A 55097-nucleotide genomic window follows, 5' to 3' on the forward strand; every position below is an offset into this window, starting at 1 on the left:
TGGGCGCCACCGGGGCGATCCGCACCGCCACCTTGCTGCACGGCCTGAAGCGCACCAAGGGCAAGTACGGCATGGTGACCATGTGCATCGGTACCGGCATGGGGGCCGCGGGGGTGTTCGAGTCTCTTTGATCCTGCCGATTCTGCCTGGTGCTTGTCTCAGGCAGTATCCTCGGCAGGACGGGGCGGCTGTCTTTCCCTCCTCTTCGGCCGCCCCGTTTTTTCGCTACTCCCAGCCCTGGCCATGCGTCCCAAACTGATCGACCGCGTGCCCGCCGCCTGGCGGGCAACGCTTTTGAAGTGGGGGTTCAACCTCTACCCCTCCTACCGCGCCACCGGCGGCCGGGTGGTGCACATCTCCCGCGACCTGGACCGGATCAAGGTGGTGCTGCCCTACTCGTGGAAGACCCGCAATCCCGCCGGCGCCCTGTTCGGCGGCAGCCTGTACGCCTTCACCGACCCCATGTTCGCCATGCTGCTCGCCCTGCAGCTGGGCAACGACGTGATCGTCTGGGACAAGGCCGGCAGCATCCGCTACAAGCGCCCCGGGCGCAGCCACCTGTTCGCCGATTTCCACATCCCCGTCGAGCGGGTCGAGGCGATCCGCCGCGAGGTGCTGGAAAAGGGCGAAAGCACCCCGACGTTCTGCATCGAACTGAAAGACCGCCACGGCGTGGCTCACGTGGAACTGGAAAAGACTGTCTACGTGGCCACCAAGGCGTTCTACAAGAGCAAGCTCGCTGCCCGTGCCCAGGCCGACGGGGACGACCTGTCCCTGCCGCCGCCCGAGGTGCTGGAGCAACTGGACCGGGCCGATGCCGCCCCGCCGCAGCCACCATTACCCCGGGCCCGGCGTCGCGCCGCCTGAGGTTCGTCACCCTTCCGGAGTCGCCATGAGCGTCCACTCCTTGCCCGCCGCCGCCAACGCCCCGGACGATGCCCCCGGCAGGCACGACTTTCCCGCACTGACGGCGGCCCTGGCCGGATTGCGCCGGGGCTTCGCGGCCGACCCGGCCCCCGGGGCCGCCCGCCGCCGCGAGCATCTGGCCGCCCTGGCCGACGCCCTGGGCCGCCACGGCGACGCCCTGGCCGAGGCCATCGACCGGGATTTCGGCGGCCGGTCGGCCCGGGAGACCGAGCTGCTCGAACTCTTCCCCAGCCTGGAAGGCATCGCCTACGCCCGGCGCCACCTGGCGGCCTGGATGCGCCCGCGGCGCCGCCGCGTCGGCATGTGGTTCTGGCCGGCCCGGGCCCAGGTGCGCCACCAGCCCCTGGGGGTGGTGGGAGTCATGGTGCCCTGGAACTACCCCCTGTTCCTCGCCGTCGGCCCTCTGGCCGCGGCCCTGGCGGCGGGCAACCGGGTGCTGATCAAGTGCTCCGAGCACACCCCGGCCTTCGCCGCCTGCTTCGCCGAGCTGATCGCCGCCACCTTCGCGCCGGACCACGTGCGGGTGGTGCGGGAAGGGGAGGGGGACGATCCCCTGGCTTTTGCCCAGGCCTTCGCCCGGCTGCCGTTCGACCACCTGCTGTTCACCGGCTCCACCGCCGTGGGGCGCCGGGTGATGGCGGCGGCCGCCGCCAACCTCACCCCGGTCACCTTGGAACTGGGGGGCAAGTCGCCGGTGCTGATCGCCCCCGGGGCCGACCTGGCCCTGGCCGCCGCCCGTATCGTCTTCGCCAAGCTGGCCAACGCCGGCCAGAGCTGCGTCGCCCCGGACTACGTGCTGCTGCCCCGGGGCCAGGAGGCGGCCTTCATCGCCCACGCCCGGGCGGCGGCGCAACGCCTGTACGGCGACGCCGCCAGCCCGGATTACGCCGCCATCGCCCTGAACGCCCACCGCCGGCGCCTGCACGGCTGGGCCGAGGCGGCGGAAGCCGCCGGGGCGGTGCGCCACCCCCTGTTGCCCGAGGCGCCAGCCGCGGACGGTCGCCTCGCGCCCGCCATCTTCACCGGCGTGCCCGACGAGGCGGCCCTGATGCGGGAAGAGATTTTCGGCCCCTACCTGCCCCTGGTGCCCTACGAACGGCACGAGGATGCCCTGGCCTACATCAACCGCCGCGACCGGCCCCTGGCCCTTTACCTGTTCGACCCGGACCCGCTGCGGGTCCGGGCTACCCTGGATGCCACCGCCTCGGGTGGGGTCGGGGTGAACGACTGCCTGCTCCACGTCGGGGTCCATGACCTGCCCTTCGGCGGCGTCGGCCCCTCCGGCATGGGGCGCTACCACGGCCCCGAAGGCTTCGCCGCCTTCTCCCAGGTGCGCGCCGTGCTGCGCCAGGGGCGCTGGTCCCCGGCCAGCCTGCTCCATCCGCCCTTCGGTGCGGCGGGGGGCGCCTGGCGCGACCGCCTGCAACGCCTGATCCTGCGGCTGATGCTCGGCCGCCCGCCCCGGCCATGAATGCGCCCGCGCCCGAAGCGGCATCCGACCTCGGCCTCGGCCCCGGTCACGCGCCCGCCTCGCCGGGCCGCCGCCGCGCCCTGGCGGCCACCCTGGCCGGCGGGTTGGCCCTGGCCTCGGCCGCCTGGTGGGGGCTGGGTGGCGACGGGTCCCGGCTGGACGATCCGGGCCACGCCTACCATTTCCTCGGCCCCCTCGACCGGGCGGTGCTGGCGGCGTTGGCCGGCGGGCTGCTCGACGGCGTCCAGCCGGCCTTCTCGCCGGCCCACGGGGCGGCCCTGGCCCAGGGCGTGGACATCGCCATCGCCGGCTTGCCGCCGCGCACCCGGGGCGACCTGCGCCGCCTGTTCGACCTGCTCACCACCCGGGGCGGCCGGACGGCCCTGGTCGGGCTGGGCACGCCGGCGGACGGGATCACGCCCTGGCGGGCCCTGACTCCGGAGCAGGCCGCCCGGGCCCTGGCGGCCTGGCGCGATGCCGACCTGGCCCTGCTCAACCGGGCCTACGCCGGCCTCCACGACCTGGTCCTGGGGGTTTGGTACGGTGACCCGGACCACTGGGCCGGCACCGGCTACCCCGGCCCTCCCCAACTGTGAAACGTGAGACGGGCCCCGTGAGCCATCTGCCCGACCCCGTCGGCGACGCGTTCGCCGGCCCCTGGCGCGGGCGCCATCTCGACGGCGCCACCCTGGGCGAAGACCGCACCCTGTCCGCCGACGTGGTCATCGTCGGCAGCGGCGCCGGGGGCGGGGTGTGCGCCGAGATTCTGGCCCAGGCCGGGCTGTCGGTGATCCTGGTGGAAGAGGGGCCCCTGCGCACCTCCCGGGACTTCAACATGCTGGAGCGGGAGGCCTACCCGGCCCTCTATCAGGAGTCCGCCGGGCGCAAGACCGTGGATGAAGGCATCGGCATCCTCCAGGGCCGGGCCGTGGGCGGCTCTACCCTGGTCAACTGGTGTTCCAGCTTCCGTACTCCGGCCGCCACCCTGGCCCATTGGCGCGAGGCGCACGGCCTGGCCGGGTTCACCCCCGAGGCCCTGGCGCCCTGGTTCGCGCGCATGGAGGCGCGGCTGTCGGTGGCCCCCTGGACGGTGCCGCCCAACCGCCACAACGGTCTGCTCGCCGAAGGGGCGGCGCGCCTGGGCCTCGCGCCCAAGGTCATCCCGCGCAACGTCAAGGGTTGCTGGAACCTGGGTTACTGCGGCATGGGCTGCCCGACCAACGCCAAGCAGTCGATGCTGGTCACCACCATCCCGGCGGCCATGGCCGCCGGCGCCACCCTGCTGTCCCGGGTGCGGGCCGAGGCGCTGCTGCACGACGGCAAGCGGGTGCAGGGGGTGCGCGCCCATCCGGTCGATAGCTTCGGCCAGGTGCGCCGCGACGCGGCCCTGACCCTGCGCGCCCGCCACGTGGTGGTGGCCGCCGGCGCCATCGGCAGCCCGGCCCTGCTGCTGCGCTCCCGGGCGCCCGACCCCTATGGCACCTTGGGGGCGCGCACCTTTCTCCACCCGGTGGTGCTGTCGGCGGCCACCTTCGCCGAGGCGGTGGAGCCCTTCGCCGGGGCGCCCCAGTCGGTCTACGTGGACGACTACCTGTGGCCCGCCGACGGCACCCTGGGCTTCAAGCTCGAAGTGCCGCCGGTCCATCCCCTGCTCGCCGCCGTGGTGATGGGCGATTTCGGTGCCCGCCACCGGGACTTCATGGCCGGGCTGGCCCACGGCCACACCATCCTCGCCCTGGTGCGCGACGGCTTTGGGCCGGACAGCCCGGGGGGGCGGGTGGTGCTCGACGGCCACGGCGACCCCCGTCTCGACTACCCCCTCAACGCCGCCTTCTGGCAGACGGCGCGGCGCGCCTGGCAGGCCATGGCTAAAATCCAGTTCGCCGCCGGCGCCCGCAGCGTCATGCCGGTGCACCTGGACGCCCGGCCCATGGCCGATCCGGGCGCGGCGGCGGTCCAGCTGGCGCGGCTGCCGCTCCAGGCCGGCCGGGCCAAGGTGGTCAGCGCCCACGTCATGGGCGGCTGCGCCATGAGCCCGGAACCGCCGGGGGGCGTGGTCCGGCCCGACGGCGGCCACCACCAGCTCGAGGGCCTGACGGTGGCCGACGGCAGCCTGCTGCCCACCTCCCTCGGGGTCAATCCCCAGCTCACCCTCTACGCCCTGGCGGCGCGCATCGCCACCGGGCTGGCGGCGACGTTGGCGCGGGGCTAGCGGGCCCGCCGGGACGCGCCGGCCGGGGCGGGGCGCGGGGGGTCTGGCATAATGGCCGCTGCGGGCGCCCGCCGGCCCCGCTCCTCCTTTTCGGCCCCGCAATGACTGCTTTCCTGTTTGCCCATGTTTGACCTGACGGCCCTTGGTTTTCCCCCGGGCACCGTCCTGAATGTGCGCGACGCCCTGCTGGCGATCGTCGTGCTGCTTGCCGTCTACATCCTGGCGGTGGTGCTGCGCTACCGCCGCCTGCGCCGTCAGGCCGAAGAGGCGCAACCCGACGAGCCCGCCGAGAAGGCGTCCGCCCCCGCCGCCGAGAAGGCGTCCGCCCCCGCCGCCGCGGAGGCTCCGGCGGCGGCCAGCGGCGCCCGGCTCTACGCCGCGGTACAGGACACCGCCCAGGCCCCGGCTTCCGCCGCGCCCCGGGAACATGCGCTGCGCCAGGAACCGGCCGTGGCGCCGGCCCCGTTGGCGCCGCCCCTGCCGGTGAACCTGGCCGCCGAGGTGGCTGACACGCCGGTGGTCCAGGCCATCGAGCGCGACCTGACCATGCTGCGCCAGGAAATCCAGCACCTCCAGGGCGAGCTGGAGCGGGTCCAGGGCGAGATGCGCGACCGTTTCACCCAGCTCCAGGCCACCCAGCACATGTCGCCCCTCTACAGCGACGCCATGCAGATGGCCGCCGCCGGCCATGACGCCCAGACCATCGCCGACCGCTGCAACATCGCTCGGGCCGAGGCAGACCTGGTGGTGGCCCTGGTGCGCAACCAGGGTGGCGGCTGAGGCGCCGGGGCGTCCGGTCACTGATGCACTGACGCCTTGCACCGTTCCAATTCCGTAGCCTGACAATTTCACCATTCCACTTCCGGCAAGAAAGCGACGCGATGGCCGAACCCCCCGTCAAGAAGCGCCCCAGCCCGAAACCCGCCGCCAAGAAGGCTCCCGCTCCGGAGTCCGCGCCCCAGGACCAGCTCAAGCGCACCCTGGTCAAGCGCATGTCCCTGGCGGCGGTGCTGATCGCCGTCCTGCTCGGCGCCCTGGTCCTGTTCGACCGCCTGTCCACCACCGTCGAGGTGGAAGCGCCACCGGCGCCCCGGCCGGCGGCGCCGCCGCCGCGCACCGAGGTGACCCAGCCGGTGACCCCGGTGGAAGAGGCCAAGCCCGAAGAGGGCAAGGCGGCCAAGGGCGAAACGCCGGCCGCGCCGGAGGCCACTGTGGCCGCCCCGGCGCCTCCCGAGCCGCCCCGGGTCGCTGCCCAGCCCGCCGCGCCGGCCACGCCTACCTCTGCCGGCCGCAGTGCGGCGCCCGCCTCCCGCGCGGCGCCGGCTGCCGCCGCAGTGACACCGGCCCCGGCCCCGCGCCAGCCCCGGGTGGTGGAAGAGGGCAGCGCCGCGCCCCAATCCCCAGTCCAGCAAGCCCAGCCCCGGGCCGAGCGTTCCGCTGCGGCCGCCGCGCTGCCTGCCCCGGCCCCGGTCCTCTCCACCCCGCCCCGGGCGCCGGTCCGGCTCTTCTCCGGCTACGCCGTGCAGGCCGGGTTGTTCGCCGACGTGCAGCGGGCCGAGGAGCTCCACGCCAAGCTCCAGCTCCACGGCATTCCCTCCCACCTGGAAACCCGGGTGGTGGTGGGGCCGTTCAAGACCAAGGCCGAGGCCGCCGCAGCCCGGGCCAAACTCAAGTCTTTGGGCATGGACGGAGTGTTGCTGCCGCCGGCCAAGCACTGAATCTGGCGGGCCCGCCTGGGGCCCGCGTCACGGGGCGCTACTGTCGTGCGATTGCGCGGCGACTGGCGCCCCGCTTCTTTTCCGGCCGACGAAATCCGGGGATGTGCCCGTGGCGCCGCTTGGGCGCCATGAGCTGCTACGCCTGGGGCTCGGCGTTCAGGCGCCGTTTGCCGTCGTTTGCACGCGTATCGCGGCACATCCAGAGATGGCGGCATTCGGGCTTCTGGGCCGGTGGAGCGGCGGACGGGCGGGGCCGGATCGGCTGTGTTCGGCATCCCATCTCGTCCCGCCGGTCATGGGGTGATACATGAGAGAAATTAATGTATCCGGGCGGTCGTTAAATGAAGGTCCGCGCCAGTCGTTGAGCTTGGCGGAGTGGCGTTCTTGAAACATGAAGAAAAGTAATATGTCGAGCCTTGGGGGGGCCCGGGGCCTGTCTCTCCCCTCGTTTCTCGGCTCGTTCCTTCCCCGCCCGGTTGCCGCCGGATTCCTCTTGCCGCAATAAGCCGGGCGCTCGCTTGCAGTGAGGCGCGGCGATGGCGCCATCGCCCTTGGTGCCCGGCTCCGCACACGGGCCAGGCGCAGACGGTATGGGCTAGGTCGGCCCTTGCTTGATCCCTTTCGGAGCGCTTACGGCCGGTCTTCGTCGCTGGCCGGCGGGGTGCCGGCGCCGTCCGCCGGTTTCGTTTCGCCCCGGGCCTTTTCGATGCGCCGGGCGAACACCGTCATCTCCTTGGCTGCCTGGATGTCGCCCTTGGCCGTGGCGGCGGCGATGCCCTGACGCCAGGCGTCCAGGGCACCGTCGTCGTCGCCGCTGCCGGCCAGGGCGTGGCCCAGGCCTTTCCAGGCGGCGGAATAGTGGGGGTCACGCTCCAGGGCCTGGCGGTAGTAGGGCACGGCCCGGAGCGGGTCGCCGGCCTTGCGCCATTCGGTGGCCAGGGAGAAGCGCAGCAGCGCGCCGTCCCGGGGGCCGCCGAGCAGTTTTTCCAGGGTGGCGATGATGGGGGATGTCATGGTCGTTCTCCAGGGGGATCGGGCGGGGGCGCCGCCCGGATGCGGTTTTTCCGGCAGCGTTCGATTTGCTGCGAATAGCGCTTTCTTTCAATGTTTTAGCCGCTTTTTGGCGGTTTTTGCACAGATCAAATTTCCTTGGGGAGGGCGGGCCTAGAGTTCGCCCTGCGACAAATCGCCGCGCCCTGGGCGTCGGCGAGTTTAGCGGCACACAACGGGGAATGCGCCCCAGGGAGATCACAATGAACAAGCACGACACGCAACAGGTGGAAAATCGCGACGGGGCCGATCAGGGGCGCCGCCGCTTCCTCAACACCGCCGCCCTGACCGGCCTGGCCGGCGCGGGCCTGGCCACCGGCCTGGCGGCCTGTAAGGACGACAAGCCCGCCGCGGCCGGCGCCGCCGCACCCGCCGCGGCCAGCCACGCCGAGGGCGGGATGAAGATTCACATGGCCCCGGGTGAGCTGGATACCTACTACGGCCTGTGGTCCGGCGGCCACTCCGGCGAGATGCGCGTCCTCGGCCTGCCTTCCGGCCGGGAGATCAAGCGCATTCCCGTGTTCAACATGGACTGCATGAGCGGCTGGGGCATCACCAACGAGTCGAAGAAGATCATGGGCACCAAGCCCGACGGCTCGCTCAAGTACCACATCGGCGATACCCACCACGTTCATGCCTCGTACACCGACGGCACCTACGACGGCAAGTACGCCTGGGTGAACGACAAGATCAACAGCCGCCTGGCCCGTATCCGCCTCGACACCTTCGAGTGCGACAAGATCACCGACATCCCGAACATCCAGGGCTTCCACGGCATCTTCCCGGACCGCTGCGACCCGGTGGACGAGAAGATCAACCACACCACCCGCGTCTTCTGCGGCAGCGAGTTCCACCTGCCCCAGCCCAACGACGGCCGGGACATGGACGATCCGAAGAAGTACGGCACCCTGTTCACCTGCGTCGATGCCGAGACCATGGACGTGCGCTGGCAGGTGAAGATCGACGGCAACTGCGACCTGGTGGCCACCTCCTACGACGGCAAGCTGACCGCCACCAACCAGTACAACACCGAGGGCGGCGCCAAGTACGAGGACATGATGTCCGCCGAGCGCGACGCCTGCGTGTTCTTCAACGTGGCCCGCATCGAGCAGGCGATCAAGGACGGCAAGTTCAAGACCATCGGCGATTCCAAGGTCCCCGTGGTGGACGGCACCAAGGCCGCCAACACCGATCCGAAGACCGCCCTGACCTGCTACGTGCCGGTGCCGAAGAACCCCCACGGTGTGAACGCCAGCCCGGACGGCAAGTACTTCATCTGCTCCGGCAAGCTGTCTCCCACCGCCACGATCATCGAGATCGCCCTGGTGCACAAGTACTTCGCCGGCGAGCTGAAGGAGCCCCGTGACGCCGTGGTCGGCGAGCCGGAACTGGGCCTTGGCCCCCTGCACACCGCCTTCGACGGCCGCGGCAACGCCTTCACCACCCTGTTCCTCGACAGCCAGATGGTGAAGTGGAACGTGGAAGCGGCGATCAAGGCCTTCAAGGACAAGAACGTCAAGTACGTCATCGACCGCCTCGACGTCCAGTACCAGCCGGGCCACACCAACGCGTCCATGAGCGAGACCAAGGAAGCCGACGGCCAGTTCCTCGGCGTGGGCTGCAAGTTCTCCAAGGACCGCTTCCTGCCGGTGGGCCCGCTGCACCCCGAGAACGAACAGCTGATCGACATCCGCGGCGAGAAGATGGTGCTGCTGGCCGACCACCCGGTCTACCCCGAGCCCCACGACTTCATCATCGTCAAGCGCGACAAGATCAAGACCCGTCAGGTGGGCACCCTGGACGACTTCCCGCTCGCCACCAAGGACCCGAAGGATTCCCGGATCGAGCGCAACGGCAACAAGGTCACCGTGCACCTGGTGTCCCAGGCGCCGGCCTTCTCGATGCGCGAGTTCAAGCTCAAGAAGGGCGACGAGGTCACCATCATCCTCACCAACCTGGACAAGGTGGAAGACCTGACCCACGGCTTCGCCATTCCCAAGTACGACGTGAACTTCATCGTCAACCCGCAGGAAACCAAGTCGGTGACCTTCAAGGCCGACAAGCCGGGCGTCTTCTGGTGCTACTGCACCCACTTCTGCCACGCCCTGCACCTTGAGATGCGTTCGCGCATGATCGTGGAGAAGTAAGGCCACGTTGCTTCACCCGCATGGAGAGTTGGGGAGACGCTTGCGTCTCCCTTTTTTTCCTTGCGGCGCAGTTCGTGACGATGGAATGTGGCGTGTGTTTTTTGCTCTTGATTTGCGTTAAGGGCAGATGGGGCGCCGTAAATCACCATTTGCTGAAGTAACGCTCAGGGAGTCGTAAATGATGTTCGCCCGCCTTTGCCGGCGTTTTCAACGGTCCATCGCCGGCGGCCTGCTCGGCATGGTCATGGCCGGCGCGCTGGTGCTCCTGTCGGAGCCGGTCCGCGCCGATTCCTACGAGGCGGCCCTGCCGCCGGAGCTGCACAGTTCGCCGCGCATGTGCGACTACGTGGCCTGCACCGAGGTGCTGCCCGGCGCCGACAGCTTCTCCGAGCGGCGCGGCCAGCCGCCCTTCGTCGAGGGCTACAAGACCGAGGGCGGACAGAAGACCCTGGTGGGCTACGTCATGTTGTCCACCGACATCGTGGACATCCCCGCCTACTCGGGCAAGCCGGTGGTCACCCTGATCGGCATGGACGCCACCGGCCACTTCGTCGGGGTGAAGATTCTCAAGCACTCCGAGCCGATCCTGCTGCTCGGTATCCCCGAGTCGGCCCTGATCAAGTTTAACCAGCAATACCTGGGCAAGTTCGTCGGCGACCAGATCGAGATCGGCAAGGCCCGCCCCGAAGAGAACATCATCGGCCTGGACGCCATCACCGGCGCCACGGTCACCGTGATCGCCCAGAACCAGGTGATGATGGTGTCCGGCGGCGAGGTGGCCAAGCAGGTCGGCATCCTCAAGCCCCAGGTGCGCCCGCCCGCCACCTTCATCGACACTGGCGAGACCCTCACCTGGGACCAGCTGGTGGCCGAGGGCAGCGTCGCCCGGCTCACCGTCAAGCCCCAGGACGTGGGCCTGGTGAGCACCGGCCAACCCTACGTGGACCTGTGGTTCGGCCTGCTCAACGTGCCCACCGTGGGCCGCAGCATCCTCGGCAAGGACGGCTACGAGCGCCTGATGGCCGGGTTGCACCCGGGCGAGCAGGCCCTGTTCGTCGTCAAGACCGACGGCATCGAGTCGTTCAAGGGCTCCGGCTTCGTCCGCGGCGGCCTGTACGACCGGGTCCAGGTGCGCCAGGAGCGGGACACCTACACCTTCCGCGACCTGGACTACCTCAACCTCTACGGGGTCCTGGCCGCCGGAGCGCCGGCCTACACCGAGTCGGCCATCTTCATCGTGCGCGGCAAGACCTTCTCCGCCGCCTACCCCTGGCAGTTCGTCTTCCTCGCCAACAAGCTCGACAAGACCACCGGCGCCAAGACCTTCGCCAACTTCGACCGGGAAGTGTGGCTGCCCGCCCGCTACCTGGAAGGCGGCCGTCCGGCCTACAAGCGTCCCGACGCCCCCTGGCTGAAGATGTGGAAGGACCGGGCCGTGGAGATCGCCGCCTTCGTCGTCCTGCTCGTCGCCGTGGCGGTGGTCTACTCTCGCCGCGACGCCCTGGTGCGCCGCGCCGACCGCAAGAACAAGTGGCCGGTGAACGCCTTCAAGTACACCGGCTGGGTGGTGTCCATCGGCTTCGTCGGCTTCCACGCCATGGCCCAGCCGTCCATCACCCAGGTGCTCACCTGGTTCCATTCCCTGCTGTTCCAGTGGAAGTGGGAGCTTTTCCTCTCCGACCCCTTCATCTTCATCTTCTGGATCTTCATCATCGTCACCGTCTTCCTCTGGGGACGGGGCCTGTTCTGCGGCTGGCTGTGCCCCTTCGGCTCCCTGTCCGAGCTGCTCTACAAGGTGGGCGAGCGCATCGGCCTGAAGCGCTTCCAGGGCAAACTGCCCAAGCCGTTGCACGACAAGCTGAAGTGGGTGAAGTACGGGGTCTTCCTCGGCCTCCTGGCGGTGTCGTTCTTCTCCATGCCCCTGGCCGAGAAGCTGGCCGAGGTGGAGCCGTTCAAGACCACCTTCCTGGTTGGCCTGTTCAACCGTTCCTGGCCCTACACCCTGTTCGCCGCCGGCCTGCTCGGCCTGTCGATCTTCATCGAGCGGCCCTTCTGCAAGTACCTGTGCCCCCTGGGCGCCTCCCTGGCCATGCCCACCACCTTCCGCTGGTTCGGCCTGAAGCGGAAGCAGGAGTGCACCAGCTGCAACGCCTGCGCCCACGGCTGCGGTTCCCAGGCCATCGACGCCGACGGCCGCATCGACCAGCGCGAATGCCTGCTCTGCCTCGACTGCATGGTCCTCTATCACGACGACCACGCTTGCCCGCCCCTGGTCCAGGAGCGCAAACGCCGCACCAAGGCCGGCCAGCCCCTGACCCCGATCGGCCAGGACGGCTATTTCATCCCCATCATCCCGGTGCCTGCCGGCGCCGCAGCGAAGGAGACGACCCATGGTTGATCCGGCCATGCTCACCGAACCCGTCGAGCCGGCCTACGCCGCCGGCGCTACCACCCGGCGCCTGGCCGCCGAGGCCTGGGACCACCTGTGGCCGTGGAGCCGGGCCGGCTTCTCGCGGCAGAAGCTGGTGCAGGCCGTGGGCCTGGCCCTGGCGGTGGCGGTGACCACCGTCTGGGTGCTGGCCGGCATGGGCGAGATGGGCGCCGGCGCCCTGATCGGCTGGTGGGTCGGCTGGAGCGCCTGCGAGGTGCTGGTGCGCCTGTCGGCCAAGCCCTACGTCAAGGAAGGCCCCTGGTGGGGCCGGCGCTACCGGGCGGCCAGCGTGATGGACATGCTCTGCTACGTGGCCTTCAAGAACCTGCTGGTGGGCGCCCTGCTGTTCCTCACCCTGAAGGCCCTCGGCCGGGTGGTGGTGTGACCGTCGATTCGTTCAGGCGGCCCGGGCAAACCCCCCGCCAGTATTGGTTCTTCGGGCGGTGCCTGTGGATCGCCGCGTCCCTGCTCGTTCTCCGGGCGGGGGGGCTGGAGGCGGCCGAGGCGCGCGCGACTTGGCACGTTATGCCCGGCCAGTCGATCCAGGCCGCCATCGACCGGGCGGCCCCCGGCGACACCGTGACGGTGGCCCGGGGCCGCTACCGGGAAAACCTGCGCATCGCCAAGCCCCTCACCCTGCGCGGCGAGCAAGCCGGGCAAAAGCCCACGGTGGACGGCGGCCTCAAGGGCGACACCATCCGCGTGGCCGCCACCGACGTGACCATCGCCGACCTCAACGTGGTGGCCTCCGGCGAGGACCTGGGCGAGCAGAACGCCGGCATCTACATCCAGCCCGGCGCCCACCGCGCCACGATTCGCGGCTGCACCCTGGCCGACACCCTGTTCGGCCTGTGGATCGAGGGCGTCGAGGACGTGGCGGTCGAGGGCAACGTCATCACCGGCAAGCGCGACCTGGGCTCGGCCCAGCGGGGCAACGGCATCCAGCTGTACAACACCGAGCGCGCCCGGGTCGAGAACAACCGCATCAGCTTCGTGCGCGACGCCCTCTACGTGGACGTGTCGCACCACGCCCTGTTCCGCGGCAATCGGCTGCACCACAGCCGCTACGGCACCCACTACATGAACTCCTACCACAACGTCTGGGAGGACAACGAGGTGTACCGCAACCGGGGGGGCCTGGCGCTGATGGAAGTGCGCGACCAGGTGGTGCGCAACAACCGGGTGTGGGGCAATACCGACCACGGCATCATGCTGCGCACCATCCAGGACGCGGTGGTGGAAAACAACGTGGTGGCCGGCAATTCCCGGGGCTTCTTCATCTACGATGCCGAATACAACACCCTGCGCGGCAACCGGGTCATCGACAACGACGTGGGCGTGCACCTGTGGGCCGGCTCCACCCGCAACACGGTGGAGAACAACGACTTCATCGCCAACCGGGAGCAGGTCAAGTACGTCGGCGCCCGGGACGAGGTGTGGGGCGGCAAGGGCGACGGCAAGGGTATCAGGGGCCACGGTAACTACTGGAGCAACTACGTGGGCTGGGACCGGGACGGCGACGGCATCGGCGACGTCGGCTACGAGGCCAACGACCTGGTGGATCGCCTCTCCTGGCGCCACCCCATGGTCAAGCTGCTCATGGCCAGCCCGGCCATCCAGACCCTACGCCTGATCGCCCAGCAATTCCCCTTGCTGCGCGCCCCCAGCGTGGTGGACCGCTACCCGGCGATGCGCCCGGCGGACCCCCACTGGAACAACTGGTTGAATACCCATGAACGCTGATACTTCCCTCTCCCTGGCCGCCCTGTCGGGTGGAGCCGGCGCCGCCGCATCCCCGCCCATCGCGCCTCCGATCATTCTCGCCGGGGTGGAAAAGCGCTTCGGCCCCACCGGGCAGATCCGTGCCGTGGACGGCGTTCACCTGGAGGTGCCGGCCGGCGCCCTGTTTGGCCTGATCGGCCACAACGGCGCGGGCAAGAGCACCCTGTTCAAGATGATGCTCGGCCTCGTCACCCCCAGCGCCGGCAGCATCACCGTGCTCGGCCGGCCGGTGAACGGCCCGGACTTCCGCCAGGTGCGCCGCTCCATCGGCTATCTGCCGGAGAACGTGGTGCTCTACGACAACCTCACCGGTCTGGAAACCCTGCGCTTCTTCGCCGACCTGAAGGGCGTCACCCACGCCGGCTGCCCGGCAGCCCTGGAACGGGTCGGCCTGGCCCACGCCGCGGGGCGGCGGGTGCGCGAATACTCGAAGGGCATGCGCCAGCGCCTCGGTTTTGCCCAGGCCCTGCTCGGCGACCCGCGCCTGCTGTTCCTCGACGAGCCCACCACCGGCCTCGATCCGGAAGCCATCCGCGACTTCTACCGCATCGTCGCCGAGCTGCGCGGCGACGGGGTGACCGTGGTGCTCACCTCCCACATCCTGGCCGAGATCCAGGAACGGGTGGACTGCCTGGCCATTCTCGAATCGGGCCGCATCAAGGCCCAGGGCACGGTGCAGCAACTGCGTGACGGCCTCGACCTGCCGGTGACCCTGGCGCTTAGGCTGGCCGAGGGCCACGGGCCCTTGCTGCGCGCCGTGCTGGCCGGCCTGCCGGTGACCCTGCCCGAAGATGACGGCACGGGTGGCGGAGTGTTGTCCCTGGCCTGCCCCCGGGACGCCAAGCTGGCGGTGGTGGCGGCCCTGATGGGGCTGGGCGACCGCCTTCTCGATCTCCAGGTGCAGGAACCCTCCCTGGAAGACGTCTTTTTCGGAACCCGGGGATAAGCCATGGCCATGCTCGATCTGCACCCCATCGCCGTCATCGCCGGCAAGGAATTCTGGGACCGCATCCGCAACCGCTGGGTGCTGGCGGTGGCCCTGGTGTTCACCGTTTTCGCCCTGTCGATCGCCTACTTCGGCACCGCCCAGCAGGGCAGCGTCGGCTTCCGCTCCATCGACCTGACCATCGCCTCCCTGGTCAGCCTGGTCATCTACCTGATCCCCCTGATCGCCCTGATGCTCGGCTTCGACGCCATCGTCGGCGAGAAGGAGCGGGGCTCCCTGGACCTGCTGCTGACCCTGCCGGTAACCCGGGTCGAGGTCATCCTCGGCAAGTACCTGGGCCTGGCCGGGGCGCTCACCTTCTCGTCGGTGGCCGGCTTCGGCCTGGTGGGGCTGATCCTCTCGCCCCAGCTCAACGTCGCGGCCCTCATCCACTACGCCGGCTTCATGGGCAGCGCCATCCTGCTCGGCATGGCCTTTCTCTCCCTGGCGGTGATGGTCTCGGTGCTGGCCTTGGACCGCACCCGGGCCTCGGGCCTGGCCATCGCCCTGTGGTTCTTCTTCGTCCTCATCTTCGATCTGCTCATCCTGGGCATCCTGGTGGTGAGCGGCGGCCAGTTCGGCGGCGACGCCTTCCCCTACCTGCTGCTGCTCAACCCGGCCGACGTGTTCCGGGTGCTCAACGTCTTTTCCCTCGACGAAGTGCGCACCCTGTACGGGCTGGCCACCGTCTTTCCCCCCGCCCTGTCCCATCCCGCCCTGCTCTGCGCGGTGATGGCCGCCTGGATCGCCGCGCCCCTGGGCGTGGCCATGTGGAGATTCAAGCCGTGATTCCCTTCGTTTCCATTGCCCGCCCGGCCCTCGGCGCCGGGCCCCTGGCCGGCCTGGCCGCCGCCGCCCTGGTGGCGCTGCTGGCCGGCTGCGGCCAAAGCGCATCCGGGCCGAGCGTTCCGGTGGAACTGTCCCGGGACACCTCCTGCGCCCTGGACGGCATGCTGCTCGCCGACTTCCCCGGCCCCAAGGCCCAGATCCACTACGCCGGCGCCGACAAGCCGGACTTCTTCTGCGACACGGTGGAGATGTTCTCCCTCTACCTCAAGCCGGAACAGCAGAAGCGGGTGCGCGCCCTCTACGTCCAGGACATGGCCCAGACCGACTGGGACGCGCCGCAAGGCCACTGGATCGACGCCAAGGCCGCCTTCTACGTCAAGGACAGCAAGAAGCGCGGCTCCATGGGCGCCACCCTGGCCTCCTTCGCCCAGGAGGCCGACGCCCAGGCCTTCGCCGCCAAGAACGGCGGCACCGTGCTGCGCTTCGACCAGGTGACGCCGGAAATGGTGGTCCTGGACGGCGGCGCCCTCCACGACAAGCGCATGTGATCGGCGCCACCACCGCACGCAAAGGACACACCACGATGCACGTCTTCTACGAAGGTCTCGCCCCCGACGAAGCCCTGGCCCTGGAACAGTTGGCCAAGCTCCTCTACGAACTGCGCGAGAACCGCCAGCAACTGCTGGCCGCTCACGGCGCCGCCGACGAAGCCGCCCTGCTGGCGACGATCCAGGCCGGCGGCGTGGCCGAGCACCCGGGCTACGAAAGCTACCTGTCGGCCCTGACCCTGGCCGCCACCCAGGAGGCGGTGCGCGCCGACCTGAAAGCCCGCACCCTGGCCCTCAACGGAGCCCCCCTGGCGGCGGACGAGATGCTGGGCAGCGACGCCCCGGCGGCGGTGTGGCTGCTGGAAGTGGCCGAGCCCCTGGAAGAGCGCTGCGGCGAATGCCTGGAGCAGCCGGTGGCGGTGAAGCAGGACGCCCTGGTGATCCACATCGAGGGCGGGGTGCGCCTGGAAGCCCGCTGGGCCGGCCCGGACGCCTATGCCTACCGCTGGACCTGGGGCGACGCCGAGCTGTGCCTGGACACGGCCCCTCGGCCGGCGGACCCGGCCCTGGGCGCGGCCAAGGCCCACCTGCACCGGCCCGACGGCAGCGTCGGCCCGGCACCGGTCACCGTGCCCGGCGAGCCGTCCCTGGACAACCTGGAAGCCCTGGTGCGGGCCTTGGCCGACGATCCCCTGCTGGGCGGCGGCCTCGCCTGAACATCCCATGGCCAGCGCCCCCGTCACTCCGCCGCCGCCGCTGGAAACCACACCGGCTGGCGCCCGCGCCGCCCGGCGCGGCTGGTGGCTGATCCCCCTGCGTACCCTGGGGTTGGCGCTGGTGGTGGGCTTTCTCGCCGGAGGCTTGGCGAAGATGGCGCCGCACTGGCTCGACCCGTTGCAGCAGCGCCCCTTCCCGCCCCACGTGGTGACCGCCGACGACCGTTGCCCGGTATGCGGCATGTACCCGGCGCGCTTCGCCAAGTGGCGCGCCCAGGCGGTGTTCCACGACCAGGGCTACGCCGCCTTCGATTCGGCCGCCAGCCTGTTCCGCTACCTGGGGCGGATCGAGCGCTACACCCCCGCCCGGCGTCGGGAGGATGTGGCCGACCTGTACCTGACCGACTACGACAGCGGCGCCTGGCTGCCCGGCGAGACGGCCCTGGTGGTGCTCGGCTCCAGCCTGGCCGGCCCCATGGGGGACCCGGGGCTGCCGGCCTTCGCCAGCCAGGAGGCGGCGGAGCGCTTCGCCGCCGCCCGGGGCGGGCAGGTGCTGCCCTTTTCCCAGGTGCTGGCGGCGCCGGAATTGCAGGGGCGTATCACCGCCGGGCGTTGAGATTCAGCGGAACCCCGCGGTGCCCGCAATGGGCGCTGGGGGTGCTGAGGCGCGCGGTGCGCACCCCCCTGGCGGCGGTGCCTGGCGCCGGGTTCAGCGCGAGCAGATGACCCGCCGGTTGCCCCGCCCCGCCTGGGTTTCGGTGAGCTGGCCGGTGCTCTTCACCCGGCCGCTGGTCCGGTCGAAGATGGCGTAGAAGCGGGCCGCCTCGTCGTAGTCGTCGCAGAAGCGCCATTCCCATACTTCTTCGTTGCGCCGGTCATAGAAGGTCACCTCCCGGGGCGGTCCCAGGGTGCGGCGCACCGTCTCCCGGTCGTCGTCCACCTTCACCCGGGCGAAACCCTTCGGTTCCAGCACGTTTTCGATGCCCACCAGCCGGCCGCTGCCGTCCAGGGTGACGCGGAAGGTGTGGAAGCCCTCGGGCCCCCGGGGATAGAGCAGCACCCGGCCGCCGGCGTCGTCGAAGGCCAGGGCCGGTTCGCCCATGGCCGCGCGCACGTCGGCCTCCCGGGCCTGGCCCGGCGCCAGGCCGTGGCCGCTGTAGTGGGCGGCAGTGGCGCAGCCGGCCAGCAGGACGGCGAGTAGCAGGGAGCGGAGGAGGGCGGGGCGGCGCGGCCGGGCGTTCATGGGAACGGGAGGGGCGACGTGGGCGGGGGCGGCAGGGAGGGGGCGGGACATGGTGCGGCAATCAAGCATCAAGGGGGGGAGGTATGAGTGCGTCGGGCACGCCCAGTTCCCGGGCGGCGGCGGTGATCTGGGCCCAGACCTTGTCGCCGTAGTCGATGCCCTGTTCCAGCTGTTCGGCGCACCGGGCGGCCTCCAGCTCGCCGGGCAGCACCACCGGGCGGCCGGGGTCCAGGGGGCGGGAATCGACGATCCAGGCGCAGGCGTTGCGTACGTGCTCCTCGAAGGCGTCGCCCCCCAGCTTGTGGGGGTCCACCAGGATCATCAGGGTGTTGTTGGTGATGACCCGGGGCGCGTCCGGCGGCAGGCCCCGTTCGATGCCGCCGCCGGCCAGCAGTTCGATCATCACCGCCAGGGCGTAGCCCTTGTGGCCGCTCTGGCTGCCGCCGAAGGGCAGGATGGCGCCCGGCGGCGTGGTGAACAGGGCGCCCGGGTCCAGGGTCGGATTGCCGGCGGCGTCCACCAGGACGCCCGGGGGCAGCTGTTCGCCCCGGGCGTGGGCCACCCGGATCTTGTTCAGGGCCATGGCCGAGGTGGCGAAGTCGAGCACCACCGGCGGCTGGCCGTCGGGGCGCGGCACGCCCATGGCGATGGGGTTGGTGGTGAGGCGTGGGTCCCGGCCGCCGTAGGGCACCACGTTGGGGTCGATGTCCACCACGTTGGTCATGACGATGGCGGCCAGCCCGGCCTGGGCCGCCAGCTCCACGTAGTAGCCGACCCGGGCGCAGTGGTAGCTGCGGCGCACCGCCACGGCGGCGACGCCGAACTGTCGGGCGATCTCGATGCCGGCCTCGGCGGCGCGCTTGACGGCCACGTGGCCGAAGGCCATCTGGCCGTCCCACACCGACAGGGCGCCGACGCGGGACAGCTCGATCCCTTCAGCCTGCACGTCCACGCCGCCTTCCCGGGCGGTCTTGGCGTAGGTGGGCAGCATGGAGAAACCGTGGCTGAAGTAGCCCACCAGGTCGGCGGCGATCATGTGCTCGGCGACGGTGGCCGCGACGCCGGGGGCGCAGCCCAGGGCGGCGAGGCTTTCCCGGGCGAGGGCCTGGGCGGCGGCAGCAGCGATCCGCATGGGAATTCCTTGGCGAGTGGTCGACAAGGACGATGGTAGGCCGGTCGGGCACCGCCGGGCAATGCGCGGGGGCAAAAACGACAGGAGCGCCCGGTGGGCGCTCCTGAGGCGTTGCGTTGCGGCTGGGATGCGAAGGGGATCAGCCCTGGGCGTTGCCGCCCAGCAGTTGCTGCAGTTCGCCGTTCTGGTACATCTCCCGGGCGATGTCGCAGCCGCCGACGAACTCGCCGTTCACGTACAGCTGGGGCAGGGTCGGCCAGTTGGCGTAGACCTTGACGCCTTCGCGGATGGCCGGGTGCTCCAGCACGTTGACGCTGAAGATGTCCTTCACGCCGCAGGCCTTCAGGATTTGCACCACGGTGCCGGAAAAGCCGCACATGGGGAACTGGGGGGTGCCCTTCATGTAGAGCACCACGGGGTGGCCGGTGACCTGTTCGCGGATGAGGTCCTGGATGGCGGGACTGGTGGGGTCCACGTGGGCGCCGGTATCGACGGTCATGCTGGTTTCTCCTAGGGGGTGAGGCTAAAGCTGTTGTTGGACGGAAAGGGAACCGCCAGGGTTCCGTCCCGGGCGGCAAATTCTAGCCGAGGGCGGCGGTGGCCGGCGTAACGCCGATCAAATCCGGGGCCGCATCAGGCCGCTGCGCTTCTGGTGCCGCCGGCCCAGATGCCGCCGCTGACCCGGTCCAGGCCGGCCAGGTCGGTCCAGGTGGCGACCTGGGCGAAGCCGGCGGCGCCGAGCAGGTCGCGGCACAGGGGGCCCTGGTCGTAGCCGTGCTCCAGCAGCAGCCAGCCGCCGGGATGCAGGTGGGCCAGGGCGGCAGCCACGATGGCGCGCAGGCAGGCCCCGCCGTCGCCGCCGGCCACGCCATCGGTGAGCGCACCGCGCGGTTCGAAGGGCAGGCCGTCGCCTTCCAGGTGCGGGTCCCCCTCGGCCACGTAGGGCGGGTTGCCGGCGATGAGGTGGAAGCGTTCGCCGGCCAGGGCGGAAAACCAGTCGGAGAGGACGAAGCGCACCGCCAGACCGAGACGCCGGGCGTTGCCCTCGGCCACCGCCAGGGCGGCGGGGGAACGGTCCACGGCGGTGACCGCCACGGCGGGGCCGGCCTCGTGGGCCAGGGCCAGGGCGATGGCGCCGCTGCCGGTGCCCAGGTCGAGCACCTGGAGGGGCTGGTCGGAGGGCGGTGACGGTGGGGCTGCCTGGAGATCAAGGACTGGCGCGGGGTTTGCCGCTGCCTGCCCGGAGAGCCGCGCCCCGCCTTGCTGCCAGGCGGCGATGGCCTGGAGCGCCCGATCCACCAGCACTTCCGTGTCGTCCCGGGGAATCAGCACGTCCGGGGTGACCGTCAGGTCCAGGCCACGGAAGGGGGCGTGGCCGGTCAGGTAGGCCAGGGGCTCGCCCGCGGCGCGGCGCGCCACCAGGGCGGCGTAGGCGGCGGCTTCCTCGGGTGTGAGCGGCGTGTCGGGCCGGGTGAGCAGTTCGGCGTGGCTGATGGCGCAGACGTGCTCCAGCAGCAGCCGCGCCTCCAGCCGGGGGATGCGGGCGCTGGCGTCGCGCCAGGCCTGGGCCCGGGCGAGGGGCGGGGTGCCGGCCCCGTCGCTCATTCCTGCTCGGCCAGGCTGGCCAGCAGTTCGGCCTGGTGCTCGTTGGCCAGGGCGCCGACCATTTCGTCCAGATCGCCGTCCATGATCGCGGCGATCTTGTACAGGGTCAGGTTGATGCGGTGGTCGGTGATGCGCCCTTGCGGGAAGTTGTAGGTGCGGATGCGCTCGGAGCGGTCGCCGGAACCGATCAGGCTCTTGCGCGTGGCCGCCTCCTTGGCCTGGGCGGCGCGGATCTGGGCGTCCTTGATGCGCGCCACCAGCACGCGCATCGCCGATTCCCGGTTCTGGTGCTGGGAGCGGCCGTCCTGGCACTCGGCCACGGTGCCGGTGGGCAGGTGGGTGATGCGCACCGCCGATTCGGTCTTGTTCACGTGCTGGCCGCCGGCGCCGGAGGCCCGGTAGGTGTCGATCTTGAGGTCGGCCGGGTTCATGTCCACGTCGGACACGTCGTCGGCCTCGGGCATCACCGCCACGGTGCAGGCCGAGGTGTGGATGCGCCCCTGGGTCTCGGTCTCGGGCACGCGCTGGACGCGGTGGCCGCCGGATTCGAACTTGAGCCGGGAATAGGCGCCGTTGCCGATGATGCGGCAGATCACTTCCTTGTAGCCGCCCAGGTCCGACTCGGAGGCGGACAGCACCTCCAGCTGCCAGCGGTTGCGCTCGGCGTAGCGGGAGTACATGCGGAACAGGTCGCCGGCGAACAGGGCCGACTCGTCGCCGCCGGTGCCGGCGCGGATTTCCAGCACGATGTTGCGGTCGTCGTTGGGGTCCCGGGGCAGCAGCAGCTTTTGCAGGTCCAGCTCGATCCCGGGCAGCTTTTCCTTGGCGGCGGCCAGTTCCTCCTGGGCCAGGGCCTTCATGTCCGGGTCGGCGAGCATGGCCTCGGCGTCGGCCATGTCGGCCTCGGCCTGGCGGTAGGCCTGGTAGCGGGTCACCACCGGCTCCAGCTCGGCCCGCTCCCGGGAGAGCTTGCGGAACTGGTCCAGGTCGGCGGCGGCGTTTTCCGAGGAGAGCAGGGCGTCCACCTCGGCCAGGCGCCGGGCGAGGGTGTCGAGTTTTTCGCGGATGCTGGATTTCATGGGGGCGGAGTTTACTTGCTCCGGTCCGTTCCTCCCACCCTGGGGTAGGATGCCGGCCGGAATCCATGAGGCGACATGACAGGGGGAAGCGATGCCGCAGGGAACGATCGTGCGCTGGGTCGAGGCCCGGGGCTTCGGTTTCATCGCCCCGGACGGGGGCGGCGACGACGTGTTCGTCCATGCCCGGGCCTTTGCCGGCCGGGACGCGCAGCCGGTGCCGGGAACCAAGGTGTCCTACCGGCTGGCGCGGGATGGCGCCGGGCGCTACCGGGCCGAGGACGTGGCCCTGGCCGGGGCCTCGCCACGCTCCAGCGCTGCACGCCGTGGCCCGCGAGATGGACGGGACAGCCGCGCGGCCGACGAGCCCGGCCAGGGGGCTTTGTGGGGGCGGGCGATCCTGGGCGTGGCCGCGCTGTCGGCCGGGGTCTGGCTGGTGCGCAGCGGCCAATTGAGCGCTGCGGCAGGCCTGATCCTGGCCGGCCTCAGCGGGGTGACCTTCATCGCCTACGGCGCGGACAAGCTGGCGGCGGTGCAGCGGGAATGGCGCTGGTCGGAAAACAGCCTGCACCTGCTGGCCCTGCTCGGCGGCTGGCCGGGGGCGCTGCTGGGCCAGGCCCTGTTCCGCCACAAGCATCGCAAGGCGGCGTTCCTCGCCCAGTTCTGGGTCACCGTGGTGCTCAACGTCTCAGCCCTGGGCTTCGCCATCGTCCAAGGGCCCCGGCTTTTGCCCGGCTGGGCGGGGTAGATTAGGCTTTTGCACGGGCGGACCGGTTTGCCCGTACCGCTGCGTTTTCACCGTTTGTCCAGAAAAGGAGCCGGGCCATGATCTACAAGGGAAGCTGCCACTGTGGCCGCACTGCCTTCGAGGTGGAGGGCGAGCTGGCCCAGGTGGCCGATTGCAACTGTTCGATCTGCTCGCGCAAGGGCGCCCTGCTCTGGTTTGTATCGCGGGACCAGTTGCGCCTGCTGACGCCGGACGAGAACCTGGCGACCTACACCTTCGGCAAGGAGCGCATCCGCCACCGCTTTTGCCCGGTGTGCGGCATCCACCCCTTCGGCGAGGGCACCGACCCGGGCGGCCGGGCCGTGGCGGCGATCAACGTGCGCTGCCTGGAGGACGTGGACATTGCTGCCCTGCCCGTCACCCACTTCGACGGGCGCGCCCTCTGATTTTGCCGGGGGCCGCCGCGGGGCGGCGGGCCTTTACGCAGGGCCGGGCGCAGCGGTGCGACGTCGGCCGTGTTTGCCCGGCGTTGCCCGCCCGCAGCGCAGGCCGGCGGCAATGGCGCCGCGGCACCAGCGCCACAGGGCCGTATCGTCGTCGGCCGCCTCGTCGGGCAGGGGATAGTAGGGCAGCACCTGGATGCGGCCGGACGGCGCCTGAAAGGTCAGGGGCGTGAGGCCGAGCCGGGTGAAGTCGTCCCGGTTGACGTCGTCGGCCTTGAGGTAGAACTGGCCGTCGGCGTAGATGGCGAAGAACACCCCGTCGCAGTACAGCCCGCGGCTACCGAACATGCGCCGGGCGGTGATGTGCCCCAGGGGCCCGAGGCGGTCGAGCAGCCAGGTCAGGTCGTCGTTGGTCATGGCATCCCCGGTCGTGGGTGGGAATCCTTTTTGCTATGGCAGGGTAACGGGACCGCCGGGTCCCTGAAACGCGCGGGGCGCGTCGGATTGCCGACACAGGGCGGGGTCGCCTGATCGGAAATGTCTGGCCTGCGACACTCTGCGCTCGCACATTGCGACATTGCCCTTTGCCGAGGCTGCCATCATGCCCCTCCACGATTTCCGCTGCCAGGACTGCGCCGCCGCCTTCGAGGCCCTGGTGCGCGCTGGCCGGGCCCCTGTCTGTCCGCTCTGTGGCAGCGGGCGCCTGGAAAAATGCGTGTCGCTCCCCGCTGCACCGGGCAAGAGCGCCACCCTGATTCGGGAAGGCCGCGCCCGGGCGGCGCGGGCAGGGCATTTCAGCCATTACGGCTTGGCAGAGCGGGTGCGGCTGAAGAAGAACGGATGAGCGGGGCGCGGCGGCGCCCGCCGGGGAAGGGCCGTCAGTCGCCCTGGTGCAGATGGAACAGGCGCTGCACGGCGGCGTGCAGGTTCACGTCCTGCTCGGGCTGGGCGGCGGCCTGGTTGAGCGCCTGGGTCGGGGCGTGGAGGAACTTGTTGGTGAGGCGCTGGGAGAGGGCTTCCAGGACCTTTTCCGGGGCTTCGCCCTTGGCCAGCAGCTTCATGGCGTGCTCGACCTCATGGCGGCGCATGCGCTCGGCGGAGTCGCGCAGGGCGCGGATGGTGGGTACCGAGTGGCGCTGCTCGATCCAGTGCAGGAAGTGCTCGACCCGGGCGTCGATGATTGCCTCGGCTTCCACCACGGCGGCCTGGCGGGCCTCCATGCCGGACGCCACCACCTGGGAGAGGTCGTCCACGGTGTACAGGAAGACGTCGTCGAGTTCGCCGACCTCGGGTTCGATGTCCCGGGGTACCGCCAGGTCCACCATGAACATGGGCTTGTGGCGGCGTGCCTTGATCGCCCGCTCGGCCAGGCCCAGCCCGATGATCGGCAGGGGCGCGGCGGTGCACGAGACGACGATGTCGTGCTGGGGCAGGGCCTCGGCCAAATCTTCGAGGCGGATCGCTCGGCCGTCGAAGCGGGCGGCCAGGGCCTGGCCCCGCTCCACGGTGCGGTTGGTGATGGTGATGGCCTTGGGGGCCTGGGCGGCGAAGTGGGTGGCGGTTAGCTCGATCATCTCGCCGGCGCCGATGAACAGGATGCGCTGGTTGGAGATGGAATCGAAGATGCGTCCGGCCAGGTGCACCGCGGCGGCGGCCATGGAGACGATGTTGGCGCCGATGGCGGTGGTGGTGCGCACTTCCTTGGCCACCGCGAAGGAACGCTGGAACAGCTTGTTGAGCAGGGTTCCCAGGGTGCCGGCCTCTTCGGCGGCGCGCACCGCATCCTTCATCTGGCCGAGGATCTGGGGCTCGCCGATGACCATGGAGTCGAGGCCGGAGGCGACGCGGAAGGCGTGGCGCACCGCTTCCCGCTCGGGCAGGGTGTACAGGTAGGGGGTGATGCGGTCGATCGGCAGGCGGTGGAAGTCGGCCAGCCAGCGGGCGGCGTCCTCCGGGGTTTCCGCCGCGCAATACACCTCGGTGCGGTTGCAGGTCGACAGGATCGCCGCCTCCCGGGCCGGGCCGCCCGCCAGGCTGGCCAGGGCCTGGGGCAGCTTGTCGGCGCCGAACGCCACCTGTTCGCGCACCGAGACGGGGGCGGTGTGGTGGTTGATGCCGAGGGTGTAAAGCCGCATGGGGAAAAATCGGGGCGGGAAGCCGGGAGAAGTGCGAGGAATGCAGGGAAAGCGGCGCCGATTATAGCACCGGGGTTTTGGCCCCCCGGCTGCCGGCGGGAGACGCCCTTGATTTACCGCAAGTCGTTCCGCCGCGCCGGCACAACGCCGACGCCGGACGCAAGGCCGGGGCGGAACGGCCCGCTATTGGCGCCCGCCTCACCAGCCCCGGGCACCCCAGATCATGCGCCGGGCGACGAAGTGGCGGGCCGGCGGCACCAGGTCCAGGGCGAGCAGGCCCAGGCCCCGGGCGATGCGCAGCGGGGCGGCGTCGTTGGAGAAGAGGCGCACGATGCCGTCGGTGAACACGGCGCTGCCGCGCCGGTCGATCTGGCGGGCGGCGGCGTAGGCCGCCAGCGTCCGGGCTTCCCCCGGGTCCCGGACGGCCAGGCCGTGGGGCGTCAGGGCCTCGGCCAGTTCCCAGGCGTCGCGCAGGCCCAGGTTGAAGCCCTGGCCGGACACCGGGTGCAGGGTCTGGGCGGTATTGCCGATCCACACTTCCCGCTCCCCCGCCAGGGCACCGCGCAGGCGCAGGGCCAGGGGAAAGCTGGCCCGGGGGCCGGCGGCGGTGAAGGCGAGGCGGCGGCCAAACTGGGCCTGCAACGCCGCGACGAAGGCCGCGTCGTCCAGGGCGAGCAGGCGCTCGGCCTTGTCCGGCGGCACGGTGAACACCACCGCCAGTTTGTCTTCCAGGGGCAGCAGGGCCAGGGGGCCGTCCGGGGTGAAGCGTTCCCAGGCCCGGTTGCCGTGGGGCTGGGCGGTGCTCACCTCGGCGAGCACCGCGTGCTGGCCGTAGTCCTTCACCGATACCGCCGGGTCGTCGTAGGGCGTGCCCTCGGCGTGCACCAGCAGGCGGGTGGTGCAGGGCAGGGGCAGCTGGCCGTCGCGGTGCAGGGCGAGGCGGCGCTGGCCGTCGGCCACGCTGCCGTGGTCGGCGACCCGGGTGGTGTCGCGCCAGGCCAGGCCTTCCTGTTCGGCCCGGGCGGCCAGGGCCGTCCACAGGTCGCCGTAGCGCACCACGTAGCCGAGGGCGGGAACCCCTTCCTCGGCGGCGGTCATCTCGGTGCGGCCGAAGCCGCCGCGCTGGGAGACGTGGATGGTGGTGATCGGCGTGGCGGCCCGTGCCGGCCAGGCGCCGAGCTGTTCGAGCAGCTGGCGGGTGCCGTGGGACAGGGCCAGGGCCCGGGGATCGGCCCGGGAGGCGTCCCGGGGGCGGGCGTCCACCAGCAGGCTGGGCTGGCCGCGGCGGGCCAGGGCCAGCGCCAGGGTCAGGCCCACCGGGCCGGCGCCGGAAATCAGGATGTCGGCGTGCAGTGCGTCGCTCGCAGCGGCGGTGGCGGCAGGGGTGAGGCGGGTGTCAGCCATGGGCCATCACCTCCTCGATCTCGGCCACGGTCTTGGGCGGGCTGGTGAGCACGTGGCAGCCGGCGGCGGTGACGGCCACGTCGTCCTCGATGCGGATGCCGATGTTCCACAGGGCCTCGGGCACCTTGTCCGCCGGGCGGATGTACAGGCCCGGCTCCACGGTCAGCACCATGCCCGGTTCCAAGGGCATCCAGTCGCTGCCGCCGCCTTCCACCGGGCGCTTGTAGTCGCCGGCGTCGTGCACGTCCAGGCCCAGCCAGTGGCCGGTGCGGTGCATGTACCAGGGCTTGTAGGCCTCGCTCTCGATCAGGCCGTCGATGTCGCCGGACAGCAGCTTGAGATCCACCAACCCCTGGGTGAGCACCCGCAGGGCGGCGGCGTGGGGGTCCTGGAAGGTGGCGCCGGGCTTGATGGTGTCGATGGCGGCCAGCTGGGAGGCGAGCACGATTTCGTAGACGTCCTTCTGGGCTGGGGAGAAGCGGCCGTTCACCGGGTAGGTGCGGGTGATGTCCGAAGCGTAGCCGGCCACTTCGCAGCCGGCGTCGATCAGCAGCAGATCGCCGTCCTTGAGGATGGCGTTGTTCTCGACGTAGTGCAGCACACAGGCGTTCTTGCCTCCGGCGACGATGGGCGGGTAGGAGTGGCCGTCGGCCCCGCGCAGGCGGAAGTCGTGGAACAGCTCGGCCTCGATCTGGAATTCCGCGAGGCCCGGCCGGGTGCGCGCCATGGCGCGGCGGTGGGCCAGACTGGCGATGTCGGCGGCGCGCTGCATCAGGGCCAGTTCGCTGGCGTCCTTGACCAGGCGCAGGGCGTCGAGCACCTGGCGCAGGTCGCGGATCTCGCCCGGAGCGCGGGTGCCGGCCCGGCTGCGGGTGCGCACGGTGTTGATGGCAGCGGCCAGGCGCTCGTCCCAGTAACTGTCCACGCCGAGGGTGTGCCACAGGGCCGGCTGGTCGCCGAGCAGGTCGGGCAGTTGGGCGTCCAGTTCGCCGATGGGGTGGGCCTCGTCCACAGCGAAGGCGCCCTGGGCGGCGGCCGGGCCGTGGCGATAGCCGTCCCAGATTTCCCGTTCCTCATTCTTCTCGCGGCAGAACAGCAGGCTGCGCCCGCCCTCCGGGTGGGCCGGATCGGCCACCAGCACCAGCACCGCCTCGGGTTCGCCGAAGCCGGTCAGGTACCAGAAGTAGCTGTCGGCCCGGTAGGGGTAGTGGGTGTCCCGGTTGCGCAGCTTTTCCGGCGCGGTGGGCACCACCGCCACGCCGCCGCCGGTTGCGGCCATGCGTTCGAGCAGGCGGCGGCGCCGGGCGACGAAGGGGGCTGGGTCGAAGGGCGTGGCCAGGGGGGCGGGATCGAGGGGGGGCAGGGCGGCGTGGAGAGGAGCGTTCATGGCGCGATTATCGTCCCCTGCGGCGGGCGCGGGGAAGGCGGAAGTGGATTGGGGCCGGGGGCTCGGCATCGCCTGAGGGCCGCAAGTCGGCCGTGGGGGCGGTTCTGGATGAATGCGTGGGGCCAGTGCTGCCGTTCAGGCGGAGCGACCCGCACGGAGTTCGGCATCCAGGGCGGCCAGACGTTCCGGGGTGCCCACGTCTTCCCAGCGGCCGGCGTGCTGCTCGCCGCTGATGCGCCCCTCGGCCATGGCGGCGCGCAGCAGGGGGGCGAGCTTGGCCGGGGTCTGGCCGTCCAGCCCGGCGAACAGGGCCGGATGATAGAGGCCGATGCCGGCATAGGTGAGCGCCTGCTCTCCTGGAACCCTAGGACTGGCGCGGACCTTTTGCGAGGCGGTATCGAGGACGAAATCGCCCTCCGGGTGGTGGGGGGGGTTGGGTACCAGCACCAGGTGGGCCAGTTCGCCCAGGGCGCCGGAGCGATCCCGGGGCGCGGGGGCGTGTTCGCCCGCAAGCGTGGTACCGGTGCTGCTTGCCGCCGCCAGCCGGGCGGCCAGGGCCGGGGTGCGGGCCAGGTCCCAGTCGCAATAGACGTCGCCGTTCACCACCAGGAACGGGGCATCCCCCAGCAGCGGCAGCGCCCGGGCGATGCCGCCGGCAGTTTCCAGGGCGCCGGGTGGTTCGGCGGAGTAGGCCAGGGTGAGTCCCCACTCACGCCCGTTGCCCAGCCGCTGCTCGATCAGCCGGCCCAGGTGGGCATGGTTGATGACCACCTCGCGGATGCCGGCAGCGGCCAGCCGTTCCAGGTGCCAGACGATCAGGGGCTTGCCGCCGGCCTCCAGCAGGGGTTTGGGGCAGGTGTCGGTGAGAGGGCGCATGCGCTCGCCGCGGCCGGCGGCGAGGATCATGGCCTTGAGCGCGGGAGCGGACATGGGGCGGCGTTAGAAGGTGTAGCCGACCTTGTCCTGGTGGTTCTCCAGGGTGTCGAGCAGGCGCAGGAAGGGTTTCAGGGCGATGTAGCGCTCGGCGACGCGGCGGGCGTAGCCGAGGAAGCGGGGCAGGTCGGTGAGGTACTTCTCCTTGCCGTCCCGGTAGTTGAGGCGGCAGAAGATGCCCAGCACCTTGAGGTGGCGTTGCAGGCCCATCCACTCGAAGGCTCGGTAGAACTCGCCGAAGTCGTGGTTGAAGGCCTCGCTCACCGGCAGGCCGGCGCGGCGGGCTTCGTCCCAGTAGCGCACGGTCCAGTCGATGACCTGCTCTTCTTCCCAGGACAGGAAGGCGTCGCGGAACAGGGAGGCCACGTCGTAGGTGATCGGGCCGTAGACCGCATCCTGGAAGTCCAGAATGCCGGGGCCGTTGCCGCCCAGGGGGGCCACCATCAGGTTGCGCGGCATGTAGTCGCGGTGCACATACACCTTGGGCTGGGCCAGGGCGGACGCCACCAGCAGATCGCAGGTCTTGGCCAGCACGGCCTGCTCGGCATCGCTCAGGGTGTGGCCCAGGTGGCGGGCGACGAACCATTCGGGAAAGAGGCCCAGTTCGCGGCGCAGCAGTGCCTCGTCGTAGGCGGGCAGCACGCCCTCCCGGGAAGCCCCCTGCCAGCGCACCAGGGCGGTGATGGCCTCGCGCATGTACGGATCGGCCTGGGCCGGGGCGAAATCGAAGGTGGCGAAGTGCTCCAGGTAGGTGGCGCCGCCCAGGTCGGTGAGCAGCAGGAAGCCCCGCTCCAGGTCCTGGGCGAGCACTTCGGGGGCGGTCAGGCCGGCGTCCCGGATCAGCCCGGCGACGTGCACGAAGGGGCGGCAATCCTCCTGGGGCGGCGGCGCGTCCATGACGATGCGGGTGGCGCCGTCGGGCAGGGCGATGCGGAAGTAGCGGCGGAAGCTGGCGTCGGCGGAGGCCGGCACCAGGGTCGGGGCGGGCTGGCCGAGGACGTGGGTCAGCCAGGTGGAGAGGTCGTCGAGGCGGGACATGGGCGATGGTCGGCGGAGAAGAGCGGGCGGGGATGGTCGGGCAAGGGGCCGGGCGGTGCGCAGGGCGCCGGCGCAGTGCTGGCGTTTCCAGGCGGCGCGGGCGTCGGGGCAGCGCCGGTATGGTGCTAGAATGCGACGATTTTACCATCCGGGCTGACCACGGCCGACCCGATGCGCCCAACCACTTTCCCTTTCCGCCTGACCCCGCTTGCCCTCTGCCTGTGCGCCGGAGTGGCGGGGCTCGCCCATGGGGCGCCCCTGGCGCCCTTCGCCGTCGATCCGAGCCTCCTCGGCCTGACGCCGCCCTCCAATCCGTCCGGTGCGCCGGCGGCCTCTTCCCCGTCTTCCGCCGCCGAGGTGCGCCCGGTAACGACGCCAGAGGTGACGCCGCTGCCCGCGGCCAGTGCGCCGGCGCCCGCTGCCGCGCCTGCCACGCGTCCGGCCCCGGCGCCGGCGCCGCGCTCCGGTGCCGGCAGCGGAGCGGCCACCGACAACGCCGCTCCCGCCCCCGCTCCGACGGACACCATGCCCGGCCTGCGCCTGGCGCCGACGCCCCGGCTGGGCGCCATGCCGGAGCCCAAGGGGCCGCTGCCCACCTTCCTGCTGGCCGACCGCCTGTCCGGCCAGACCGACGTGGTGACCGTGGCCGAGGGCAACGCGGAACTGCGCCGCTACAACAAGACCGTCACCGCCGACCGGATGACCTACCAGCATGTGGCCGACGAGGTGGATGCCGAGGGCAACGTGGTCCTGGCCGGCCCCACCGGCACGGTGAGCGGTCCGCTGATGCACTTGCAGGTCGATTCCCAGGTGGGCTTCTTTACCACGCCCGACTATGTCTTCCGCCAGCAGCGGGTGATCAAGGACAACAACCCCTACGCCATTCCCATTCCGGGCGTGCCGCGCAACGGTGAGATCCGTCGCAACACGGTGATGCAGGGCTCGGCCGAGCGCATCCTGTTCGAGGGCGAGGACCAGTACCGGCTGGAGAACGCCACCTTCTCCACTTGCCAGGGCCCCAATCCGGACTGGTACGGCCGCATCGGCGACCTGGGCCTGGACTACGAGCGGGAGGAAGGGGAAGGGCGTAACGCCGTGCTGTACTTCAAGGACGTGCCCTTCCTGTACGCGCCCCTGATGTCCTTCGGCCTCAACAATCAGCGCAAGTCGGGCTTCCTGGCGCCTACCTTTGGCGCCACCTCGAACAGCGGCTTCGACTTCGCCCAGCCCTACTACATCAACCTGGCGCCGAACTACGATGCCATGATCACCCCGCGCCTAGTGTCCAAGCGCGGCATGATGGTCAATGGCGATTTCCGCTACCTGACGCCGAGCTATAGCGGCGAACTGCAGGCGGAGTACATGCCCGACGACAGCCTCAAAGGCACCAGCCGGCATTCCTACAACCTGATGCACTTCCAGAATTTTGGCAACGGCCTGACCGGCCGGCTGGATTTGCAGGGGGCTTCCGACGATACCTACTTCACGGATCTGGCCAGCCGTTTCGCCATTACCTCCCAGACCCAGCTGCTGCGCCGCGGCCTGCTGACCTATTCGGGCGGGTGGTGGGCGGCGACTGCCGCGGTGCAGAGCTACCAGACCCTGCAGCCTGACCCCACGGCGCCGGTGGCCAAGCCTTACTCCCTGGAGCCCCAGATCACCCTGACGGCGCGGCGCCCGGATTTCTATTCCACCGACTTCGCCTTCACTGGCTCCTATTCAGATTTCCGCCATCCGACCCTGGACGAGGGCAAGCGCTTCTATGCCTACCCGACCCTGGCCCTGCCGTTGCAGACCAGCGGCCTGTTCCTCACCCCCAAGGTGGGCCTGAACATGGCCTCCTACAGCCTCAACCGGCAGCAGACCACGGGCGACTCCTCCGTATCCCGGGCGATCCCGGTGTTCAGCCTGGACGGCGGGGCAGTGTTCGAGCGGGACACGTCCTTCCGCGGCACCGGCTTCACCCAGACCCTGGAGCCCCGGCTGTTCTACGTGCGCATCCCCTACAAGGACCAGAGCAATACCCCCTTGTTCGATACCTCGGCGCCGGACATCAACTTTGCCCAGATCTTCACCGAGAACCGCTTTACCGGCGGCGATCGGGTCGGGGACGCCAACCAGCTCACCGCCGCCGTCTCCTCCCGCCTGATCCGTCCCGACAGCGGGGCCGAGGTGATCAAGGCCATGGTGGGGCAGCGCTTCTACTTCAGCGACCAGAAGGTCACCCTCAATCCGGGGGACTCCCCGTCCACCGCCCGGCGCGCCGACTGGCTGTTCGCCGTCAACGGCCAGGTGGCGCCCAACACCACCGCGGACCTGGGCTGGCAGTACAACCCCCGGGATTCCCGTACCGAGCGCTTCTCCACCCAGCTGCGCTACCGGCCGGAAAGCGGCAAGCTGTTGCAGGTCGCCTACCGGATCAGCCGGGACACGGTGGCTCCCTTCGACACCTCGATCCGCCAGGTTGACGTGGCCGGCCAGTGGCCCCTGGGCGGGCGCTGGTACGGGGTGGGGCGCTACAACTACTCGACCCTGGACAAGCGCCTGCTTGAAGGTGTCGGCGGCGTGGAGTACAACGGCGGCTGCTGGGTCGCCCGGGGCGTGGTGCAGCAACTGGCGGTGACGTCTGCCACCCCGGTGCGCGCGTTCTTCTTCCAGCTCGAGCTGTCCGACTTCGCTAGCATCGGTTCCAACCCCCTCACCATCCTGCGGCGCAACGTTCCCGGCTATTCGCGCGTGCTGCCGTCCGATGGTTCCGTTCCCGTTCCTGCCTCTCAAGACGCCCTATGATTTCCCTGCTGTCCGCCCCTTTCCGTATCCGTCAGGCCGGCCGGCTGGCCGTGTTGGCGCTGCTGGCCTGCGCCCCCCTGCTGTCGTCCGGCGCCTCGGCCGCGCCCCGCAACGAGCCCAAGGAAGCCGACCGCATCGTGGCCGTGGTCAACGACGAGGTGATCACCGCCAGCGACCTGCGCCAGCGCCTTGACCTCGCCCTGGCCCAGTTGAAGAGCCGCGGCACCACCTTGCCGCCGCGGGAAGAGCTGGAGCGGCAGATGCTCGAACGGCTGGTGATGGACCGGGTGCAGCTGCAACTGGCCAAGGATTCCGGGGTGCGGGTCTCCGACGCCGACCTGGACCAGGCCATCGGCCGCATCGCCGCCAACAACAAGGTGTCGGTGCAGGACTTCCGCGCCATGCTGGAAAAGGACGGGGTGCCCTATCCCCGCTTCCGCGAGGAAATTCGCAGCGAGATCACCATCTCCCGGCTGCGCGAGCGGGAGGTGGACAACCGCATCACCATTTCCGACGGCGAGGTGGACAACTTCCTGGCCGGCGAGCAGCAAGGCGGCCCCGCCAGCGGCGAGGAATGGCAGATCGCCCACATCCTGGTCCGCTCCCCCGAGGGTGCCAGCCCGGAAGCCCTGCAAAAGCTCCAGGCCAAGGCCGCCCAGGCCGCCGAGCGCGCTGCCAAGGGCGATGACTTCGCCCAGCTGGCGGCCTCCTACTCCGACGCGCCGGATGCCCTCACCGGCGGCGACCTGGGTTTCCGTACCCCGGACCGCCTGCCCGCCATCTTTGCCCAGGCCGCCGCCCAGCTCAGCCCGGGCCAGGCCAGCGGCGTGCTGCGCAGCCCGGCGGGCTTCCACGTGATCAAGCTGATCGCCAAGAAGGGCGGCGGCGTCCAGCTGCCACCGGTGGAGCAGACCCGGGTGCGCCACATCCTGATCCGGGTGAACGAAGTGGTTTCCGAAGACGAAGCCCGGCGCAAGCTGGCGGCGGTCAAGGAGCGCCTGGAGAAGGGCGGCGCCACCTTCGCCGAGATGGCCCGCCTCTACTCCCAGGACGGTTCCGCCGCCAAGGGCGGCGATCTGGGCTGGATCTACCCGGGCGACACGGTGCCCGAGTTCGAGAAGGCCATGAACGAGCTGCCCCCCGGCAAGATCAGCGACCCGGTGCGCAGCCCCTTCGGCTGGCACCTGATCCAGGTCCAGGAACGCCGCGTCCAGGACGTGTCCGATGAGCGCCGCCGCGCCATCGCCCGCCAGACCCTGCGCGAGCGCCGTGTGGACGACGCCTACCAGGACTGGCTGCGCCAGATCCGCGACCGCGCCTACGTCGAGATCCGCCTGGGGAGCGGCGACTGATGTCTTCCGGCGCCGCGGCCTCCGCCCCCCTGATCGCCGTCACCAGCGGCGAGCCGGCCGGCATCGGCCCCGAGCTGTGCGCCCGGCTCGCCCAGGAGCGCTTTCCAGCCCGGCTGGTGGTGCTCGGCGACCGGGACCTGATCGCCGCCCGGGCCCGGGCCACCGGCCAGGTGGTGGCGATCCGCGACTACGACCCAGCCCAGCCGGCCGGCCGGGCGCCCTTCCCGGGCAGCCTGGAAGTGTTGCACGTGCCCCTGGCCGCTCCGTCGGAAGCAGGCACCCTCGATGCGCGCAACGGCGCCTACGTGCTGGCCCTGCTCGACCGGGCGCTGGCCGGCTGCGTCTCCGGCGAGTTCGCCGCCATGGTCACCGCCCCGGTGCACAAGGGCGTGATCAACGATGCCGGCGTGCCGTTCACCGGCCACACCGAATACCTGGCCGAGCACACCGCCACCCCCCGGGTGGTGATGATGCTCGCCGGCGACGTGGGCGAGGGCGAGGCCCGTCGTCCCCTGCGCGTCGCCCTGGCCACCACCCACCTGCCGCTCAAGGACGTGCCGGGCGCCATCACTCCGGCCCTGCTGCGCGAGGTCGTCACCATTCTCGACGCCGACCTCAAGCGCAAGTACGGCCTGGCCCGGCCGCGCATCCTGGTCACCGGCCTCAATCCCCACGCCGGGGAGGACGGCCATCTGGGGCGGGAGGAGATCGAAGTGATCGCCCCGACCCTGGACGCGCTGCGCGGCGAGGGCATCGAGCTGATCGGCCCCCTGCCCGCCGATACCCTGTTCACCCCCCCGGTGCTGGCGAAGGGAGACGCAGTGCTGGCCATGTACCACGACCAGGGCCTAGCCGTGCTCAAGTACGCCACCTTTGGCCAGGGTATCAACGTCACCCTGGGGCTGCCGGTGATCCGCACCTCGGTGGACCACGGCACTGCCCTGTCCCTGGCCGGTACCGGCCAGGCCGATCCGGGCAGCCTGTTCACCGCCGTCGACGAAGCCTGCCGCATGGCCGCCCTCTCCCGGGCCGGCTGACTCCTCAATCCCGATTTCCGGCGGCGCCGTCCAGGCGCCGTCTTCGCCCATGAAACACATCCCGCGCAAGCGCTTCGGCCAGAACTTCCTGGTGGACCTGCAACTCATCGAGGACATCGTCGGCGCCATCGGCCCGGCCAAGGGCGATACGGTGGTGGAGATCGGCCCCGGCCTGGGGGCCATCACCGAGCCCCTGCTGAAGCGCCTCGACCACCTGCACGTGGTCGAGATCGACCGGGATCTGATCGCCCGGCTCAAGCGCAAGCATGCGCCGGAGCGGGTCACCATCCACGAGGGCGACGCCCTGGCCTTCGATTTCACCAGCCTGGCCCCGGCCCCCGGCTCCCTGCGCATCGTCGGCAACCTGCCCTACAACATCTCGACGCCGCTGCTCTTCCACCTGGCCGAGGCCGCCGAGTCCGTGCGCGACATGCACTTCATGCTGCAAAAGGAAGTGGTCGAGCGCATGGTGGCCGGCCCGGGCGACAGCGACCGGGGCCGCCTTTCGGTGATGCTCCAGTACCGCTTCGACCTGGAGTGGCTGATCGACGTGCCGCCGGAATCCTTCGATCCGCCGCCCAAGGTGGATTCGGCGGTGGTGCGGCTCACCCCCAAGCCCCTGGCGGCGCTGCTGCCCCTGGCCGACTGGGCGGTGTTCGACCGGGTGGTGACCGCCGCCTTTTCCCAGCGGCGCAAGATGGTGCGCAACACCCTCAAGCCGGTGTGCGGCCCCGCCGACCTGGACGCCGTGGGCATCGACCCCCAGGCCCGGGCCGAGGACCTGACCCTGGAAGCTTTCGTCGCCCTGGCCAACCGTGTGGCGGCGCCGGGACGCGAGCCGGCCGGCGCGTAAGGTGGAAAGTTAATCCGTCTGATGGCTCTCGATGATGAGCCGGACGATGAGGTCGCAGGACAGGCCCGTGCGCGCGGCGAATTCGTCGAGCTTGTCGCAGACCGCGGGGTCGATCAGGAACGAGGTCTGCTTGATGTCCTCGTCGATGGCATGACCCGCCTCGAAGCGGGCTTTCAGGGCTCCAATGATGGTCTCGATCGTCGCCTCGGCGATGTAGGTTTCCAGCGCCTTGGCCATGAGCCCGCTTTTCTTGAGCTCATTTTTGTTTTCTTCGGTTATGCGAGCCGTCAGGAATTTGGGGTGCATGGCCGTACTCACTCTTTTTCGTGGCTGGTTGCAATATAAGAGCGCCGATCTGCCAAAAAATTGCCTCGGATCGCCGAAGTCGGCTGGGGCGGAGTTTTCCGGCACTGAAACCCGGTACGAGTTGCCCCATGCAATCAGCTTAGTGGCCGCCGCAAGCCTTTAGTTGCCAGAAGAAAGGCCATGGTTGGGGCATTGCAGCAGCATCGACGGCCGTTCTGCGGCTTTTTTCACGTTCCGGCCCAGGCGGGGCCGGCAGGCGCCTCACCCTGGATTTATGGCCGTTCGGGGTGAAAACACCGGAGTGCGCCGGAGCGGACGAAAAAAAGCGCGGTGCTGACTTTTCAGTCAAACCGCGCCAAGGGTGGAATCCTAGGGCTGGATCGTCGTTCCAGCGCCTTTTATTTGGTCGAGCAGGTCTTGATGCCGAACAGGGAGTAGGCCGGGCACCAGCCCATCAGGCCAGTGGCCAGGGGCACCACGCCGATGTAACCCCAGGGGCCGATCATGCCGGCCAGGGACAGGCCGATCAGCACCACGCCGGCGCCGATACGCGCCACTTTGTCGATACCGCCAACGTTCGCTTTCATGGTTGCCTCCTTTGGTTCATAACCATTTCATGATAGACCCGGCCGAGCGAAAGCGTCTGTGACCCAAGTTACATAAAGCGAAATTTTGCGGTAAACGGCTTGGAATGGCGCCAATGGCAAGGCACCGGGTACGCGATTTTGCGTAATCCAGGGATATGGCGGGGGCTGCCGCCCGACGGGGCAAGCTGGATCAGGCGGGGGCGGCGAAACGGCTCAGGATGTCCCGGTCGAGCAGGTCGATGCCGCCCCGGGAGAGGCGCACCGCCCCGGCGTCGGCAAGCTGCTTGAGCAGGCGCGAGACGATCTCGCGCACGCTGCCCAGTTCTTCGGCCAGTTGCTGGTGGGTGGCGGCGATCCGCCCGTCGGCGGTCAATCCGCCCCGGGCCAGCAGCAGGCGGGCCAGGCGCTGGTCGAGGCGCTGGAAGGCCACTTCCTCCACCAGGGTCATCAGGTCGGCCAGCCGGTCGGCGAAGAGGTGGAAGACGAATTCCCGGAACGGGGCATGCTCTGCCAGCAGCCGGTCGAACAGGGGGCGGGGCAGCAGGGTCAGGGTGACCGGGGTGAGGGTTTCCCCCCGGGCCGGGTAGGGGCTGCGGCCGAGCAGGCAGCTGCTGGTGATCAGGCAACTGGCGCCGGGCACCACCTGGTAGAGCATCAGCTCCCGCCCCGAGGCGGCGGAACGGACCACCTTCACCGTGCCGTCGAGCACCAGGGGAAAGCCCTGGCAGGGTTGGCATTCGGAAAACAGCACCGTGCCCGCCGGCACCGTCATGGGCGGCGGCAGTTCCGCCAGGGCTGCGGAGGGCAGGCCCGCCAGACAGGGGTAGAGGGCGGTGAGCCGGGAATCGGTGGCGGCGGACATGGCGGCTGGGGCGGCTGGAATGGGCAGAAGGGCGGAGAAAGGCAGGGAAAGGATCAGGAAAGGGTGGCGATCACCGGCGCGTGATCCGAGGGGCGCTCTTTCTTGCGCAGGTGGCGCTCGATGCGTGCCGCGGTGCAGCGCTCAGCCAGGGGGGCGGACAGCAACACGTGGTCGATGCGCAGCCCCAGGTTTTTCTGGAAGCCCAGGTTGCGGTAGTCCCACCAGGAGAAGCTGCGCTCGGCCTGGGGGAACAGTCGGTAGGCGTCCACCAGCCCCAGGCCGACCAGGTCGCGGAACGCCTGGCGCTCGGGTTCGGAACAGAGAATCTGGCCGGCCCAGGCCGCCGGGTCGTGCACGTCCTCGTCTGCCGGGGCGATGTTGTAGTCGCCGCACAGGGCCAGGCGCGGGTGGGCGGCCAGTTCGCCGGCCAGCCAGTCGTGCAGGGCGGCAAGCCATTGCAGCTTGTAGGCGTACTTGTCCGAGCCCACTTCCTGGCCGTTGGGGAAATAGGCCCCCACCACCCGGACGTCGCCGTCGGGGCCGGCCACGGTGGCCGAGATCAGGCGCTTCTGCGGATCGTCGAAGCGCGGGTTGCCCATCACCACGTCGGTCAGGGGCAGGCGCGAGACGATGGCCACGCCGTTGTAGGTCTTCTGCCCGGAGAAGGCCACCTGGTAGCCGGCGGCCTTGATCTCGGCGGTGGGGAAGGCGTGGTCCTCCAGCTTGGTCTCTTGCAGGCAGACCAAGGTGGGGCTGGCCTCGGCCAGCCATTCGAGCAGGTGGGGCAGGCGCACCTTGAGGGAATTGACGTTCCAGGTGGCGATGGAAAAAGGTGTAGCAGTGGCGGCGGTGGCGGGAGTATCGGACAAGGGGCTTCTCGTCGGTGGGGCGGCCCGGCGGGGCCGGCGGAAATTAGGGCGGAGAAAGGGAGAGAGACGGGGAAAGGGCGGCTGGGCGCTCAGGGCGCGGACCGGGGATAGCCGGCCAGGTCGAGCAGGTTGTTCCAGTCCGGCGGGGCCAGGCCCTTGAGCACTTCCTTGCCCACGGTCAGGGTGGGCACGAAGCTGTCGCCGGTGGCGGCCTTCAGGGCACGGAAATCCTCGTCGCTGCGCACCGCCTTCTCGCTGAAGGGCACGCGCCGGCCGGCGAGCAGGGCTCGGGCGTCGTCGCAGGGCTGGCCGCAGTCGGCGGCGGTGTACAGCACCACCGGGAAGTTGCGGCTGGCCAGTTGCACGTCCAGAGGTAGCGGCGCGCTGCCGGTGGCAGCGGCCCGGGATTCCACGCTGCGGGCGTTGGCCGGCGGCGGCGTGTCGGACACCACCACCCGGCCGTCCCGGTCGATCCAGCGGTAGGTGGTCTGGGCCTGGGCCGGAATCCAGGCCAGGCAGAGCAAGGCTGCCACGGCCGCGGCCCGGCGGCGTGGCCGGGCTGCGGAGCGGAGCGCTAAGGGGGCTGGAAGGTCTAGCGGCACGGGGCGGCGGTCCTAGGCGGCAACCATTCCATTATGCCGCAGGAGTGCATCCACCGAAGGCTCCCGGCCGCGGAAGGCCTTGAACGACTCGATGGCCGGGCGGGAGCCGCCCACGGACAGGATCTCGCGCAGGAAGCGCTCGCCGGTGGCGGCGTCGAGCGGGTTGCCGGCCTCCTCGAAGGCGGCGTAGGCGTCCGCCGACAGCACCTCGGCCCACTTGTAGCTGTAGTAGCCGGCGGCGTAGCCGCCGCCGAAGATGTGGGAGAAGCTGTTGGGGAAGCGGTGCCAGGGCGGCGGCACCAGCACCGCCACCTCCTGGCGCACTTGGTTGAGCAGGTCGAGCACGCCCTGCTGGCCCTTCGGGTCGAAGTCGGCGTGGAGCAGCATGTCGAACAGGCTGAATTCGAGCTGGCGCACCATGCCCATGCCGGCGAGGAAGTTCTTGGCCGCCAGCATCTTGTCGAACAGGGCGCGGGGCAGGGGAGCGCCCGTGTCCACGTGGGCGGTCATGTGGGCGAGCACGTCCCACTCCCAGCAGAAGTTCTCCATGAACTGGGAGGGCAGTTCCACCGCGTCCCATTCCACGCCGTGGATACCGGACACCGGCAGCTCTTCCACCTGGGAAAGCAGGTGGTGCAGGCCGTGGCCGGTTTCGTGGAACAGGGTGATCACGTCGTCGTGGCTGAAGGTGGCCGGTTTGTTGCCGACGGGGGCCGGGAAGTTGCAGTTGAGGTAGGCCACCGGGGTCTGGATGGCACCGTTCTTGAGGCGGCGGGTCACCGCCTCGTCCATCCAGGCGCCGCCGCGCTTGGTCTCCCGGGCGTACAGGTCCAGGTAGAACTGGCCCACCAGGGCGCCGTTGCGTTCGATGCGGAAGAAGCGCACGTCCGGATGCCAGGCGGGGGCCGCGTCGGGCTTCACCTGCACCGAGAACAGGGATTCGATCACCCGGAACAGGCCAGCCAGCACCTGGGGCTCGGGGAAGTATTCCTTCACCTCCTGCTCGGAGAAGCTGTAGCGGGCCTGCTTGAGCTTTTCGGCGGCGTAGGACACGTCCCAGGGTTGCAGGTCGGCCAGGTTCAGTTCCTTGGCGGCGAAGTCGCGCAGCTCGGCCACGTCCTGCTCGGCGAAGGGCTTGGCCTTGGCCGCCAGCTCGCGCAGGAAGGCCAGCACCTGGGCCGGGGATTCGGCCATCTTGGGCACCAGGGAAATCTCGGCGAAATTGGCGTAGCCGAGCAACTGGGCCTCCTCGCGCTTCAGTTCGAGCAGGCGGGCGATCAACGGGGCGTTGTCCCACTCCGGCTTGCTGCCGTGCTCGGGGAACTCGGCGGCCCGGGTGGCGTAGGCCCGGTACATCAGCTCGCGCAGGGGGCGGTGTTCGGCGTATTGCAGCACCGGCAGGTAGGAGGGGGCGTGCAGGGTGAATTTCCAACCCTTCTCCCCGGCCTTCTCGGCGGCGGCCTGGGCGGCTTCCTGCACGTCTTCCGGCAGGCCGGCCAGCTGGGCGGCATCGGTGACGACGTGGGCGAAGGCGTTGGTGGCGTCGAGCAGGTTTTCCGAGAACTTGGCGGACAGGCCGGCCAGCTCTTCCTGAATGGCCTGGAAGCGGGGCTTCACCGCTTCCGGCAGTTCGGCGCCGGACAGGCGGAAGTCGCGCACCTCGTTATCGACGATCTTCTGCTGGGTCGGCGTCAGAGTGGCGTATTCGGCGCTGTTGCGCAGGGCCTTGTACTTCTCGAACAGGGCCAGGTTCTGGCCCAGCTCGGTGTAGAAGCGGGTCACTTCCGGCAGCAGGTCGTTGTAGGTCTCGCGCCATTCCGGCACGTCGTTCACCGAGTGCAGGTGGCCGACGATGCCCCAGGCCCGGGACAGGGGCTCCAGGCCGTCGGTCAGGGGCGCGGCGAAGCCGGCCCAGGTGGCCGGGCTGCCGGCGGCGGTGAGGGTCTTCACCAGGGCGCGGCCGTCGGCGAGCAACTGCTCGACGGCGGGGCGGACGTGGGCCGGGGCGATGGCGTCGAAGCGGGGCAGGCCGGAGAAATCGAGCAGAGGATTGGTGGTGGTCATGGCGGGAATGAAGCGCTAGGGCAATAGGGCGAAAGGAGTCGGGTTGGGCGCAGGGCGGAAAACGCATCCGCCGCCAGGGGCGGCGGGATGAAGATGGCGGCGGCGGATAGGCTGCCTCGGGTAACTGATCTGGGCCGCGCTGTCATGCCCCTGGCGGACCATCTGGGCAAACCCCGCGCCAGTCGTGGCTTTCCAGAGGGTGTGCCTGGAGAGCTAAGCGGGGCGCGGAGTTTGACGGGGGCGTCGCGCAGGCCGAGGATTGGCGCGGTCTCGGGCCTATTCTACAAGCTCCCGGTAGGCGTGCCATGTGGCATGGCCGAGCAGGGGGACGATCACCACCAGGCCCACCATGAAGGTGGCGAAGCCGACCAGCACCAGGGCGACGATCAGGCCGGACCAGAGCAGCATCGGCACGACGTTTTCAGACACGGCGACGATGCTCGCCTCCACCGCGTCGGACAGGCGCCCGCCCCGGTCCACCAGCACCGGGGCGGTGACCACCGAAACCAGGAAGCACAGGGCGGCGATCACCCCGCCGGAGAAGATCCAGGCCATGGCCAGGATTGGATGGCGGGGCGAGAGGAACACTTCCCGCAGCAGCCCGGCGAAGTCCCACAGGTCGGCGCTGCCGAGCAGAAAGGCGAGGATGGCCACGGTGAGCCGTTCCCAGCAGAAATAGAACAGGGCGAGAAGCGCCCCGTAGGCGGCCAGGGGGCGCCAGCGGCGGCGCAAGCCGGCCAGGGCGAGCAGGGCGTCCACTGGCTCGTCGGCGGCGATGCGCCGGGACAATTCGTAGAAGCCCACGGCGAGCAGCGGGCCCACCAGCAGGAAGCCGGACAGGGCGGCCATGGCCGATCTCGGGTGTTGGTCGCCCACCAGCAACGCGGCGAAGCCGATGGCGGCGAACAGGGCGCCGAAGGCCAGGCTGGCGGCCGGGGTGCGGCGCAGGTCGGCCAGGCCCAGGCCCAGCCAGGCGAATGGCCGGAGCGGCGCCACGCGGCGGATGCGCAGCTGGGCCGAGGTGAGGTGGGGGGATGAAGCGGAAGGGGCCGGAGTAAGGTCCGGCGGAGAACCGGTGAGCATCGCCGCCTCCAGGGGTCAGGGGTACGGATATGACCCCGGGAGCGGCGATGTGGTTCGCCTGGCCGTCGTGCCGCAGCGCAGCGCGTCGTGGTGCGCTGCGGCAAAGCGCCGCCGGCGGGGCGATGCGCGGAGGCTCAGTCGGCCAGGGGATGGCCGGCCAGGCGCTCGAAGGCTTCCCGGTACTTGGCGGCGGTGACGGCGATCACCTCGTCGGGCAGCTGCGGGCCCGGCGCCTTCTTGCCCCAGTCCTTGAGGGTTTCCAGGTAGTCGCGCACGAACTGCTTGTCGAAGGACGGCGGGTTGCGGCCTTCGGCCCACTCGTCCCGGGGCCAGAAGCGGGAAGAATCCGGGGTCAGGGCTTCGTCGATCAGGTGCAGGGTGCCCTTGTCGTCGATGCCGAACTCGAACTTGGTGTCGGCGATCAGGATGCCTCGGGTGGCGGCGTACTCGGAGGCCTCGGTGTACAGGCGGATGGCCACGTCGCGGGCCTCGGTGGCCAGTTGGGCGCCGGTCTTGCCTGTGCCGTAGAGGGCGTCGGCGAGCACCGCGGCGCAGTGGGTCTGGGCCTGCTCGAAGGAGATGTTCTCGTCGTGGTCGCCCACCTCGGCCTTGGTGGCCGGGGTGAAGATCGGCTCGGGCAGCTTGGCGGCCATCTTCAGGCCGGCGGGCAGCTTGATGCCGCAGACGGTGCCGGTTTCCTGGTAGTCCTTCCAGCCGGAGCCGATCAGGTAGCCGCGCACCACCGCCTCGATGGGCAGGGGCTTCAAGCGCTTGACCACCAGGGAGCGGCCGCGCACCTGCTCGCGCTCGTTCTCGGCCACCACGGTTTCCGGGTCGATGCCGGTGAGCTGGTTGGGAACGATGTGGGCGAGCCGGTCGAACCAGAAGTTGGCGGCCTGAGTGAGCACCTTGCCCTTGCCCGGGATCGGGTTGGGCAGGATCACGTCGAAGGCCGACAGGCGGTCGGAGGTGACGATGAGGAGCTTGTCGTCGCCCACGGCGTAGATGTCCCGGACCTTGCCCCGGGCGATCAGGGGCAGGCTGGCGATGGTGGATTCGAACAGGGCAGCGGTCACGGTAGGTTTCCTGAAAGTGACGGAATGAAAAGGGGAAAGGGCTAAAGGCAGGGGCTGGAAGCGGTACGGCTCAGTGCAGGCCTTCTTCCTCGGCGGCCAGGGCTTTGCGCATGCGGCGGATGCTGACCGCCACCAGGGCGCCGATGACCGGCACGGCGATGGCGGTGATGGCCTCGTAGGAGGGGCCGCCGGTCACGGGCTTGAGCCCCTTGTAGACGTAGGTCACCAGTTGGGAAGCGTAGTAGGTGATGGCCACCACCGACAGGCCTTCCACGGTTTCCTGGAGGCGCAGTTGCAGCTTGGCGCGCCGGTTCATCTGGGTCAGCAGTTCCTGGTTCTGGCGCTCCAGTTCGATGTCCACCCGGGTACGCAAGAGGGCGCTCTTGCGCGCGATGCGGGTGGACAGCTCGGTCTGGCGCCGCGCCACCGACAGGCAGGTGCTGATGGCCGGGGCCAGGCGGCGCTCCATGAATTCCTGGATCGGCGGAAAGCCGGGGACGCGCTGTTCGCGCAGGTCGCGGATGCGTTGCTGCACCAGGGTGTAATACGCCTCGGCGGCGCCGAAGCGGAAGGCGGTGCGGGTCACCGAGCGCTCCACCTCCGCCGCCAGACGGGTCAGGCGGGTGAGCAGGCCGCGCTCGTCCTCGGTGCTGCGCGCCTCGCCCATGCGGTCCATCAGGTCGGCCAGTTCGCCCTCGGCCCGGGCCAGGAAGCGGCCCACCTCCTTGGCCACCGGAAAGGCCAGCAGGGCCATCATCCGGTAGGTCTCGATCTCCAGCAGGCGCTGCACGGTGCGCCCGGCCTGGCGGTGGGTCAGGTGGTCGTCGAGGACCAGGAAGCGGGAATAGCCGTCGTGCAACTGAAAGTCGGAATACACCCAGGCAGCGTTGTCGGCCACCTGGGTCGCCACCACCGCGTCGCCGCGCTGGGCCAGGTCGGCCAGCACCGCTTCCGGCGCCATGTCGGCGGCGGGGCGCAGCTCGATGTGGGTGGCCACCATCACCGTGCCGGGGATGCCCGCCAGCCAGTCCCCGGGCAGGGCCGATAGGGCCGAGGTGTACAGGGGATCGCCGGGCTGGCGGCGGCGGAAGAAGGTGTAGCTGGAAAACTCGTTGTGCCGCTCCCACTTCAGGCGCAGGTCGCCGGCTTCCATCATCCAGTGGTCGCCCTGGATCACCGGGCACAGCTGGGTGCCCAGGGCGCCGCACAGCTGGTGCAGGTGGGCTTCCTCGGTGGCGGCGTCGCCGCCGTCGTGGAGCACCGCCAGGTAGCTGATCCATTCCGCCCCGGACAGCGCCATGGGCGGCCGGGAATGGACCTCGTCGTTGAGGCGCTGGCGCAGCGGGTGTTCGCGGAAGGCGGGCATAGGGATGGGCTAAAGGGTGGGGGCGCGGGTGGGGTCGAGAGTGGCGGTCGACTTTGCCAGCCGGGGCGGCGGCTGACAAGAATGCCGGTTCAGGCGGTTTTGCTCCGGGCGCAACCCGTGCGGCAGGGGGGCTTGCAAGCAAGACGGCATCGCCGTGGCGATGCCGTCCTGGTGCGGAGCAGGCGCGAGCCTGGTGAACGCTTAACGGACGATCTGGTTCAGTTCGCCCTTCTTGTAGCGCTCGGCCATCTTGTCCAGGGACACGGGCACGATCTTGCTCGCCTGGCCCTCACAGCCGAAAGCCTGGTAGCGGGCCACGCAGATCTTCTTGGCCGCTTCCCGGGCGGGCTTGAGGAAGTCGCGGGGGTCGAACTTGGCGGGATTTTCCACCAGGTAGCGGCGCACCGCGCCGGTCATGGCCAGGCGGATGTCGGTGTCGATGTTCACCTTGCGTACGCCGTGCTTGATGCCCTTGACGATCTCTTCCACGGGCACGCCGTAGGTTTCCTTCATGTCGCCGCCGAACTGGCGGATTTCTTCCAGCAGCTCCTGGGGGACGGAGGAGGAGCCGTGCATCACCAGGTGGGTGTTGGGGATGCGGGCGTGGATCTCGGCGATGCGGTCGATGGCCAGGATGTCGCCGGTGGGCTTCTTGGTGAACTTGTAGGCGCCGTGGCTGGTGCCGATGGCGATGGCCAGGGCGTCGCAGTTGGTCTGCTTGACGAAGTCGGCGGCCTGGTCCGGGTCGGTCAGCAGCTGGTCGCGGGTCATGGTGCCCTCGGCGCCGTGGCCGTCTTCCTTGTCGCCCTTCATGGTTTCCAGGGAGCCGAGCACGCCCAGTTCGCCTTCCACCGACACGCCGATGGCGTGGGCCAGTTCAGTGACCTTCTTGGTCACGGCCACGTTGTATTCGAAGGAGGCGACGGACTTGCCGTCCTCTTCCAGGGAGCCGTCCATCATCACCGAGGAGAAGCCGGAGCGGATGGCGGCCATGCACACGGCGGGGGACTGGCCGTGGTCCTGGTGCATCACCACGGGAATGTGGGGATAGGCTTCCAGGGCGGCGAGGATCTGGTGGCGCAGGAACGGCTCGCCGGCGTACTTCCGGGCGCCGGCGGAAGCCTGCATGATCACCGGGGCGTTCACCTCGTTGGCGGCTTCCATGATGGCCCAGACCTGCTCCATGTTGTTCACGTTGAACGCGGGCAGGCCATAGCCATTCTCGGCAGCGTGGTCGAGGAGTTGGCGCATCGAAACGAGAGGCATGGTGGTCTTCCTAAATAGCAAAAGGCCCCGGGGGCGAAGGCGGGCATTTTACCCCGTTTCCTTGCGCTCCCGGAGCCCGGCCTACGGGCCGCGATGGCGGGGGGTCAGAGCTTGCGTTCCCGGGCCGCCCGGGCCTGGTCGGCTTGCAGGTGGGGCACCAGGGCCTCGGGCACCGGGGCGCCGAAGCGTTCGGCGTGGACCAGGGTTTCCAGGGGCAGGCGGGAGCGCCAGCCGGCGGATTCCAGTTCCGGCTTGGCGTAGAAGTGGCTGACCCGGCCGATGCACAGGTAGGCGATGGGAATCACCCGCTCGGGAATATCCAGGATTTCCTTGAGCCGCGCCTGGTGGAAGATCGACACCCAGCCGACCCCGAGGCCCTCGGCCCGGGCCGCCAGCCACAGGTTCTGCACGGCGCAGACGGCGCTGTAGATGTCCATCACCTTGAGGTGGGTGCGGCCGATCACCACCGGGCCGGCCCGGTCCCGGTCGCAGGTGATGCACAGGTTGATCGGCGCCTCCTGGATACCTTCGAGCTTGAGCGAGCGGTAGAGGCCCTGGCGGTGCTGCTCGAACATTTCCGCCGCCTCCCGGTTGGCCTCGTCGAAGGCGCTGTGGACCGCCGCCTTGGTGGCCGGGTCCTTGACCACGATGAAGCTCCAGGGCTGCATGAAGCCAACCGAGGGGGCGAAGTGGGCGGCGGTGAGCAGGCGCGACAGCACCTCGTCCGGCACCGGGTCGGGGAGGAACTGGCCGCGCACGTCGCGGCGCGAAAAGATGGTGTGGTATAGGGCTTCCCGGGCTTCGGCGGTGAAGTCCGGGTCCGGCTGGTGGCCGGGGGCGGCCGGGGCGGGAGTGGCAGGCGCGGCGAAAGGATGGCCGGCGGTCGTGCCGATGGGTTCGATCTTCATGGAGTCCCCTTGTGAAGAACGGTGGCGGGCCCGCCTGGCCGTGCGGTCCGTCGAATCCTTCCTGGCCGGTCTTCTGACTCGGGATCGTCCCGCCGGCGCGCCTTCCCGGCCCGGATCGCTGAAGGGTGCGATCCCGGTGGCCAGTGGCGTGTGCGTCGGCAGTCCCCCTCACAGCGTTGGGCACGTCGCGGAATAGCCCCGCCGGCAGGGCGGGGAGCACCGCGTTCCCGATTCTCCCTTGCGGGCACCAGGAAGGCGTGGTGGTCGCCCGGCGAACCGGGCGGTGGCGATTCTAGCAAAGCCGGCAAGGCTGGGGGTGGGGCCGGGGCCGTCAGTCCGGTGGCGGAAACGTTCCGCCGTCGCCGCACTCCAACGGCTGTGAATGACAACGTGCAGAGGAGAGCGCCATGGGCTGGATCGTCACGCTGCTGGTGGGCGGCCTGATCGGCTGGGTCGCCAGCCGCGTCATGAATACCGATGCCCAGCAGGGCATCATCGCCAACGTCCTGGTGGGGGTGGTCGGCTCGGCCCTGGGGCGCTGGCTGTTCGGCGACGTGATCGGCATCGGCGCCGCCGAGACGGCCGGGGCCTTCTCCCTGGCCGGCCTGGCCTTCGGCGTGCTGGGGGCGGTGGTGCTGGTGGCCCTGCTCAAGGTGCTGGGCGTGTTCCGCTGAACCCGGGGGCGGGCGGCTGCATTCCGCACCCCATTGATGAAACCCCGCGCCCCTGGCCGATCTTCACGAGGCATGCCTCAAGATCGGCCAGGGGCGCGGGGTTTGGTGGAGGCATCGCGGAGATGCCCGTCCTGCTTGGGGTTTGGCGGCGTGGGTCAGCCGGTTTGCAGCTGGTGGTCGCCGACCCGCACGATCTTCATGGTGTTGGTGCCGCCCGGGGTGCCGATCGGTTCGCCGATGGTGAGCACGATCAGGTCGCCCTTTTCCACCACGCCCTTGGCCAGCAGCAGCTGCTCGGCGTCGGCCAGCAGCAGTTCCCGGTCGGTGTGCTGCTCGCCCATGAGCAGGGGACAGACTTCCCGGTAGAGGGTCATGCGCCCCACGGCAGAGGCTTCGGGGGTGAGGGCATAGACCGGCACGCCGCAGTTGAGCCGGCTCATCCACAGGGCGGTGGAGCCAGACTGGGACAGGGCGGCGATGGCCTTCACCTTGAGGTGGTGGGCGGTCCAGATGGCGGCCATGGCCACCGACTGGTCGATGCGGGTGAATATCCGGTCGAGGAATTCCCGGTCCAGGGTGACCTCGGCCGAGCGCTCGGCCTCGACGCACACCCGCACCATGGCCTCCACCGTTTCCACCGGGTAATGGCCCGAGGCGGTCTCGGCCGACAGCATCACCGCGTCGGTGCCGTCGAGCACGGCGTTGGCCACGTCGGACACTTCGGCCCGGGTCGGCACCGGCGAGTGGATCATGGATTCCATCATCTGGGTGGCGGTGATCGCCACCTTGTTCTTCTCCCGGGCCATGCGGATCATCTTCTTCTGCAAGGCTGGCACGGCGGCGTCGCCCACTTCCACCGCCAGGTCGCCCCGGGCCACCATCACCCCGTCGGAGGCATCGAGCACCTCGGCCAGGTTCTCCACCGCCTCGGTGCGCTCGATCTTGGCGATCAGCAGGGCCCGGCCGCCGGCGGCGCGCATCAGCTGGCGGGCCATGTACATGTCGGCGGCGCTTTTGGGGAAGGACACGGCAAGGAAATCGACGCCCAGCTGGGCGGCGATCTTCAAATCTTCCATGTCCTTGGCGGTTAGGGCCGGCGCGGACAGGCCGCCGCCCTGGCGGTTGATGCCCTTGTTGTTGGACAGCTCGCCGCCGTGGCGCACCGTACAGTGGATTTCCGGCCCGGCCACCCGCACCACGTCAAGGACGATGCGGCCGTCGTCGAGCAGCAGCACCGAGCCGGCGGACACGTCCTTGGGCAGGTCCTTGTAATCGAGGCCGACACGCTCGTCATTGCCCAGGTTGCAGGCCGCGTCGAGGATGAAGGCCTGGCCCTTGGCCAGGGTCACCTTGCCCTCGGCGAACTTGCCGACGCGAATCTTCGGCCCTTGCAGGTCGGCCAGGATGCCCACCGGGCGGCCCACCTGCTCGGCGGCGGTGCGCACGGCCTTGACCCGGGCGACGTGGTCCTCGGCCTTGCCGTGGGAAAAATTGAGCCGCACCACGTCCACCCCGGCGGCGATCATGCGGGTCAGGGTGTCGGCATCGCTGGAGGCGGGGCCGAGGGTGGCGACGATCTTGGTATGGCGGGGCATGGACGGTCCTCCGTTCTGTGGTTATGGTGAGGATTCTAGCGCGCCGGCGACGGCGTCTCCCGCGAACCCTGCCACGTCCGCTCCGCCGGGCACCCTACGCACCGCCATGCTCATCAACTGTGCCGCCTACCAAGAAGGCAAAAAACTCGCCGACATCACCATCGCCGAAATCAGCGATTACCTGGCCATCCCCGGCTGTTTCGTCTGGGTCGCCCTGCGTGACGCCACCCGGGACGAGCTGGAGGAAATGCGCCAGGAGTTCCACCTCCACGAACTGGCCGTGGAAGACGCCCTGCACGGCCACCAGCGGCCCAAGGTGGAGGAATACGGCGATTCCCTGTTCGCCGTCATGCAGTTGGTCGAGATGCAGGACGGGGAACTGAACTGCGGCGAGGTGGACGTCTTCGTCGGCCACAACTACGTGCTCTCGGTGCGCAACCGCAGCAGCCACGACTTCCTCGGCGTGCGCGGCCGCTGCGAGCGGGAGCCGCAGCGCCTCAAGGACGGCTCGGGTTTCGTCTTCTACGCCCTGATGGACGCAGTGGTCGATCGCTACTTCCCGGTGTTGAGCGAATTGGAGGCGGAGCTGGAAATCGTCGAGGAGCACATCTTCGCCAAGGGCGCCGCCCGTTCCAACATCGAGCGGCTGTACGAACTGAAGCGCAAGGTCACCGAGCTGCGCCACGCCGTGACGCCCCTGCTGGAAGCCGCCGGCAAGCTCACCGGCGGCCGGGTGCCCGAGGTATGCGCCCGCAGCCAGCACTACTTCCGCGACGTGATCGACCACCTGGCGCGCATCAACGCCTCCCTAGACGCCTGCCGGGACACCATCGGCACCGCCATGCAGGTCAACCTGTCCATGGTCGCCATCGAAGAAAACGAGGTGAACAAGAAGCTCGCCGCCTGGGCCGGTATCTTCGCCGTGGCCACCGCCTTCGCCGGCATCTGGGGCATGAACTTCAAGGCCATGCCCGAACTGGACTGGGAATTCGGCTACCCCATGGCCCTGGGCCTGATCGCGGCCACCTGCGGCTACCTGTACTACCGCTTCAAGCGGGCGAAGTGGCTGTGAGGGCGGTGCCGCCCAGATTTTGCCCGGGTGGCGGAATATCGCGCCCATAGCGGCAATGCCGTGGTGCCGGGTTTGGCTATAGTGAATGTTCACCAACCCTCAACGGAGGCGGGAACATGAACAGGATCAGCGCCGCGCTTGCGGCTGTGGTGATCGGGGTCGGCGGCCTGGGCGGTTGCGCCGACATGAGCGAAACCCAGCGCACCACCGGGACCGGGGCGGCCATCGGGGCCCTGGCCGGGGCGGTGGTGGGCGGCGCGACCCACGGCGGGCGCGGCGCGGCCACTGGGGCGGTGATCGGCGGCGCCCTGGGGGCGGGGGGCGGCTACCTGTGGTCGCGGCACATGCAGGAGCAGAAGGCGGCCATGGAGCAGGCCACCCAGGGCACCGGGGTGAAGGTCAGCCAGACCGCCGATAACCAGTTGAAGCTCGATATTCCCAGCGACATTTCCTTCGACACCGGCAGCTACGTGGTCAAGCCGAACATGCGGCCGATCCTGGATCGCTTCGCCACCACTCTGAACCAGAACCCGGTGACCACGGTGCGCATCGTCGGCCATACCGACAACACCGGGTCGGACGCGATCAACCAGCCCCTGTCGGTGAACCGGGCCAGCGCCACCCGGGACTACCTGGTGGAGCGGGGCGTGGCGATGAACCGCATCAGCATCGACGGCCGGGGCGCCCGGGAGCCGGTAGCCGACAACGGCACCGCCGCCGGCCGGGCGAAGAACCGCCGGGTGGAGATTTTCGTTGCCGAGGCGGCGCAGGGGTAGGCGCGGTTCGCAGCACTGAGCGCAACCGGCAAGACAAACGACAGGGCGGCTCGTGGGCCACCCTGGACTACTGGCCAGGCCTCCCGGGTGGAGGCCTGGCCGTTTTCAGCGCTACGGAGCCGGCGACGGGAGTGGGCCGGCGGCGCGCCTCACTGGCACGCCGCTTGGAAGCCGGCCTCGATGGCGGCGGCGTCCAGGCGGCGGCCGATGATGACGATGCGGCTCTCCCGGGTTTCGCCCTCGCCCCAGGGGCGGCCGTAGTCGAAGCCGGTGATGCGGTGCACGCCCTGGAAGACCAGGCGCTGCGGGTTGCCGCGCACGGCCAGCACGCCCTTGTAGCGCAGCATGTCGTTGCCGTTGGCCTCCAGCAGTCCTTCCACGTAGGCGCCGATGCGCGCCACGTCCACCTCGCCGGGGTGGTGCAGCACCAGGGATGAGACGTCGTCGTCCCAGGAGCGGGTGTGCTCCCCGGCAGTGGCGATGCCGCTGCGGGCCAGGCCCTGGGGGTGGTGCCCGGTGAGGAAGCCGGGATCGACTTCCAGCACGTCGTCCAGGTGGAAGGCGTTGAGGTCGAGCAGGGCGGCCACGCTGGTGTCCGCCGGGGGCGGGGCGATGGGCGCGCGGGCGTTGATGCGGCGCAGCCGCTCGGTCAGGGCTGCCACCCGGGCCTCGTCCACCAGGTCGGTCTTGGTCAGCAGCAGCCGGTCGGCGAAGCCCACCTGGGCGGCGGCCACCCGTTGCTCGTCGAGCTGGGCGGGGGCGTGCACCGCATCCACCAGGGTGAGGATGCCGTCGAGCACGTAGCGCTCGCGCACGCCCTCGTCCACGAAGAAGGCCTGGGCCACCGGTGCCGGGTCGGCCAGGCCGGTGGTTTCCAGCACCAGTCGGTCGAAGGCCAGGGTGCCGGCATCGCGCCGGTCGGCCAGGTCGGCCAGGGCCCGGCTCATTTCGCCGCGCACGCTGCAACAGACGCAGCCGTTGGCCAGCTCGATCACGGTGATGTCGGGGCGGCCGGCGGCCTCGATCAGGCCGCCGTCGATGCCGACGGCGCCGAACTCGTTTTCCACCACGGCGATGCGGGTGTCGCCGGCGGCGGCGATGAGACGGTTGAGCAGGGTGGTTTTGCCGGCGCCGAGGAAGCCGGTGAGGATGGTCACCGGAATCGGCGGCAGGGGTTGGGAAGATTGTCGGGTCATGGTCGTCCAACGAAAAACCGGCCGGCGCGACGCGAGGTCGGCCGGCCGGCGGGAGGGGCGGGATGGTTCCGCCCGGGCGTTCAGCAGCAGCGCCCGGGGCGCCCGTCGGCACCGCCGTAGCGGGCTTCCTGGCGCTCGCGGAAGAATTCCTCGTAGCTCATGGGCGTCTGCTCCGGATGGGTCAGGCGCATGTGCTGCACGTAGGCGTCGTAGTCGGGCACGCCCACCATCAGGCGGGCGGCCTGGCCGAGATACTTGCCGACGCGGGCGAGGTCAGAGAACACGGTGTGCCTTCCTTCTTCCTTAGACGCGGACGCCTTCGGGCATCAGCTCGAAGGGGGTTTCCTTGTCGGTGCGGCTGGGCTTGTCCAGGGCCTTGCGGCAGGCCGGCACGGCAAAGAGCAGGATGCTCACCACCAGGAACAGGAACAGGGCGGCCATGCCCGCATCGATATAGTTGTTGAGCACGATCTGGTGCATTTGTTCCATGGTCTTGGCCGGGGCCAGCAGCTGGCCCTGCTCCATGGCGGCGCGGTACTTGTTGGCCGCGGCGAGGAAGCCGATCTTGGGGTTCTCGTGGAACACCTTCTGCCAGCCGGCGGTGAGGGTACACAGCAGCAGCCAGATGGTCGGCACGATGGTCACCCAGGCGAAGCGCTGGCGCTTCATCTTGAACAGCACCACGGTAGCCAGCATCAGGGCCACGCCGGCCAGCATCTGGTTGGCGATGCCGAACAGGGGCCACAGAGTGTTGATGCCGCCGAGGGGATCGACCACGCCCTGGTACAGGAAGTAGCCCCAGGCGGCCACGCACAGGGCGGTGGCGATCAGGCTGGCGGGGATCGAGTCCATGCGCTTCATCGAGGGCACGAAGGTACCCATCAGGTCTTGCAGCATGAAGCGGCCGGCCCGGGTGCCGGCGTCCACGGCGGTGAGGATGAACAGGGCTTCGAACAGGATGGCGAAGTGGTACCAGAAGGCCATCATGGTCTTGCCGCCGAGCACGCTGGAGAGGATGTGGGCCATGCCCACGGCCAGGGTCGGGGCACCGCCGGCACGGGAGATGATGGTCTGCTCACCCACGTCCTTGGCGGTTTGCAGCAGCATGTCCGGGGTGACGGAGAAGCCCCACTGGGAGATCACCTGGGCCGCGTCCTGGGCGGTGCTGCCGAGCACGGCCAGGGGGCTGTTCATGGCGAAGTAGATGCCGGGCTCGATCACCGAGGCGGCCACCAGGGCCATGATGGCGACGAAGGACTCCATGAGCATGCCGCCGTAGCCGATGAAGCGGGCGTTCTTCTCGTTGTCGAGGAGCTTCGGCGTGGTGCCCGAGGAAATCAGGGCGTGGAAGCCGGAGACGGCGCCGCAGGCGATGGTGATGAAGAGGAAGGGGAACAGGCTGCCCGCCCACACCGGGCCGGAGCCGTCGATGAACTTGGTCAGGGCCGGCATCTGCAGGTTGGGGGCCACGACGGCGATGCCGATGGCCAGGCCGATGATGGTGCCGATCTTGAGGAAGGTGGACAGGTAGTCCCGGGGGGCCAGCAGCAGCCACACCGGCAGCACCGAGGCGACGAAGCCGTAGCCGATCAGCATCCAGGTCAGCTGCTTGCCGTCGAAGGTGAACAGGGGACCCCACACTGGGCTGGCGGCGATGTCGCCGCCGTAGACGATGGAGGCCATCAGCAGCACGAAGCCGATCACCGACATTTCACCGATGCGGCCCGGGCGCAGGTAGCGGGTGTAGACGCCCATCAGCAGGGCGATGGGGATGGTGGCGGCGACGGTGAAAGTACCCCAGGGGGAGCCGGCCAGGGCCTTGACCACGATCAGGGCCAGCACCGCCAGGATGATCACCATGATCATGAAGGTGCCGAACAGGGCGATCACGCCCGGGGCTACCCCCAACTCCGACTTGACCAGGTCGCCCAGGGAGCGGCCGTCGCGGCGGGTGGAGATGAACAGCACCATGAAGTCCTGCACCGCGCCGGCGAAGACCACCCCGGCGAGAATCCACAGCATGCCCGGCAGGTAGCCCATCTGGGCGGCGAGCACCGGGCCCACCAGGGGGCCGGCGCCGGCGATGGCGGCGAAGTGGTGGCCGAACAGCACGTACTTGTTGGTCGGCACGTAGTCCAGGCCGTCGTTGTGGCGCACCGCCGGGGTCATCCGGGTCGGGTCGAGCTCCATGACCCGGTCGGCGATGTACAGGCTGTAGTAGCGGTAGGCGATGAGGTAGGTACAGACGGCGGCGATGACGAGCCATAGGGCGTTGATGGTCTCGCCGCGATGCAGGGCGACGACACCGAATGCGGCTGCGCCCAGAAGCGCAACCGCCGCCCAGCCGAGATGGCGCTGGATGGTTTTCATGGATCTCCTCGTTCTTCCTTTGTATGGAAACGACACACCGCCATGCCGGTAGGCGGGCGGTAAACTTGCAGCCCGAGCGCAATGGCGACCGGTTAGCGAAATGTAAGAGGAGCGGGGGATGGAAAAAATCCGAGCTACTACGCAGGGCGACTACGTGTTACCACGTAGTGGCGAGGCCGGCTATCCCGGCGCCGAAGGGCGCTTGCGGCGCAAGATCCTGCTGTTGGCGGTAGTTCCCCTGGTGGTGGCCTGCATCGCCATCGCCCTGGCGATCCGCCAGCAGGGCGAGGCCCTGGCGCGGGAAGAAGGGGCCGCCGTGGCTCCGGTGCTCAATGCCATGAAGGAGGCCGAGCTCAAGCACTACATGGAGCTGGCCCGGGCGGCCATCGCCCCGATCTACGACAGCGGCCGCAACGATGCGGCCGCCCAGCAGCAGGTGAAGGACGTGCTGTCCCACCTGGCCTTCGGCGTGGACGGCTATTTCTTCGTGTACG

Annotated in this window: 53 protein-coding genes, 1 pseudogene and 1 riboswitch (1 of these 55 running past the window's edge); of the genes and pseudogenes, 27 read left to right on the forward strand and 27 right to left on the reverse strand. The window is 69.8% G+C overall.

Annotation, left to right across the window (positions count from 1 at the left end; all coding sequences use genetic code 11):
• The 7 genes and pseudogenes from LWW89_RS16035 to LWW89_RS16065 all read left to right on the forward strand — a co-directional run.
• A pseudogene (locus LWW89_RS16035) lies at positions 1-131 on the forward strand (acetyl-CoA C-acyltransferase); the annotation flags it as partial.
• Between the two features lie 112 nt (positions 132-243).
• Positions 244-867 carry a DUF4442 domain-containing protein gene (locus LWW89_RS16040; protein WP_293265973.1) on the forward strand — a complete coding sequence of 208 codons (624 nt, stop codon included), beginning with the start codon at positions 244-246 and terminating at the stop codon, positions 865-867.
• A 25-nt stretch (positions 868-892) separates the two neighbouring features.
• A complete protein-coding gene (locus LWW89_RS16045) occupies positions 893-2398 on the forward strand; it encodes an aldehyde dehydrogenase family protein (RefSeq protein ID WP_293265975.1) in 1506 nt (501 codons plus the stop codon).
• Positions 2395-2994: a hypothetical protein gene (locus LWW89_RS16050; protein ID WP_293265977.1), complete on the forward strand. Its 600-nt coding sequence runs from the start codon at positions 2395-2397 to the stop codon at positions 2992-2994. The genes LWW89_RS16045 and LWW89_RS16050 overlap by 4 nt, the downstream gene beginning before the upstream one ends.
• Before the next feature lie 17 nt (positions 2995-3011).
• Positions 3012-4610 carry a GMC family oxidoreductase gene (locus LWW89_RS16055; protein WP_293265979.1) on the forward strand — a complete coding sequence of 533 codons (1599 nt, stop codon included), beginning with the start codon at positions 3012-3014 and terminating at the stop codon, positions 4608-4610.
• Between the two features lie 123 nt (positions 4611-4733).
• Positions 4734-5390, forward strand: a complete 657-nt coding sequence (locus tag LWW89_RS16060; protein ID WP_293265981.1) for a DUF2802 domain-containing protein — start codon at positions 4734-4736, stop codon at positions 5388-5390.
• Positions 5391-5491: 101 nt separating this feature from the next.
• Positions 5492-6328 carry an SPOR domain-containing protein gene (locus LWW89_RS16065; RefSeq protein ID WP_293265983.1) on the forward strand — a complete coding sequence of 279 codons (837 nt, stop codon included), beginning with the start codon at positions 5492-5494 and terminating at the stop codon, positions 6326-6328.
• A 630-nt stretch (positions 6329-6958) separates the two neighbouring features.
• Here LWW89_RS16065 and LWW89_RS16070 read toward each other — a convergent pair.
• Positions 6959-7342 (reverse strand): tetratricopeptide repeat protein, encoded by a 384-nt coding sequence (locus LWW89_RS16070; protein ID WP_293265985.1) that lies wholly within the window; start codon positions 7340-7342, stop codon positions 6959-6961.
• 239 nt (positions 7343-7581) lie between these two features.
• Between LWW89_RS16070 and nosZ the strand changes: the two genes are divergently transcribed.
• The 9 genes from nosZ (at position 7582) to LWW89_RS16115 (ending at position 17392) form a co-directional block, all read left to right on the forward strand.
• Positions 7582-9525 (forward strand): TAT-dependent nitrous-oxide reductase, encoded by a 1944-nt coding sequence (gene nosZ / locus LWW89_RS16075; RefSeq protein WP_293265987.1) that lies wholly within the window; start codon positions 7582-7584, stop codon positions 9523-9525.
• Positions 9526-9763: 238 nt separating this feature from the next.
• Positions 9764-11923: a NosR/NirI family protein gene (locus tag LWW89_RS16080; RefSeq protein ID WP_293266093.1), complete on the forward strand. Its 2160-nt coding sequence runs from the start codon at positions 9764-9766 to the stop codon at positions 11921-11923.
• Positions 11916-12341: a transcription regulator gene (locus tag LWW89_RS16085; RefSeq protein WP_293265989.1), complete on the forward strand. Its 426-nt coding sequence runs from the start codon at positions 11916-11918 to the stop codon at positions 12339-12341. The genes LWW89_RS16080 and LWW89_RS16085 overlap by 8 nt, the downstream gene beginning before the upstream one ends.
• Positions 12342-12481: 140 nt before the next feature.
• Entirely contained in the window at positions 12482-13699 is a 1218-nt protein-coding gene (locus LWW89_RS16090) for a nitrous oxide reductase family maturation protein NosD (protein ID WP_293265991.1), read from the forward strand.
• Positions 13689-14684 (forward strand): ABC transporter ATP-binding protein, encoded by a 996-nt coding sequence (locus LWW89_RS16095; protein WP_293265993.1) that lies wholly within the window; start codon positions 13689-13691, stop codon positions 14682-14684. Before LWW89_RS16090 ends, LWW89_RS16095 begins: the two co-directional genes overlap by 11 nt.
• A gap of 3 nt (positions 14685-14687) precedes the next feature.
• Positions 14688-15512 (forward strand): ABC transporter permease subunit, encoded by an 825-nt coding sequence (locus LWW89_RS16100; protein WP_293265995.1) that lies wholly within the window; start codon positions 14688-14690, stop codon positions 15510-15512.
• Positions 15509-16060: a nitrous oxide reductase accessory protein NosL gene (locus tag LWW89_RS16105; RefSeq protein WP_293265997.1), complete on the forward strand. Its 552-nt coding sequence runs from the start codon at positions 15509-15511 to the stop codon at positions 16058-16060. Before LWW89_RS16100 ends, LWW89_RS16105 begins: the two co-directional genes overlap by 4 nt.
• 35 nt (positions 16061-16095) lie before the next feature.
• Complete coding sequence (locus tag LWW89_RS16110) at positions 16096-16776, forward strand: hypothetical protein (RefSeq protein WP_293265999.1); 681 nt, start codon at positions 16096-16098, stop codon at positions 16774-16776.
• Positions 16777-16783: 7 nt separating this feature from the next.
• Positions 16784-17392, forward strand: a complete 609-nt coding sequence (locus LWW89_RS16115; protein WP_293266001.1) for a nitrous oxide reductase accessory protein NosL — start codon at positions 16784-16786, stop codon at positions 17390-17392.
• Between the two features lie 93 nt (positions 17393-17485).
• Here the strand turns inward: LWW89_RS16115 and LWW89_RS16120 are convergent, their stop codons facing one another.
• The 5 genes from LWW89_RS16120 to prfA all read right to left on the reverse strand — a co-directional run bounded on the left by LWW89_RS16120 (position 17486) and on the right by prfA (position 21835).
• Positions 17486-18070 (reverse strand): hypothetical protein, encoded by a 585-nt coding sequence (locus LWW89_RS16120; RefSeq protein ID WP_293266003.1) that lies wholly within the window; start codon positions 18068-18070, stop codon positions 17486-17488.
• A 10-nt stretch (positions 18071-18080) separates the two neighbouring features.
• Positions 18081-19151 carry an Ldh family oxidoreductase gene (locus LWW89_RS16125; protein WP_293266005.1) on the reverse strand — a complete coding sequence of 357 codons (1071 nt, stop codon included), beginning with the start codon at positions 19149-19151 and terminating at the stop codon, positions 18081-18083.
• 139 nt (positions 19152-19290) lie between these two features.
• Positions 19291-19650, reverse strand: a complete 360-nt coding sequence (grxD, locus tag LWW89_RS16130; protein WP_293266007.1) for a Grx4 family monothiol glutaredoxin — start codon at positions 19648-19650, stop codon at positions 19291-19293.
• 134 nt (positions 19651-19784) lie between these two features.
• Positions 19785-20756: a peptide chain release factor N(5)-glutamine methyltransferase gene (gene prmC / locus LWW89_RS16135; protein WP_293266009.1), complete on the reverse strand. Its 972-nt coding sequence runs from the start codon at positions 20754-20756 to the stop codon at positions 19785-19787.
• Positions 20753-21835 carry a peptide chain release factor 1 gene (prfA, locus tag LWW89_RS16140; protein ID WP_293266011.1) on the reverse strand — a complete coding sequence of 361 codons (1083 nt, stop codon included), beginning with the start codon at positions 21833-21835 and terminating at the stop codon, positions 20753-20755. Before prfA ends, prmC begins: the two co-directional genes overlap by 4 nt.
• 91 nt (positions 21836-21926) lie before the next feature.
• Here prfA and LWW89_RS16145 point away from each other — a divergent pair, with 91 nt between their 5' ends.
• Positions 21927-22580: a cold shock and DUF1294 domain-containing protein gene (locus LWW89_RS16145; RefSeq protein ID WP_293266013.1), complete on the forward strand. Its 654-nt coding sequence runs from the start codon at positions 21927-21929 to the stop codon at positions 22578-22580.
• Between the two features lie 77 nt (positions 22581-22657).
• Positions 22658-23005: a GFA family protein gene (locus tag LWW89_RS16150; protein ID WP_293266015.1), complete on the forward strand. Its 348-nt coding sequence runs from the start codon at positions 22658-22660 to the stop codon at positions 23003-23005.
• A 33-nt stretch (positions 23006-23038) separates the two neighbouring features.
• Here the strand turns inward: LWW89_RS16150 and LWW89_RS16155 are convergent, their stop codons facing one another.
• Positions 23039-23419 (reverse strand): TfoX/Sxy family protein, encoded by a 381-nt coding sequence (locus LWW89_RS16155; protein WP_293266017.1) that lies wholly within the window; start codon positions 23417-23419, stop codon positions 23039-23041.
• Positions 23420-23603: 184 nt separating this feature from the next.
• Between LWW89_RS16155 and LWW89_RS16160 the strand changes: the two genes are divergently transcribed.
• Positions 23604-23846 (forward strand): zinc ribbon domain-containing protein, encoded by a 243-nt coding sequence (locus LWW89_RS16160; protein ID WP_293266019.1) that lies wholly within the window; start codon positions 23604-23606, stop codon positions 23844-23846.
• 34 nt (positions 23847-23880) lie between these two features.
• Here the strand turns inward: LWW89_RS16160 and hemA are convergent, their stop codons facing one another.
• The 5 genes from hemA to LWW89_RS16185 all read right to left on the reverse strand — a co-directional run bounded on the left by hemA (position 23881) and on the right by LWW89_RS16185 (position 29899).
• Positions 23881-25137, reverse strand: a complete 1257-nt coding sequence (gene hemA / locus LWW89_RS16165) for a glutamyl-tRNA reductase (RefSeq protein ID WP_293266021.1) — start codon at positions 25135-25137, stop codon at positions 23881-23883.
• A gap of 198 nt (positions 25138-25335) precedes the next feature.
• On the reverse strand, positions 25336-26541 hold the full coding sequence (locus LWW89_RS16170; protein ID WP_293266022.1) for an FAD-dependent monooxygenase: 1206 nt from the start codon (positions 26539-26541) through the stop codon (positions 25336-25338).
• A complete protein-coding gene (locus tag LWW89_RS16175) occupies positions 26534-27928 on the reverse strand; it encodes an aminopeptidase P N-terminal domain-containing protein (protein WP_293266024.1) in 1395 nt (464 codons plus the stop codon). The genes LWW89_RS16170 and LWW89_RS16175 overlap by 8 nt, the downstream gene beginning before the upstream one ends.
• A 135-nt stretch (positions 27929-28063) precedes the next feature.
• Positions 28064-28834: an N-acetylmuramate alpha-1-phosphate uridylyltransferase MurU gene (gene murU / locus LWW89_RS16180; protein WP_293266095.1), complete on the reverse strand. Its 771-nt coding sequence runs from the start codon at positions 28832-28834 to the stop codon at positions 28064-28066.
• A gap of 33 nt (positions 28835-28867) precedes the next feature.
• Positions 28868-29899, reverse strand: a complete 1032-nt coding sequence (locus tag LWW89_RS16185) for a phosphotransferase (protein ID WP_293266026.1) — start codon at positions 29897-29899, stop codon at positions 28868-28870.
• Positions 29900-30070: 171 nt separating this feature from the next.
• Here LWW89_RS16185 and LWW89_RS16190 point away from each other — a divergent pair, with 171 nt between their 5' ends.
• From LWW89_RS16190 to rsmA, 4 genes are read left to right on the forward strand one after another with little or no spacing between them, the layout of a single operon-like run.
• Positions 30071-32689 carry an LPS-assembly protein LptD gene (locus LWW89_RS16190; protein ID WP_293266028.1) on the forward strand — a complete coding sequence of 873 codons (2619 nt, stop codon included), beginning with the start codon at positions 30071-30073 and terminating at the stop codon, positions 32687-32689.
• Positions 32686-34041: a peptidylprolyl isomerase gene (locus LWW89_RS16195; protein ID WP_293266030.1), complete on the forward strand. Its 1356-nt coding sequence runs from the start codon at positions 32686-32688 to the stop codon at positions 34039-34041. The genes LWW89_RS16190 and LWW89_RS16195 overlap by 4 nt, the downstream gene beginning before the upstream one ends.
• The gene (gene pdxA / locus LWW89_RS16200; RefSeq protein ID WP_293266032.1) at positions 34041-35078 is read left to right on the forward strand and encodes a 4-hydroxythreonine-4-phosphate dehydrogenase PdxA; all 1038 of its coding nucleotides are present in this window, start codon (positions 34041-34043) and stop codon (positions 35076-35078) included. The genes LWW89_RS16195 and pdxA overlap by 1 nt, the downstream gene beginning before the upstream one ends.
• A gap of 49 nt (positions 35079-35127) precedes the next feature.
• Positions 35128-35931, forward strand: a complete 804-nt coding sequence (gene rsmA, locus LWW89_RS16205) for a 16S rRNA (adenine(1518)-N(6)/adenine(1519)-N(6))-dimethyltransferase RsmA (protein ID WP_293266034.1) — start codon at positions 35128-35130, stop codon at positions 35929-35931.
• Between the two features lie 9 nt (positions 35932-35940).
• On the opposite strand, the gene LWW89_RS16210 is transcribed toward rsmA, so the two are convergent.
• From LWW89_RS16210 to bluB, 11 genes are all read right to left on the reverse strand, one after another.
• Positions 35941-36237: a hypothetical protein gene (locus LWW89_RS16210; protein WP_293266036.1), complete on the reverse strand. Its 297-nt coding sequence runs from the start codon at positions 36235-36237 to the stop codon at positions 35941-35943.
• 398 nt (positions 36238-36635) lie between these two features.
• Positions 36636-36824 (reverse strand): DUF2892 domain-containing protein, encoded by a 189-nt coding sequence (locus LWW89_RS16215; protein ID WP_293266038.1) that lies wholly within the window; start codon positions 36822-36824, stop codon positions 36636-36638.
• A gap of 190 nt (positions 36825-37014) precedes the next feature.
• Positions 37015-37686 carry a Crp/Fnr family transcriptional regulator gene (locus LWW89_RS16220; RefSeq protein WP_293266040.1) on the reverse strand — a complete coding sequence of 224 codons (672 nt, stop codon included), beginning with the start codon at positions 37684-37686 and terminating at the stop codon, positions 37015-37017.
• Positions 37687-37739: 53 nt separating this feature from the next.
• Entirely contained in the window at positions 37740-38555 is an 816-nt protein-coding gene (gene xth, locus LWW89_RS16225) for an exodeoxyribonuclease III (protein ID WP_293266042.1), read from the reverse strand.
• Positions 38556-38644: 89 nt separating this feature from the next.
• Complete coding sequence (locus LWW89_RS16230; protein ID WP_293266044.1) at positions 38645-39088, reverse strand: glutaredoxin family protein; 444 nt, start codon at positions 39086-39088, stop codon at positions 38645-38647.
• Positions 39089-39169: 81 nt separating this feature from the next.
• Complete coding sequence (locus LWW89_RS16235; RefSeq protein WP_293266046.1) at positions 39170-41221, reverse strand: M3 family metallopeptidase; 2052 nt, start codon at positions 41219-41221, stop codon at positions 39170-39172.
• A gap of 276 nt (positions 41222-41497) precedes the next feature.
• Positions 41498-42304 (reverse strand): DUF2189 domain-containing protein, encoded by an 807-nt coding sequence (locus LWW89_RS16240; RefSeq protein ID WP_293266048.1) that lies wholly within the window; start codon positions 42302-42304, stop codon positions 41498-41500.
• A 134-nt stretch (positions 42305-42438) separates the two neighbouring features.
• The gene (locus LWW89_RS16245; RefSeq protein ID WP_293266050.1) at positions 42439-43380 is read right to left on the reverse strand and encodes a phosphoribosylaminoimidazolesuccinocarboxamide synthase; all 942 of its coding nucleotides are present in this window, start codon (positions 43378-43380) and stop codon (positions 42439-42441) included.
• Between the two features lie 70 nt (positions 43381-43450).
• On the reverse strand, positions 43451-44746 hold the full coding sequence (locus LWW89_RS16250) for a DUF3422 domain-containing protein (RefSeq protein ID WP_293266052.1): 1296 nt from the start codon (positions 44744-44746) through the stop codon (positions 43451-43453).
• 201 nt (positions 44747-44947) lie between these two features.
• Complete coding sequence (fba, locus tag LWW89_RS16255; protein ID WP_054622132.1) at positions 44948-46012, reverse strand: class II fructose-bisphosphate aldolase; 1065 nt, start codon at positions 46010-46012, stop codon at positions 44948-44950.
• A 104-nt stretch (positions 46013-46116) separates the two neighbouring features.
• Positions 46117-46920, reverse strand: coding sequence for a 5,6-dimethylbenzimidazole synthase (bluB, locus tag LWW89_RS16260; protein WP_293266055.1), 804 nt, complete (start codon positions 46918-46920; stop codon positions 46117-46119).
• Positions 46921-46965: 45 nt separating this feature from the next.
• Positions 46966-47187: riboswitch (cobalamin riboswitch) on the reverse strand.
• Between the two features lie 140 nt (positions 47188-47327).
• On the opposite strand from bluB, the gene LWW89_RS16265 reads away from it, so the two are divergent.
• Positions 47328-47594, forward strand: coding sequence for a GlsB/YeaQ/YmgE family stress response membrane protein (locus tag LWW89_RS16265; RefSeq protein WP_293266057.1), 267 nt, complete (start codon positions 47328-47330; stop codon positions 47592-47594).
• Positions 47595-47749: 155 nt separating this feature from the next.
• Here LWW89_RS16265 and pyk read toward each other — a convergent pair whose 3' ends face one another.
• A complete protein-coding gene (gene pyk / locus LWW89_RS16270) occupies positions 47750-49189 on the reverse strand; it encodes a pyruvate kinase (RefSeq protein WP_293266059.1) in 1440 nt (479 codons plus the stop codon).
• A 106-nt stretch (positions 49190-49295) separates the two neighbouring features.
• On the opposite strand from pyk, the gene corA reads away from it, so the two are divergent.
• Together corA and LWW89_RS16280 are read left to right on the forward strand one after the other, a co-directional pair.
• Positions 49296-50261 (forward strand): magnesium/cobalt transporter CorA, encoded by a 966-nt coding sequence (gene corA, locus LWW89_RS16275; RefSeq protein ID WP_293266061.1) that lies wholly within the window; start codon positions 49296-49298, stop codon positions 50259-50261.
• A 116-nt stretch (positions 50262-50377) separates the two neighbouring features.
• Positions 50378-51037, forward strand: a complete 660-nt coding sequence (locus LWW89_RS16280) for an OmpA family protein (protein WP_293266063.1) — start codon at positions 50378-50380, stop codon at positions 51035-51037.
• Between the two features lie 149 nt (positions 51038-51186).
• Here LWW89_RS16280 and LWW89_RS16285 read toward each other — a convergent pair whose 3' ends face one another.
• From LWW89_RS16285 to LWW89_RS16295, 3 genes are all read right to left on the reverse strand, one after another.
• On the reverse strand, positions 51187-52233 hold the full coding sequence (locus LWW89_RS16285; protein WP_293266065.1) for a GTP-binding protein: 1047 nt from the start codon (positions 52231-52233) through the stop codon (positions 51187-51189).
• An 80-nt stretch (positions 52234-52313) separates the two neighbouring features.
• Positions 52314-52517, reverse strand: a complete 204-nt coding sequence (locus LWW89_RS16290; protein ID WP_054622138.1) for a YbdD/YjiX family protein — start codon at positions 52515-52517, stop codon at positions 52314-52316.
• Positions 52518-52536: 19 nt separating this feature from the next.
• Complete coding sequence (locus tag LWW89_RS16295) at positions 52537-54603, reverse strand: carbon starvation CstA family protein (RefSeq protein WP_293266067.1); 2067 nt, start codon at positions 54601-54603, stop codon at positions 52537-52539.
• Positions 54604-54721: 118 nt separating this feature from the next.
• Here LWW89_RS16295 and LWW89_RS16300 point away from each other — a divergent pair, with 118 nt between their 5' ends.
• On the forward strand, positions 54722-55097 hold the beginning of the coding sequence (locus tag LWW89_RS16300) for a cache domain-containing protein (protein WP_293266069.1). The gene runs 1076 nt beyond the window's last position; only the first 376 of its 1452 coding nucleotides appear in the window; it begins with the start codon at positions 54722-54724; its stop codon lies beyond the right edge, outside the window.

The organism is Oryzomicrobium sp. (genome assembly GCF_021287045.1).
Taxonomy (GTDB): Bacteria; Pseudomonadota; Gammaproteobacteria; order Burkholderiales; family Rhodocyclaceae; genus Oryzomicrobium.

Excerpts from the sequence above, each read along its gene's own strand:
- LWW89_RS16090 (WP_293265991.1), top strand. The coding sequence starts at position 12,482 with ATGCCCGGCCAGTCGATCCAGGCCGCCATCGACCGGGCGGCCCCCGGC.
- LWW89_RS16175 (WP_293266024.1), bottom strand. The coding sequence starts at position 27,928 with ATGAACGCTCCTCTCCACGCCGCCCTGCCCCCCCTCGATCCCGCCCCC.
- grxD (WP_293266007.1), bottom strand. The coding sequence starts at position 19,650 with ATGACCGTCGATACCGGCGCCCACGTGGACCCCACCAGTCCCGCCATC.
- LWW89_RS16145 (WP_293266013.1), top strand. The coding sequence starts at position 21,927 with ATGCCGCAGGGAACGATCGTGCGCTGGGTCGAGGCCCGGGGCTTCGGT.
- LWW89_RS16170 (WP_293266022.1), bottom strand. The coding sequence starts at position 26,541 with ATGGCTGACACCCGCCTCACCCCTGCCGCCACCGCCGCTGCGAGCGAC.
- LWW89_RS16065 (WP_293265983.1), top strand. The coding sequence starts at position 5,492 with ATGGCCGAACCCCCCGTCAAGAAGCGCCCCAGCCCGAAACCCGCCGCC.
- LWW89_RS16160 (WP_293266019.1), top strand. The coding sequence starts at position 23,604 with ATGCCCCTCCACGATTTCCGCTGCCAGGACTGCGCCGCCGCCTTCGAG.
- pyk (WP_293266059.1), bottom strand. The coding sequence starts at position 49,189 with ATGCCCCGCCATACCAAGATCGTCGCCACCCTCGGCCCCGCCTCCAGC.
- LWW89_RS16120 (WP_293266003.1), bottom strand. The coding sequence starts at position 18,070 with ATGTCCCGCCCCCTCCCTGCCGCCCCCGCCCACGTCGCCCCTCCCGTT.
- LWW89_RS16195 (WP_293266030.1), top strand. The coding sequence starts at position 32,686 with ATGATTTCCCTGCTGTCCGCCCCTTTCCGTATCCGTCAGGCCGGCCGG.
- LWW89_RS16185 (WP_293266026.1), bottom strand. The coding sequence starts at position 29,899 with ATGTCCCGCCTCGACGACCTCTCCACCTGGCTGACCCACGTCCTCGGC.
- LWW89_RS16280 (WP_293266063.1), top strand. The coding sequence starts at position 50,378 with ATGAACAGGATCAGCGCCGCGCTTGCGGCTGTGGTGATCGGGGTCGGC.
- murU (WP_293266095.1), bottom strand. The coding sequence starts at position 28,834 with ATGATCCTCGCCGCCGGCCGCGGCGAGCGCATGCGCCCTCTCACCGAC.
- nosZ (WP_293265987.1), top strand. The coding sequence starts at position 7,582 with ATGAACAAGCACGACACGCAACAGGTGGAAAATCGCGACGGGGCCGAT.
- bluB (WP_293266055.1), bottom strand. The coding sequence starts at position 46,920 with ATGAAGATCGAACCCATCGGCACGACCGCCGGCCATCCTTTCGCCGCG.
- LWW89_RS16220 (WP_293266040.1), bottom strand. The coding sequence starts at position 37,686 with ATGTCCGCCGCCACCGATTCCCGGCTCACCGCCCTCTACCCCTGTCTG.
- rsmA (WP_293266034.1), top strand. The coding sequence starts at position 35,128 with ATGAAACACATCCCGCGCAAGCGCTTCGGCCAGAACTTCCTGGTGGAC.
- LWW89_RS16085 (WP_293265989.1), top strand. The coding sequence starts at position 11,916 with ATGGTTGATCCGGCCATGCTCACCGAACCCGTCGAGCCGGCCTACGCC.
- LWW89_RS16115 (WP_293266001.1), top strand. The coding sequence starts at position 16,784 with ATGGCCAGCGCCCCCGTCACTCCGCCGCCGCCGCTGGAAACCACACCG.
- pdxA (WP_293266032.1), top strand. The coding sequence starts at position 34,041 with ATGTCTTCCGGCGCCGCGGCCTCCGCCCCCCTGATCGCCGTCACCAGC.
- LWW89_RS16235 (WP_293266046.1), bottom strand. The coding sequence starts at position 41,221 with ATGACCACCACCAATCCTCTGCTCGATTTCTCCGGCCTGCCCCGCTTC.
- fba (WP_054622132.1), bottom strand. The coding sequence starts at position 46,012 with ATGCCTCTCGTTTCGATGCGCCAACTCCTCGACCACGCTGCCGAGAAT.
- hemA (WP_293266021.1), bottom strand. The coding sequence starts at position 25,137 with ATGCGGCTTTACACCCTCGGCATCAACCACCACACCGCCCCCGTCTCG.
- LWW89_RS16295 (WP_293266067.1), bottom strand. The coding sequence starts at position 54,603 with ATGAAAACCATCCAGCGCCATCTCGGCTGGGCGGCGGTTGCGCTTCTG.
- LWW89_RS16050 (WP_293265977.1), top strand. The coding sequence starts at position 2,395 with ATGAATGCGCCCGCGCCCGAAGCGGCATCCGACCTCGGCCTCGGCCCC.
- LWW89_RS16040 (WP_293265973.1), top strand. The coding sequence starts at position 244 with ATGCGTCCCAAACTGATCGACCGCGTGCCCGCCGCCTGGCGGGCAACG.
- prmC (WP_293266009.1), bottom strand. The coding sequence starts at position 20,756 with ATGAGCGACGGGGCCGGCACCCCGCCCCTCGCCCGGGCCCAGGCCTGG.
- LWW89_RS16210 (WP_293266036.1), bottom strand. The coding sequence starts at position 36,237 with ATGCACCCCAAATTCCTGACGGCTCGCATAACCGAAGAAAACAAAAAT.
- LWW89_RS16095 (WP_293265993.1), top strand. The coding sequence starts at position 13,689 with ATGAACGCTGATACTTCCCTCTCCCTGGCCGCCCTGTCGGGTGGAGCC.
- LWW89_RS16265 (WP_293266057.1), top strand. The coding sequence starts at position 47,328 with ATGGGCTGGATCGTCACGCTGCTGGTGGGCGGCCTGATCGGCTGGGTC.
- LWW89_RS16080 (WP_293266093.1), top strand. The coding sequence starts at position 9,764 with ATGGTCATGGCCGGCGCGCTGGTGCTCCTGTCGGAGCCGGTCCGCGCC.
- LWW89_RS16155 (WP_293266017.1), bottom strand. The coding sequence starts at position 23,419 with ATGACCAACGACGACCTGACCTGGCTGCTCGACCGCCTCGGGCCCCTG.
- LWW89_RS16250 (WP_293266052.1), bottom strand. The coding sequence starts at position 44,746 with ATGCCCGCCTTCCGCGAACACCCGCTGCGCCAGCGCCTCAACGACGAG.
- LWW89_RS16240 (WP_293266048.1), bottom strand. The coding sequence starts at position 42,304 with ATGCTCACCGGTTCTCCGCCGGACCTTACTCCGGCCCCTTCCGCTTCA.
- LWW89_RS16045 (WP_293265975.1), top strand. The coding sequence starts at position 893 with ATGAGCGTCCACTCCTTGCCCGCCGCCGCCAACGCCCCGGACGATGCC.
- LWW89_RS16285 (WP_293266065.1), bottom strand. The coding sequence starts at position 52,233 with ATGACCCGACAATCTTCCCAACCCCTGCCGCCGATTCCGGTGACCATC.
- LWW89_RS16070 (WP_293265985.1), bottom strand. The coding sequence starts at position 7,342 with ATGACATCCCCCATCATCGCCACCCTGGAAAAACTGCTCGGCGGCCCC.
- LWW89_RS16100 (WP_293265995.1), top strand. The coding sequence starts at position 14,688 with ATGGCCATGCTCGATCTGCACCCCATCGCCGTCATCGCCGGCAAGGAA.
- LWW89_RS16215 (WP_293266038.1), bottom strand. The coding sequence starts at position 36,824 with ATGAAAGCGAACGTTGGCGGTATCGACAAAGTGGCGCGTATCGGCGCC.
- LWW89_RS16190 (WP_293266028.1), top strand. The coding sequence starts at position 30,071 with ATGCGCCCAACCACTTTCCCTTTCCGCCTGACCCCGCTTGCCCTCTGC.
- LWW89_RS16125 (WP_293266005.1), bottom strand. The coding sequence starts at position 19,151 with ATGCGGATCGCTGCTGCCGCCGCCCAGGCCCTCGCCCGGGAAAGCCTC.
- LWW89_RS16060 (WP_293265981.1), top strand. The coding sequence starts at position 4,734 with ATGTTTGACCTGACGGCCCTTGGTTTTCCCCCGGGCACCGTCCTGAAT.
- prfA (WP_293266011.1), bottom strand. The coding sequence starts at position 21,835 with ATGAAATCCAGCATCCGCGAAAAACTCGACACCCTCGCCCGGCGCCTG.
- LWW89_RS16150 (WP_293266015.1), top strand. The coding sequence starts at position 22,658 with ATGATCTACAAGGGAAGCTGCCACTGTGGCCGCACTGCCTTCGAGGTG.
- LWW89_RS16110 (WP_293265999.1), top strand. The coding sequence starts at position 16,096 with ATGCACGTCTTCTACGAAGGTCTCGCCCCCGACGAAGCCCTGGCCCTG.
- corA (WP_293266061.1), top strand. The coding sequence starts at position 49,296 with ATGCTCATCAACTGTGCCGCCTACCAAGAAGGCAAAAAACTCGCCGAC.